We start from the raw sequence: 57,671 nt of genomic DNA, 5'->3' as shown, positions 1-57,671 counted from the left end.
GCGGTCAGCCAACTGACGAGGGTACTGATACATCATCGCGTGGCCGCCGGCCGTGACTTCCACCAGCGTGGCATTGGGCAGGATGTGACCGAGCACAACGGAATTGCGCGGTCGCAGCACCTCGTCGCTTGTGCCAGCGAGGATCAGCGCCGGCACCGTGACGCGATCGAGACCCCGGAGCGCCTGATCGTCCTGCTTCCACCGCTGCAGAATGAGGTCCTGCGCGTGCGTCACTGCGCCTGTGATGTGCGGTTCGGCATAGCCCTCAGGCGCGAACATGTCATGGACGAAACATGCTTTAGCACTCGGTAGTGCAGATGCGGGAAACAGGACTTCCATCACGCGGTCGAAGTGCTCGCTGCCGCTTCCCGACAAGGCCTGGTCAACGTCAGTTGGCGGCAGCGCAGCGCGCGGCCCGGGAGGCATTGACGAAAGCAGAATGAGCTTCGAGATCAGCGAAGGCTCGTCAATCGCGAGTTGCTGCGCGATGATGCCGCCCATCGACCAGCCCAATACCGTCGCGTTCTTCAAATGCAGGCCCCGGATCAGCGCAGCGGTATCGCCTGCCAGATCGCGCACACTGTAACTCGCGCCACGCATCTGCGACTGCCCTATTCCGCGATTGTCGAAGACGACAACCTCATGATGCTTCGCGAGATTGGAGAGAAAGTACGCATTCCATTCGGCCATGCTCGCGCGATAACCGGCAATCAGCACGATCGGACTGCCGTGACCAAACCGGTAATACCCGATCGATCCGTTCGGCGTCTCGAGTACCTGCTCTTTCGGTCCTGCTTCGCGATCTTGACGGAACGTGTCTGACCCACATTGCATGTCATCCTGCCAGGCGACCGTTCCGGCATAAGCGACCGGCAGCATCTGCGGGACGAGCAACCCGGAGCAGACCAGCAACTGCGCAATCAGGCGACAGCTACTGCGTTTCCGGCGCGGCAGCAAACCGCTGGTCGCCGCCGGCCGATACGTAAATGTCATGCTGACTCCTCTTGACTCGATGCACGTCAGCATAGCGATCGTTTGTTAGCGCAAAGTGAGCACACGCCGATCCGACGTTTCCGCGACGTCGTTCGCAACAAGCGGTCAACGCCCGCTGTTTGCAAGGTATGACGCGCTAATTTTCCTCTCATTCTGCCGCCTCATGATAACGCTATGGATCACGAACGGCATGGGCCGCCGCGTTCCACTGTCCCACTACAAAGAGGCACCCGGAATGTTCACAAGGATTCTAGTTGCGGTTAGTGCAAGCTCGGCCGATACGGTATTGGAATCGGCCATCGAAATTTCCCAAAAGTACGATGCGCACATTTTTGCGCTGCACGTGGTCGACCCCACACCCTGCTGGATGGGGCCACTCGACTACGACTTCGGACTCATCGTCCAGGCGCTGGAAGCACATGGACGCGAAATCGTTACCCGAATGTCCGATGTGCTTGACGATCATTCGGGTCCCACCGAAACCCGCATGGTCACGCTGCCAATATCGGGGCAGTCGGTGGGTCAAGCGATCGCCTCCGCCGCCGACTCGTCGGGTGCCGACCTGATTCTTCTCGGCGCGCGGAAATCGGGCTGGTGGCGCTGGATGAGCGAAGACGTCGCCTCGGAAGTACGGCGCCATACGAACACGCCGATTCAGACCGTCTCCGCCAAAGTCATCGGCGGCTCGACGCGCCGTGGCGCTACACGCTGGACCGGTGCGCCGGCCGCTGACGCCCGCTAACCCGGGTGCCGGCATCGATCGCGGCATTCGCCTCTGACAGGCGACAAGGCGGTCACCAGGATTTATTTAACGATGAACCCCAATCCTCGGCAGGACACATCTATACGTTCGTTATCCTCAGTTAGAGGATGAATGTGGTGAATTGAACTACCACGGTGACTCACCTGAATCATTTCAGAGTCCCTTTCACCGGGCCATTCTTGCCGAGATAACAAGGAGTAGAGAATGCGTCACTATCATTGCAACAGTCCCGAGGCAGCGGGCCGCATCCTGGCCGCCTGTCTGCTTTCCGACGGACACCTTGGCCTCACGGAACTTGAAGCGCTCGATCGCTGCGGCATGGAAAGGCGGCTGTCATTAAATCGAAGCCGTTTGCTCTCCATCGTGCAAACGCTGTACGAAGACCTGACGCGCTGCGGGTACCTGAGCTGGAGCGACGTGTGTCAGGTTGACCCTGCGACACTCGCTTGCCTGGCGGCTGATGTGCACGACCGGCAACTCCGTCGCGACATCATCGATCTATGCAACGAAGCCGTCATGGCGGACCATAGCTACTGCGATCGGGAGGCCGACTTCCTGAGACTGCTGCGCGACGCGTGGCAACTTCCGGCGCAATGACTTCAGACGCATCCCGCTCGCCTGACAGCCGCCGGCCACCTACTCGCCCACATGCTGCAGACAGATCTCTTTGGAAACGGCAAGATGTCATTTTAAATTGCGATGCGGGCCATGCGCCGCATCCAGTGATTGAAGAGACACCTGCCCGGGAAGTTCAAGACAATCGGGTTGCAGGCGCTGAGTCGCAACCGCTCGCTAGCCTGAGCGATCACCGCCCGCTTCAGCAACTCGGCTGCCGGCCGGTGATGTGCTTCAAGTTCAAGTTATCGTCCTATGAACTTGAGTGCGTCCATCATCGGCGTCTTCGACACATTGACCATTCCCTGAAATGGCGTGTCGAGATCAAGGACAACAAACACGGCAGTCGTCGCCGATAAGGCGCAAAGCAAAAATACAACGCACATGCTCCAGTTTCTGGGTGCACTGAAGCCGAATATGCCGAATATGACAACCAGCCATCCAACCAGGATCGCAATGAGAGGGGTCGGAATCGAGCCCCTCCTGTGTTCGAGTGCAAGCCATCGACCTGCAAATACGTTGTCCCAAAGTTCCATCGCCCGGTCACGGAGTTTTTCCTGCGAAGGGCCGAGGGTCTGCAGAGCGAAAATGCGTCCCTGGATGTCATAGGTACTCGCGAGGATCTCTCGCGATTCTGCCTCTGCGGTCGTTCCCCTTTCGTTGGAAAACAGGAAGGAGATCCATTGGGCATAGTCGTTCTTGATGTCGACGCGCAGACCTTCGGCCGATGGGCCAAACTCGGACAAATTTCGGTCCAGCTGGATCATTGCGACGCTATTGTGCTGGAGCGCGGTGTTGACCAGGTCGAGCGACGAATTTCCGGACGAAATCAGCAGGCTAAGCACCAACGCCGACAGCGTCGCCACCAGACCAACGGCAATACGCATTGCGGCGAGTGAGTCTTCAGAGAAATGGTGATCTGCCAGGCTTGCGCGCACACGCGACCCCAGCGCTGCACTCAAAAGAATGAGAGCAAGCACAATGGCAGAAAAGACATAGTGATCCATGTGGAAACGGTTTCCTTCGATCGCACGGGCCAGGTGATTCAGGTCGAGCTGCCGCGGCAGTCATGCTGCAGATGTAAAACCGGGCACGCAGGAGGCTATGCGTTATCAGGCTTCCGACCTGGCGGGTCCTGATGGGCGGCTAATCCGGTATTCCGGGCGACCGCATCAGGCGTGGTGATGGGAATGTTAAGGTCAGGCCACATGCACGCAGCGAAAACCGTAAGTACGGTGACTGCTCGTAAGCACGTTGCCTCGCTGATCTGAGATAAACCACTGCATTCCAGAAATGCGACGTTCGAACGCCGGGATATTGAGTTCCCGTGCGGCCGGATAGCTAGCTGCGAGCAACTAGCTATCCCGCACATTTACGAATCCCGATCGGCGACGAAGCCACGACAAGGCGTGTCTGATGCCGGCCTATGATGGAATCTACGCTTTACCAGCGTGCTGTCCGTATGGAACGCATCGGGACATTCCGCCTTCAATTTTTCGATCGTCATTTCAACATGTTCGATGCCGAATTTTGATGCGTTAATCAATTCTACTTGATGAGGATAGCTGATCTTCATGGTCTATCATCCTGACGGAAATCGTTCAATAAAATATAACCGGAAAAGTAGTGTGGGGACGCTCAGCTGTGCTCGAACAGCGCGATTCGGCCACTCTTGTACAGGTCGCGGACTTTACTCGCCAACGGTGCCTGCGGCGTCTGCTTGCACTCGCCAACGATTGCGGCTACCGGCGTTGCAACATCGACGACTGTCGTCACGGTCTCGCTTACGCCCAGCTTGTCGACGCCTGAAACCCAATAGACGAGCGCCGGCTTGTAGGCGTCGTCCACCGCGAGGAAATCCGAGCAGCTCATCTGTGCGGGCGTAACGGGCTTTGCGGCTTGCGCAAGAGCGAGCGGGGATACACATAGACCGGCCAACACGGCGGTTGCAATTGCAAGGTGCTTCATAACATTCTCCAGATGGTATTGCAGGTCTTTCCGCCTTCGGCGATAGAGTCCTGCTTGTTGATAAATCAATACTCCCGGCTTCGAGGATGAATGCTCGGGCTGATTGTGCGCACCCTCTCGAATCGGGCACGCGTACTACGCAATGGAACTTGCCAGGCGTTGTTCACCAGCAAGTGCTGGTACGCCTTCATTGACTGGATACATCGTATCGGCAGTAAGTTAGGGGAAAATTACCCTTGTGCCATCGATCGCATATAGCGGACTTCGCATCTGTATTCCAACTGCCGGCTCACCAACTCACTGTCATACGAGACGGTGCGACCGGATAGGTCATCAGCATTACCAGTAGCCGAAAGTTTGCGGATAGCCATAGACAACGGCTGGCGCAGGCGCCAGGACGGGCGGCGGTGCGTACATTGGCGCGGTCGAATAGACGGCCGGGTGTGTGATCTGATTCCCCTTGGACGCCATGCATTGCGAATAAGCGGCGTCGTAGCGGGCTTGCAGACTGGCCGAAGTGGCCTGAGCGCCGTTGGCGCCCACTGCGCTGCCAAGCAGCAATCCAGCGCCGGCGCCAATCGCCGCGCCGATACCGGCATCGCCGGCTGCCGCGCCAAAAAGCGCGCCTGCTGCCGCACCGCCTACGGTGCCGATCGCCCCGGTGCGCAGACCGTCGTTGGCCGCCGCCGATGGTTGCGAGGCATTGTCAGAGCGGAACGCATAATCCCTGCACGCGTAATCTTCCTGCTGGAATTTGCCCAGCGGCTCTCCTGTGGGCGGCAATGCGACCACGGTCGGGCCAGTGGGAGGAATGACGGCGCACCCGGTCAGGGAAAGGGCGATCAAGCATAGAGATGTTGCCACGCACACGAGTTGTAAACGTTTCATGATGTTAGATATCCAGTGAGTACACAGATGTCATAGTGACGTCGAAGAATTAGCGCTGAATTACTTCGCGGTGAGTGAAGAACCTGTGCTCCCGGAACCCAGCGAATCAATCGCTGGTCGTTTTTTTAAAATCAGGAATACTAGTCATCTTGACCCTGTCGCACCTGATTCATTACCGCGACATCCGGCAAGCCCATCGGGGGCTATCGCTCCTTGCGCTCGACGACGCAAATCACACGGAAACGCCGACCACGTTGCTCTGTCGGTGCGACTCCATATCGAATTCGATACGGCTCGTTCTATTGCGCGGCTCATCCTGAAGAAGGGCTTCGATCGCCATACGGTCCACTTTGCCCTGTTCGGTTTGTGGCACGCGATCTACGGCGATAATGCGTACCCGGTTCGAAATGGAAATGCCGAACACAGCTTCGAGAATGCTTGCGCACCGCGCAACCTGCACGTGTCTTCCTGGCCATGGCTCAACCAACGCGTTCCATGTATATCCCGCTGAACCGTTTCCTGGTGCATATGCCGCGGCATACCGCACGTCAGGCAGCCAGCAGAGGATCTCCTCAATCCTGGTCGGGCTGATATAAACACCATCGATCACAGCCACATCGGACGCACGCCCGAGCACATGCAGGTGGCCGTCCTCGTCGATGAAACCGGTGTCGCCCATGCGGCACCAGCCGTTGCGAAACTTGCGTGACTCCGCTTCCGGCTGCCTGTAGTAGCCCTGCGCCACACAACACGACCTCACCTCGATGTTGCCGATCTCCCCTACACCCGCGAAGCGTTCGTCCAGGCGGCGAATGCGTACCTCGACGCCGTCCACAATGCGCCCGGCGCCGGATGCCATGTTGACGGTTGCCTCGTACCCCGGCGGCGCAAGCACGCTCACCAGACCCGCCTCGCTCGCTCCGTACATATGCTTGAGCACCGGGCCGAAACGGCTGATTGCGCGTTGTCGCAGAACCGCAGGCGCCGAGCCGCCGATGTGTGCAATCGAGCGCAACGACGACAGATCGCGCCAGCGCGCGTCCGGATGATCCATCGTTTCGAAAAGTTGTGGCTCGACGAGCAGCAAGTCGGTGATGCGTTCCGACTCGATCATCGCGAGCGTCGCGGCAGGCTCGTATTGGCGGTCGAGCACGACCGTGCCCCCACCGATCAAGGTCGAGTCCACCAGCACTTGTGAAATGTATGCGAGCGCCCCGTTGACGAGTTGCCGCTTATCTTCCGCCCTCTCTGCTCTGATCATTGCCGAATACGCTGCGAACGATCTCCGGCTGCATTTCGGCACACCCGTCGTGCCACCGGACGATACGATCACGGCGAGGTCATCGGGCATGGAACGGCTGCGCAAGGGCCGATCCGAACGCTCTGCGGCAAGCCGATCCAGCCGTAAGGTATCAGCGCCGAAACCCACCGGCACGACGAGCGCAGTCACGCCTTCCGGGACGAGGTGCACGGTTTCTCCGAACACAATCAGGAGCGTGGGCTGGATTCTGGCAAGCAGCGTGCTGTGTTGATCGCGCTTCGCGAGCGCGGGCATGAACAGCGTCGTGGCGCCGAGAAGATTCGCCGAGTAGCGAATGGCGAGCGCATCGGGACAATTGGGTGCGAGCAATGCGACCACAGAACCCCGGCCAATGCCGAGTGCCTCGAGCGCACGTGCGTAGCGAAAGATCGAGCGACGCAGCGCGCCGCCGGTAACGTCAGTATGAAGATAGCGCAGTACGGGTCTATCGGACCGTATGCCCAGCTGGTCGAGTAATGCATCGACATAGAGCGGCCCGGTTGTTTCGCTGTAATTTGTCATGATCTATTCTCTTTCGTGAGTCATGTGGCGGCCCTCGCTGCGCATGTCGGCCGTGAGCCTGCGCGTTCTCGAAATCCGATCCCACCCTTGCTTTCCACGCATGATGAGCGCGGAAAATGAGCACAGAATGAGCGCAGGACCAGCTGACCAGTGCGATCGTGAAATCCCGATTTCCTGAGCCGCTAATTCCCGTCTAAGATTTCGACACTACTATCCGCTTCATCGATTCATCGACGTACATGAACACTTGAGAGGGAAAAATGGCATGGTCAAGCTGGCGGCGGTAACCAAACTTTATAGAGCAAAGTAGTTATCCTTATCAAAACGGCGAGCCCGAATTGCCGAATAAACTAACGGTGGGAGGTTCCATGAGTCACGCACTATTTGAGATTTCATCGGTTATTTGTATTCTGTTGTTCGTCGGCTTCGTTGTTTTCAGAGCATTCACCTCACCGCTTCCGGAAAAGGCAGAGCGTTTTGACTTGTTTATGGAACAACACGACATCACCCGGTCGCGAGACACGCCGCGTCACGAGTCCCTTGAGCCTGGCGACAAGACCCCCAGGCCGTGACGGCTATCCGCTGGCAAAACTCTGGCCGTACGCGTATGCAGGCGACCCGGGTCGCCCGTTCGTTGTCATCCCGCCAAACCGTTACGGATCGCGAACGCTGCCGCCTCCGTGCGATTGGCGGATCCGGTCTTGGCGAGGATCGACCGAATGTGGTTGGCGACCGTGTTCGGGCTCAGGAACAGCCGCTTGGCGATTTCGCGATTTTCCAGCCCGCTTGCCACCAGTCGAAGCACCTGGGCTTCGCGCGCGCTCAACCCGGCTGGACAGACCGGAGTGGACGCAGGCCCGATCGAGCGTCGTACCTCGTCGATTCGCTCGGTCAGCGTGCGCATGCCCATGCGCACCGCCGCAGCCCGCGCGTCCTCCAGCAGCACGCTCGCGCCGTCGCGGTCACCATCGGCGTTGCGGGCCAGCCGCATCGAGGCATAGCGCAAGCGTGTATGCGCGAGCGCAGGGGACGCGCCCTGCCGGAAGTTCATCGTCAGCGCAGACTCGAAATGACGCTGGGCGTCTTGCCATTTGCGCTGTGTCGTGGCAAGCAAGCCGAGCAGCGAGGCTGCGGCGCCAAAGCATCCAACCGTCGTCCCGATGAGGAGATTACGGCCGTCGTACGGCAGCAGCATCGCATACAGGACTTCCGCCCGTTTCGTGTCATCGAGCCGGGAGCACACCTGGGCCAGATACGCCAGACTCGCCGCGCGTAAGGCGTCATGGCGGACCACCGCAAAATCATCCGCCGCGAGCGCCTCGAACTCGCTGCGCGCCTCGTCGAGCAGATCGATCTCCGCGTAAAGCAGCGCCAGACCGGGGCGCCACATCCCCGCCCTGGGCGGCGCGTTTACGAAGGCACGCACGAGCGGCGCCAGGTCGCGCAGACGGCCCTGTTCGCAACGCAGCGTGAACATCTGCATGCCGTAGACGCCAGGCGCATCCAGCCCCGGCATGCGGCGGCCAATTTGCAATGCCTGCGCTATCTGGCGTTCCGCGTCGTCGAACCTGCCCTCCAATAATGCGAAAGTTGCGCGCGAGGTCGCGGCCACGTAGCGCACGAACGGCTGGCGCAGTTCCGCCGCCCGGTACTCGAATTGCTCTAGCCGCTCAAGCCAGGTCGACAGCTCACCCAGTTCCATCAACTCGAACAGCTGCCATGCTTGCGCGTCGAGCGCACCCAGGACGTTGCCCTCGCCTTCGGCCAGACGAAGCGCTTCATCGATGTCCCGCAACCGCTCCGCGCTACGCTCGGGCTGCCAGCGCGCGGATAGCGTCGCGACCAGCGTCGCAACCAGCGTCCCCGTGTCGCCACTGCGTCGCGCCATGGCCACGGCCTGTTCCCGTACGATCGCGGCCTGGGCATCTTCGCCGCTGAAAATCAGCGCTCGCGCAAGCGAGCTGAGCAACTGCGCCTTGGCGATGCTGTCGCCGCTGGCCTGAGCGGCGAGCGCTTCGCGCAGCAGCCGTGCAGCCGCCTGGCCCGCAAGCCCCGGAGCCCATGTAGCTGTCTCGAAGCCGAGTGCAGCGCGTGTGATCTGGTCGATCGCGTTCGAAGCAGTGGCAAGTGACATCGCCTGTTCGAACGCTTCTCGCGCCTGCAGGTATTCGCCAGTGGCCGTAAGCGACTCGCCAAGTGCGTTGAGCAGCCTGGTCGTCAACACCGGATCGCGGGCACTCATCGCGCCTGCCGCCTGAAGCGCGAGCCGGTAATAGCGGGCCGCTTCCTCATGGGCGAGAAGCCGGGTCGCACGTTCGGCGGCGCGCCGCGCGATGTCGGTCGCCCGCCCGGCGTCCGCGCCGGGCAGCGCGCTGGTGTAATGGTGCGCAAGCGCAGGCAGATAACGATCCGCGTCGTCCTTGTACCGTTCTTCGATAGCCTGCGCGACTTGCAAATGCAGGCCGCCGCGGGCAGGTATCGCAATTTCGTCGTACAAGGTCTCGCGAATCAATGCGTGCGAGAACTGGAACCAGCCCGGCTGCTCCGCCGGTTCGAGTACATGGGACTGCAGGGCTTCCTCTATCGTGTTCTGCAGGTTTGGAGCAAGCGTTTCGTCCAGCACACGCCGCAGCAACTGGAGATCAAACGTCCGGCCAATCAGCGCGGCGCATTCGAGCACACGGTTTGCCTGCGGCGACAGCCGGTTCAAACGCCGGCCGATCACTTCCCTTACCCCTTCGGGAATGCGGATCGACGCAAGCAAGCGCGGCGCGGCAGTCCGCCCTTCTGCGCGGCGCCCCAGCACGCCCTCCTGAATCAGCAGCCTGGTCGTCTCGGCGATGAACAACGGGTTGCCTTCGGTCTGGCTGTAGATCCCGTCGAGGAGAGGCGGCGTGAGACCCGCACCGCCGCTTTGCGCGATCAGCGTCGCACTCTCCTGACGATTGAGTCCGGCCAGGCGAAAGCGGTGGAAATGGCCGTATCGGGCAAGGTCGCCAAGCGTGACCGACAGCGGATGCTGGCGGCCCAATTCGGTATCGCGATAGGTGGCGAGCAGCAGGATGTGGCTGTCCGCGATCTCCGAGGCAAAGAACTCGAGCATTCGCAGCGACGACGCGTCGGCCCAATGGAGGTTATCGATGATCAGCAACAGCGGTTCGGTCGCTGCCGCCGCTTTCCAGAAACCCGTCATCGCGTCGAAGAGACGGAAGCGCTGCTGCTGCGGATCGGGCGTCGGCAGCAAGGGCGCCAGATCCCTGAACCGGTGCCTGATCTCCGGGAGAATCTCCGCGATGGGCGCGGCCGCAGCGCCCAACGTGGCCTGCAGTTCATCGTAGTCATGGCCCTCGAGCCAGACTCGCATGATCTGCAACCATGGCCAATACGGCGGCGCGCCCGGCTCCTCGTTGCAACGCCCCCAAAGCGTGCGCACGCCGGTAGCGCGGCGGGCCAGTGTCTTTGCGGTGTGAGACTTGCCGATGCCAGGCTCGCCGACCAGCGCGACGATCGCACCATGGCCGTTGACCATTCGTCCGACCAAATCAGCGAGCGCGGCGAGTTCGGCTTCGCGGCCGACGACCAACGCCACAGCTGCCTCATCAGCCGCCTGCGCCGTGAGGCACACACCGCAGGCGTCGCAAAAGCGGGCGTCCGGACGATTGACCCGGCAGCATAGGGGGCACTGCATCCTTCCGGCCTCCGAAACCTACATGAACGCCTCGGGTCGCAACTCGCTGACTTCCACCACCACGTCGGCCGGCAGGCCGGCGAGCCTGGCGGCTTCGCGAATCGCTTCGGCACTGGATGCCTCGTAGAGACAGTAGGTTTTCCGCCTGTCTGCCGACAGGAACGAGAACAGCCAGTTGACGCCGCTCGCGTCATTGATTTCCCTGAGCGCTGCGGCACCGGCAGCGTCCAGCTTCAGTTCGTCAGCGAACTGGCGTTCGATCAGAAATAGCGGCACCGATTCCTCCGGTCAGACTGGACGCTCAAGACAAGCGCTGTTTACGTTGTAGTGATGCCCCTGCGGCGCGTCAAGTCCGTTCCACCGTCATCGTAGCCAGAACTGACTAATGTACCCGGCGGCCGCTGAGTTGTACTTTGATCAATCCTGTGGATGGTTCGCCGCCAACCGCGCGCCTATGCTTGATGTCATGGAAACTGCGAGGAGATCGACATGTTCACGGACAACGACCTGATGGCCTATCGTGCCGCCCTTCGCGGCAACCTCGTCCAGCCGTCCGACGCCACCTATGATGACGCCCGCAAGGTCTTCAACGCGATGATTTCGAAGCGTCCGAAGCTGATCGCGCAATGCGCGGATGTCGCGGACGTGATCGCCTCGGTGACCTTCGCGCGCGAGCATCAGCTGCTGCTGGCCGTGCGGGGCGGAGGGCATAACGGCGGCGGTCTCGGCATCTGCGACGACGGCCTCGTGATCGACCTTTCCGCGATGCGGGGCATCCGCGTCGACCCGGCGGCGCACACCGTCCGCGCGGAAGGAGGCTGTCTGTGGCGTGATGTCGATCACGCGTCGCACGCGTTCGGGCTTGCCGCGCCCAGCGGAATCATCAGCACGACTGGCGTCGGCGGCCTGACGCTCGGCGGGGGCATCGGCCATTTGACACGCCGCTACGGGCTCTCGATCGACAATCTGCTGTCAGCCGACGTGGTGCTCGCCGACGGACGCCTCGTTACCGCGAGCGAGCGGAGCAACTCCGATCTTTTCTGGGCCTTGCGCGGCGGTGGTGGCAATTTCGGCGTGGTCACTTCCTTCGAGTTCCGGCTGCATGCGGTATCGACCATCATTGGCGGTCCGACACTTTGGCCGATGGAGCGTGCGGCGGAAATCATGCAGTGGTACCGCTCGTTCATGCCTGATGCACCGGAAGAGCTGAACGGCTTTTTCGCGTTCATGACCGTGCCGCCCGTGGCCCCGTTTCCGGAGCCGCTGCACCTGCAAAAAATGTGCGCCGTGGTCTGGTGCTGGACCGGCGACCCCGCGATGGCCGATGCGGCCTTCGCGCCCGTGCGGGCGACCGCCCCCGCGCTGCACGGCGTTCAGGAGATGCCGTTTCCGATGCTGCAAGGCGCGTTCGACGGCCTCTATCCACCGGGGCTGCAATGGTACTGGCGCGCCGATTTCGTCGGCGAACTGTCTGACGAAGCGATTGCGCTGCACGTGCAACACGCCGCCCGGCTGCCGACGATGCACTCGACGATGCACCTCTATCCGATCGACGGAGCCGCACACCGGGTGGGTCGCAACGAGACCGCGTTCAGTTACCGCGATGCCCGTTGGGCGGCGGTGTTTGTCGGTGTGGACCCCGATCCGGCCAACGTGGAACGGATCAGTACCTGGGCTCGCGATTACCAGAGCGCATTGAATCCTTACTCGGCCGGAGGCGCATACGTGAACTTCATGATGGACGAGGGACAGGACCGGGTGAAGGCCAGCTTCCGGGACAACTACTCGCGGCTGTCATCGATCAAGCGGGACCTGGATCCCGGCAACCTTTTCCGCGTGAACCAAAACATCCGGCCAGCGTAGCGCTCCCGAGGGCGCAGCTGCCGGGCGCCCTTGTACTGCGCATCCCGAACCCGCATGCCGCTTGGTTCTTGCTGCAGCAAAGCCGCGTTTTTCGGTCGCGCCCGTAATGTGCACCACAGACCCCGGCCTCGCCGTCACGAAAATCCAAATAACTTCGCAGGGTTTTTGACCAGGATTCTCTCTTGGGTCGTTTTGTCCGGAACCCATTCGAAGAACTTCTCGATCAGGTTCATGTTGTCGACTGGATAGAACGGACTGATGCTCTCCCTGGTCTCTTTAGTATCTCGTAGCCACGGGGTATGAGGCCAGTCCGTTCCCCAAAGAACCTGACCGGGATTCGCGTTGATAAACGCGGCCGCCAACTCTCCCATTCCGGCATAGCCGGGCGCCTGGGCTTCATGATACGGTGCACTAAGTTTCGAGTACGCCCTACCTGCCTTCATCAAACCGAGAACAGCGTCAAAGCCCTCCTGCCTGACCCCGGTCGCTTTGGCGCCGGCGAAGTGGTCAAGAACGAACACCGCAGGCGATGCTTCAATCGTCCGAGCAAGGGAGGCAATGACTGTCAAGGGCAAAAATAGCTGAACGTGCCAACCAAGCTCCGCTGCCTGCTTTCCCGCTCTCTCAATCATCCCGGTCAAAATTCGAGGGTCTTTACATCCTCCCGCCTGATTGATTCGAATGCCCGTGATACCCGCAATACGCCAACGATCAAGTTCATTTGCCGCCAGATCATCAGGTATGGCTGCCACACCTCTCGCTGTCGGGCCAAGTACCTGTAATGCGGCAAGCAGACAGGCATTATCGAACCCGTAGAAGCTTGGCTGTACGAGGACTGATCTTTCAATACCGAGTTTTCGATGCAGAGTTTCGAGATCTTCAACCGATGCAGGCGGAGGTGTATAGCGTCGAGATTCAAGCATTGGAAACCGGTCATAAGGCCCAATGATGTGCGAATGGCAATCGCATGAAAGCGCTGGCATAAGCGATCGGACATCACGCATGCTCGCGTCGCCGGCGGTAAAACTCGAGGCAATACCGGAACCCATGGACAAGCCGCCAACGGCTATCGTTTTTACGAGGTTCCTTCGAGAAACCATGTCTTCTCCTTTTGACAATCGATCTACCGCGCTGACGCCGCGCCGGTTGCAACCAGAAAATCATCCTCAGGATGCTGAGCGAACATCGGTCAGATATTTGCCCAGATACCTGAGCCCGGCCTGGGTCGTCGTCTCGGGCCGGTACTCGCACCCCACCCAACCGTCATAGCCGGATTGTTCCAACTGCGCGAACAAGGCGTCGAAATCAAGCATCCCCGTGCCCGGCTCATGACGCCCGGGAAAGTCCGAGACCTGGACATGGCCGATCCGTCCCGCCCATCGCATGAGTTCACCCTTCACATCACCGGTCAGTGCTTGTGCATGGTACGTGTCGAAGATCAGCGTAAGATGCGGGTCCGCGACTGCGTCGAACAACGCTTGCGCACGCTCATAACTGGACAGGAAGTAACCCGGGACCTCGCCCTCGCTCATCACTTCCACCAAGGTCGTCATGCCCTGCTCCGCCAAACAGGCGACCGCAAATCGCAGATTGGCGACGTAAGTCGACCAGTCCAGCCTGGCAGTCTCACTGGTGACACCCGCCATAGGATGGATATGCCGGCAGCCAAGCGCCTGCGCATAGTGCACTGCTTGCGCAAGGCTGGTGCGAAACGCCGTTTCCCGACCGCTCAGCGCTCCCAAACCCTTCTCCCCCTGTGACGTATCGCCCATCGGGGCTGCAAACTGCACGAGCGACAGGTCGAAACGGGCAAGCCGATCCGCGAGAACACCACTGTCGTAAGCGTAGGGCACTGGAAACTCCACGGCTCGATACCCAGCCGCGGCAGCACACTCGAAGCGCTCGAGAAACGGTACCTCGTTGAATTGATAGCCCAGGTGGGCACACAACCTGATCATGAAATGTTCCTTGCGTGGGTTTAGCGCGTTTGGAAATGCACAGGTCCGTGCCGGCTATCGGCGTCATGCCGGTACCCGTTTAGCGCGGAAGGTGCGCACTGGCGTCAATCGCCTTTCATAAAGCGTGGCAATAGCAAGGTCAGCAGACCTGACATCGCGATCAGCGCAGCCATGCAAACCAGACCTGTTGTGAAAGATCCGGTTGTCGTCCTTAGCCAACCCATGGTGACGGGGCCGAGAAAGCCGCCCAATGTCGCGACCGAGCTGATCAGCGCGAGTCCGCTGGCGGCGCCCTTCCCGCTCAGGAAACGCGGCGGGATCGACCAGAAAATCCCGCGAGCCGAAGTTACGCCGACGATCGCTATCGTCAGGCCCAGCATTGATACTGCAAGCGTAGGAACCGAGACCGCGATCAGCATGCCCAGTGCCGCCAGGCCACAGGTCAAGGCAAGATGAAATATCCGGCGCCCGCTCCGGTCTACCGCCGACGCCCAGAGTATTGTTGCGAAACAGCCGATCATGTAGGGTACGGCCGCGACCAGGCCGATCGACAGCGTCGACAGCTTGTGTTCCTTGAGAATGAGTGGCAACCAAATGCCGATCCCGTAGGAACCGAGGGTAAAGCCGAACTGAATGGCCGTCAGCAACAGCACCCTGGGATCTGTGACGATATCGCGGAAATGGATGACCGCACGTTCGCGCGTTTCCGCGGCGACGGCTGCCGTTATGGCCTGACGCTCATCGGGTGTCAGCCATGCCGCGTCCTTCGGCTGGTCGGTGACCATCACCAGCACAGCAACACCAAGTATGACCGCCGGCACGCCTTCCACAATGAACAGCCATTGCCAGCCGGCGAGTCCTAATAGGCCGTTTGCCTGCAATACTGCTATCGAAAGCGGTCCGCTGACGACCGCCGATAGCGGGATGGCCATCTGGAACCAGGCAAGGATTCGACTTCGATAACGCACTGGAAACCAGGCAAGGAAGAAAAACATGACGCCGGGGTTAAAGCCTGCCTCGGCAGCTCCCAACAGGAAGCGCATCAGATAGAAACTCCTGGGTCCGGACACGAGCGCTGTTGCAGCGGAAAGAATGCCCCACGTGATCATGATGCGCGCCAACCAGATGCGGGCACCGACCCTGTACAACACAGCGTTGCTCGGTACTTCGAAAAAACAATAGCTGAAGAACAACACCCCGGCGCCCCAACCAAAGGCCATGTTTGAAAGACCAATATCATGATTCATCGTCAAGGCGGCAAACCCGACGTTGGTGCGATCAATGTAGTTGACCAGAAACGATATTGTCAGAAGAGGAACAAGACGCAGGATCGCCTTCCTGAACGCCTTGTCCTCGATCGAACCTGGAATGGTCACCCCTGAATCGATGACGACCGTGTCATTTTTCACCAATGTCTCCTGCGTAGTCTGTTGTCCATGGATTTCTTCAAGAGCACACATGTATCCGATTTTTTTGTTATTTTGTATTACTAATTAATTTAGTTACTCACGGTCACGATCAATTACCGGGCACGTGCAATCTGCCCGGATCGATCGTGACGCCGCACCTGCGATCTGCTACAGGTGTCGGATATTCAGTTTTTGCAGGATATGGGCAAGCTCAGTGCCGCTGCGTTGCCGCTGTGCGTGATGCAGTTCGCGCGCGGCTGGCGCGTCGCCCGCGACAATCGCCGTCAGCAGCGCACGATGACTTTTTGTGGACTGCTCCGGGGCAGGCCGCAGATGCAACGTGAGGTCGCGCACGCGTCGAGTCTGGTCGAGAAACTGCCGGACTGTCTGAGCCAACCGCGTGCTGCCCGACAACGCTATGATCAACTGATGGAAGCGCGCATCGCTCTGTGCCCAGGCATCGCGATCGCCCGAGTCCAATGCGGCCTCCATGGCGGTGACTGCCGCTTCGAGCGGAGTGAATACCTGCGGCTCCAGCCGCCGCCCGATCAGCAGTTCGATAGCGAGCAATTCCAGCGCGCCGACGATCTGATAGATCTCGATCATTTCCGCGGCGCTGATCGGCAATACGCGAAACCCGTGCCGGGGGCTCAATGCGACCAGACGCTCCTCTTCGAGCCGAATCAGCGCATCGCGAATTGGCGTGCGGCTTATCCCCAATGCGTCAGCCAGCTCTTGCACCGATCCGGTCGCGCCGACCGGATACACGTTATCGAGAATCCGCTGTTTGATTTCGTTATACGCACGGGCTGCGTTACTGGGCGCGGACGCTTGTTCGAGACCTTCGGAAGCATCCACGGAAAAGCTCTCCTTTTCATCCGGCAAGCGGGTCACGCTCTGAGAGGATGTCATGTGCGAAGCTCCGCCGCCGGTTCACTCGCCCGATCGAGCAAATCACACACAGCGCGCGCAAATCCGCTGGTGTTCGTTGTTCCACGCAGATCACCCGTGCGAGTCGCCGTATCGGTCATGGCAGCGTCGACAGCCGATTCGATCGCACTCGCCGCGTGTGCATACGCTTGTGTACCGGAGCGGGCGCCAAGATGACGCAGCAGTAATGCAGCGGAGAGAATCAGCCCGGTCGGATTGGCAATGCCCTGACCAGCGATGTCGGGCGCGGACCCATGCCCCGCGTTCGCGGCTGCGTGCGTGTCGCCCACGTTGAGTGCAGAGGCCATGCCCAGGCCACCCGCGAGAGCATTGACCTGATTCGAGAGGATATCGCCGAACATATTTGTAGTCAGAATGACGTCGAACCTCTCCGGCCGCGTGTAGAGTTCCGCGGCTATCGCGTCGATGTCGATCTCCCTGAGCGTGACGTCCGGAAACTCTTCGGCGACCTTGTCGACCTCGCGCATGAAGAGACCGTCGGTGACCTGCAACACATGCCGCTTGCCCACGACCGTGACGTGTTTGCGCCGCGTGCGGGCCAGCTTGAACGCTACCTCGGCTATACGGCGTGACGCCTTGGCGGTGATCAGGCGTACCGACAGCGCCACGTCGGGCGTAGGCATGAATTCGCCATAACCCTGGAACAGGCTGCGATCGGCGTAAAAGCCTTCGGTATTCTCCCTCACGATCACACAGTCCAGGCCCGGATGGGCCATCGGCACACCGGCCCGCGATCGTGCCGGGCGAATGTTGGCGTACAGGTCGAGCTGCTTGCGGATCGTACCGGGAATATTGATGCCCCCTTCGCTGACTGACGGATAGAGTGTCATCCCTCCGGGGCCCAGCAATACGCCATCGGCTGTACGAGCGGCCTCCAACGCATCCGCCGGCAAGGTGGTGCCGCGCTCCTTGTAGACAGCCATCCCCACGGGGTGGATATCGAGCGAGATATCCAATCCGAACCGGCTGTCCGCCCGACGCAGCACCATGAGGGTAGCGTCCATGATTTCTGGCCCGATGTCGTCACCGGGTAACACTGCTAGCTTCATTCAGACCTCTATAGGTTGCGAGTCCATTTTCGACCGGTTTCTCGTGTCACGTTTGCGTATTCCTTATCGCATACCATATGGCATACGGATCGTGACGGCCACTATGGTGAACCCTTATGACGCTTGTTATGGGGTCCGGGTTGTATCGACTCGTGAGGCCGGCTCGGCCATCTATTTCTTATTTAAATCAATTTGTTAGGTCGAGACGTGACGAACTTTCAGCGATTTTCGCCGCCCCTCCCTATGCGGCGTTGTTATCACGCAGCAACTTTGCAGCGATCGCCCTCTTGAAGGGTCCGTACCCATCAGCGTTGGTGTATTTTGTGAAATCCGTTTCGATCGCTGCCGGCTTCATGTTGTCAGGCCAGGCGTGTGGAAACCAGGTTCGCGAAGGCTATCCTCCCACCATCGGCCGGCAACATCGCGAACGGATAATGTCCAGGCGTTCCCGGTAACTGGCTCAGGAGGGAGACATGCAGCCAGGTTTTGAGCACCTCTACCGCCGCATGATGGGTATTGAAAGCTGTTCGTATGAAGTACTTCCCATGCGCCCTGCGTTTTTTCTGCCAGTGCGCAGCCAGACACCGATAGTGTGCGTTCAGTAAATCAGGGGGAGTTGCTTGTCTACCCAATTTGAAGAGAGCGATTACGCGCTAAAGCCGCATGAACGGCCGTTGATACTGGGCAGTCCCGCAAGTCCCGACCATCCGCCGGCAAGGCGCCATGCCTATTTCGCGATCGGATGCCTGATCGGGATCACGCAAGGCCTGGGCAATGGACTCGTGGCGGTCAACCTGGTTTACGCGCAGGGGACGCTCGGCCTCTACAGCGATGAGGCGACCTGGCTCACCGCCGCCTATTTCATGGTCTATGCGTCCGCCAACCTGATCCTGGTGAAATTCCGCCAGCAATTCGGTTTGCGACGCTTCGTCACCTCCATGCTCGTCACCTATACCGCGATCGCCCTGCTGCATCTGATCGTGCAAGGATTCTGGTCGGCGGTCGCGGTACGAGCCATCAGCGCGATCTCCGCAGCCGGCCTCTCGTCGATGGGAATCTACTATCTGATGCAAGCCATGCCCGCACCCAAAAGGATGCTCGGCATGATCGTTGGCATCAGCGTTCCCCAGCTGGCGACGCCGCTGGCGCGTGTCTTGTCGCCCGGGCTGCTGCAGACGGGCAACTGGCACAGGCTCGGCTGGTTCGAACTGGGGATGGCGCTGGCGACGCTTGCTGCCGTGATGGTCCTGCCCTTGCCGCCGAGCGAGCGCCGCAAGGTATTCGAGCCGGCCGACTTTCTGACCCTGGGCCTGCTGGCGCCAGGGCTTGCGCTATTCGTGGCGGTATTCTCCGAAGGCCGGATCGAATGGTGGACCGATCGCGCCTGGCTGGGCTGGTCCCTCGCCGGCAGCGTGGCCCTGATCAGCACAGGCCTGATCGTCGAACACTGTCGCGTCAGTCCGTTGATCAATACACGCTGGCTGGGCACTCGCGAAGTGCTCCGCGTCATGCTGATCGCGGCAGCGATCCGCATACTCCTCTCCGAGCAAACCTTTGGATCGTTCGGCTTGCTGACATTGTTCGGAATGCTCAACGACCAGATGATCACGCTCAACTCAATCATCCTGGCAGCATCGATCACCGGGATCGTCGTCAGTGCGTTGACCTTCAATCCCGGCAATCCAGGCAAGCCGATCGCCGTGGCGGCCCTGCTGATTGCGATCGGGGCCTTCATGGATGCCGGCGCGACCAACCTGTCGAGGCCCGCAAATTTCTATCTCAGCCAGGGACTGATCGGCTTCGCCTCGCTCCTGTTCCTGGGACGGGCCATGGTGCTCGGCGCTTCGCGAATGGTGCTGGCCGGCGGCGGGAATTACCTGGTGAGCTTCGTCGTCGTGTTCAACATCAGCCAGAGCGTCGGGGGGGTCGTTGGCAGCACCCTGCTCGGCACATTTCAGACGGTTCGTGAGCGGTTTCATTCGAACGAACTTGTCCAGTCGCTGGTCATGAGTAATCCAGTGGTCGCCGCGCAGGTCCGCGAGGGGGCCTGGCAACTGTCGCAACGCGTTTCGCGCGAAGCGAATGTCCTGGCCTATAACGACGTATTCTTGCTGGTGGGTGTGCTGGCAAGCCTGACCGTTGTTTGGGGCGTGGTAATCCAATGGTTGATGTGGCGGCGAGGTGAAATCTCGCCTCTCATCCTTCTCCAGCAGCAGGCGATGAAAACAAAGCCGGCACAAGCCAACAGGAAGAGCCCGGAATGAACGAGCCCAGGAAAGATCCGCCCGCGGGCGATAGCCAAACGCAAACCGCATCTCCTCCCGCCGCGACGGCTGAACCGCATGGCTGGCAGTTGCCGAAGAAGAGTCCAGTGACGATCATCGTCATCGTGCTGCTGGCGCTGTGCGCGATTGGCGTGGTCCTGCGTGCCTGGCGTCTGCCGCCTTTCGCCGGCGCTTCGGAAGACACCGACAACGCCTATGTGCGCGGGCTCGTGACGACCATCAGTTCGCAGGTGAGCGGCTATGTCACCAGCGTGCCGGTCAACGATTTCGCCGAAGTGAAGGCCGGCAAGATTCTCGCGACCGTCGACGACCGCATCTACGCCGCGAGGGTCGCGCAAGCCGAGGCCAATCTCGCCGCACAGCAGGCGGCGTTCGCCAACTCCGCGCAATCGCAGCGCTCGCGCGAACTGGCGACGCATAGCCAGGACGCGAACATCGCCGCCGCGCGTGCACAACTGGTGCGCGCCGAAGCCGACATGCGCCGCGCAGACGCTCTCGTCAAAGACGGATCGCTTTCGAAACGCGAGTACGACCAGACCCGTGCCGTGCTGCTCGCGGCCCGGGCCTCTCTGCAACAGGCTGTCGCGGGCCGCTCCATCGGTACGGAAGATGTGCGCACCGTGGTTGTCGCGCGGGCGGGATTGCAGGCGGCGATCGATTCCGCCAAAGCGGCGCTGCGCAGCGCGCAGGTTGACCTGGAGAACACCGTCATTCGCGCGCCTGTCGATGGACAACTCTCTGAAATCGGCGTGCGCAACGGCGACTACGTCACGGCAGGCACGCAGCTGATGTCGCTGGTGCCGCACACCATCTGGATCGTTGCCAACTACAAGGAAGCGCAGACGCATCGCATGCGCGCCGGGCAGCGCGTGACATTCCGGGTCGATGCGCTTGGCGACGCGGAGCTGCATGGCCATCTCGAGACAATATCCCCCGCAACGGGATCGGAGTTCGCGGCGATCAAGCCCGACAATGCGACCGGCAATTTCGTCAAGGTGGCGCAACGCATTGCCGTACGGATCAGCGTCGATCCGGGACAGGAATTGGCGCGGCGGCTGCGGCCGGGCATGTCGGTCGAAACCGCGGTTGATACTCGCGACGGTGACCGATGAACCGCTGCGTCCTTAACCTCGGCGTTGCCCTGCTGCTATCTGCTTGCGCGGGGCCGAAAGTAAAAGTCGCAACCGTGCCCGACGTCGTGGAGCCCGCGGTGTGGCAACGCGATACCGGGCAGGCGATCTCGCCGGACAAGGCCTGGTGGCGGCAATTCGGCGATCCCGTATTGACTGCGCTGGTGGAAAAGGCGCTTGCCAGCAATACCGATATCGGCAAAGCAGCCGGCCGCGTGCGCGAGGCGCGCGCAGACGCAGCGATCGCGCGTGCGGCGTTGCTGCCGACGCTCAACGCCGGCTTCGATAATGCCGGGCGCTCCCGTATCGTCAGCCCCTTTGGTACACCGCTCGAATTGAGCAGCGGACAAGTGGACATAGAGGCTGCATGGGAAGTGGATCTGTTCGGCCGGCTGGCCGACCAGCGCGCCGCGGCGCGCGATGCATATCTCGCCAGCGCGGCAGCACGCGACGCCATCCGGCTGTCAGTCGCCAGTTCGACAGCCAGCGGCTACATCACGCTGCTCAGTCTCGATGCACAGTTGAAGATCGCACAGGCAACGCTCACCGCGCGCGCGAATTCGCTGCGCCTGGCTAAAACGGAATTCGAGAACGGCTATTCGTCCCGGTTGGAGCTGCAACAGGCACAGTCGGAATATGATTCGACCGCACAGCTCATCCCTCAAACGAGGCTGGCGATTACGCGCGCAGAAGATTCGCTGAGCGTACTCACCGACGATATCCCAGGCGGTATCCAGCGCGGCGGGGTGCTCGATGCGCTGACCGAGCCGGTCATTCCGCAGACCTTGCCATCCGGGCTGTTGCGGCGGCGCCCGGATGTCGCCGAAGCGGAATACCAGCTTGCAGCAGCAGACAAGTCGCTGGCCGCGGCGCGCAAGAACTTCCTGCCGCAGTTCAATCTGGCGGCCTCGCTCGGCCGGTCCTTCGGCACAGAGCAGGTATATCCGTTCAACATCTGGTCGTTGGGCGGAAGCATTCTCGCGCCGCTGTTCGAGGGCGGCAAGCTGACTGCCTTGGCCGAAAAAGCCGGTGCGCAGCGCGATCAGGCGGCATTCGCCTATCGGGGGACCGCGCTCACCGCGATCAGCGAGGTCGAAAAAGCGTTGGCCACCGCTCAGCGCGTGGATGAGCAGTTGGTGATGGCCATCGCCCAGCGCGATTCGCTGTCCGAACAGTTGCGGATCGCTACCAATCGCTATCGCGAAGGCTATGCGACCTATCTGGATCAGCTCGACGCGCAGCGCAACCTGCTTTCGGCGGAACTCGGTGTCGTCCAGCTTCGAGCCGATGCCCTTACAGCACGCGTGACCCTCTATGAGGCGATGGGTGGGGGATGGAGCCCCGATATGATCGACAGAGCGGACGCAGATTAGTTAACGTCCATCTCTTCCGCTACACCGGGTCTGGTTCGCACTCGACACTGGCGGTTCGCCGACTATGCATCGAGCAACCGTTTCGGCCGATGAAGCGATGTTTCCACCCTGCCGCATTCACGCGACAGAACCGAAAAGCCTACGATACAAACCCTGTGGGCTTGATCTCCGGATGAGCCGGGTCGGCATGTTCAAGGGCGGCAAGAGACATGATGCGTTCTTCGGTGGCGTCATCGAAGCTGATTTCTCCCGCCAGGCGGCCCGCGCGCATGACGAGAATGCGATCCGAGATCGTCAGCACCTCGGGCAGGTCACTCGATATCACCAGGATCGCAAGGCCATCGCGGGCAAGCTCGCGCATGAGCGCATAGATCTCGGCCTTCGTTCCGACGTCCACGCCACGCGTTGGTTCATCGACAATCAGCACGCGCGGCTTCGAGGCAAGCCATTTCGCAAGAACCACCTTCTGCTGATTGCCGCCGCTCAGCAGACCGACCAGTTGCTCGACCGTCGGTGTCTTGATCTTGAACCGCTCCACATAACCGTCTATCATTTGGGATTCCTCACCAGGCCTGATGAAACCCGCGTTCGAAATCCCGCCGAGACCCAGGGCCGCGAGGGACAGGTTGCTGCCAACCCCCATCCCGAGTACGAGACCCTGGTCCTTGCGGTCTTCGGGAACCAGTCCGATCCCCAGCTTCATGGCGTCGCGCGGCCTCGCGACATTGACGGGCTTACCCTCCATCGCAATGGTTCCCGACGTCGGTGGCGGCGCACCAAAGATACCCATCGCGACCTCCGAGCGGCCGGCGCCGACGAGCCCCGCCAGACCAACGATCTCGCCGCGTCGCAACGCGAAGGTGACATCCTGGTACCGCCTGCCGTCGCCCAGGCCCTGAACCGACAGAACAATCGGTTGCTCTGCGTTCTCGGGCCGGATACGCCGAACTTCAGCGAGATCGCGGCCTACCATCAGACGCACCACCTCTTCAGGCGAAGTGTCGGCGAGCCGGGTCGTGCGGACATGCTTGCCGTCACGCAATACGGTAACAGCGTCGCAGTTGTCAAACACCTCGCGCATGCGATGCGAGATATAGAGGATCGTCACGCCCCGAGCCCGCAGGTCATGCACCACCTTGAACAGCGTCAGGGAGTCGGCCTCCGACAGACTGGATGTCGGTTCGTCCAGGATGAGCAGGCGCGGTTCGTGTATCAGCGCTTTGCAAATCTCGATAAGCTGTTGCTGCGCAATCGTAAGGTCTCCTAGCCGCGTGTCGGGATCGAGTGCGATGCCCAGGCGCTCCATCGCAGCCCTGGCCTGCGCAATGAGCACGCCTCGGTCGACCAGCACTCGCGCCATGCGAGGCTCCGCGCCGAGAAAAATGTTCTCGGCGACGGTCATGTTCGGCGCAAGCATCAGCTCCTGGAAAACGATCGAAATTCCCTTGCGAGCGGCATCTTTCGTGCCGGAAAGAAGCAGTTCCTGGCCGTCGAACACCAATCGCCCGGAAGTCGGGGGGTGGGCGCCCGCAATGATCTGCATCAGCGTCGACTTGCCCGCGCCGTTCTCACCCATGACGGCATGCACGGTCCCCGCCTCCACCGTAAAGGACACGTCCTGCAATGCCTTGACGCCTGGATAGCTCTTTGAAATTTGTTCAACGCTCAACAGCACGGTCATGTCGGCACTCACTAGCGCGGAAAGAGGCGGGACGGCCGGCGTCAAGGGCCGTCCCGCGCGGTTGATTACTTGCCGGCTGTAAATTTGTCGACGTTCGACGAATCCACAATGTCTACGCCTGTGTCTGTGACTGGCGGTATCTTTTCACCCTTGGTCAGTTTCTCCAGCTGCTCGACCGAGTCCGAGCCCATGCTTGTCGGCCGCTGACCGACCAGCGTGGTCGCATAACCTTCCTTCAGGAGCTTGATCTGCGACGGCAAGGTATCGAACGACACGATCACGAACTTACCCGCCTTGAGATCGGCCGACTTGTTTTTCAGCGCTCGGGTATAGGCTTCCGGTGCAAACATCGGCCAGCCTCCGGCGAAGAAAATGCCGTCGATATTCGGGTTCTTGGCGAGGATGTCCTGGATCAGTTGCACAGCCGTGCTGGAATCGTCATTGCAAGGAAAAGGAGAACCGGATACCTCCTTGAAGCTGCCGCCGAGCTTGGACTTGAAGCCCTTGATCCGGTCATTGAGGTTCGCCGCCGACAACCCTCCTGTGATCACCGCGTAGTTCCCGCCGCTCGGGAGCGCCTTGGCGAACGCCTCGCCGGCCGAAACACCGCCCGCCTCATTGTTGGTACCAATAAATGCGACACGCTTGGACTTCGGTGCGTCCGAGTCGAAGGTAACGACCGGGATGTTCTTGGCCATTGCCGCGCTGATCACGCCGCTGATCGAATCAGGATTGTTCGGTGCAATCGCGATCCCCGCGACTTTCCTCGTGATCAGGTCACGCACAATGCGAGCCTGTTCAGCGTCGTCGAGCTGGGCTGGCCCGGTGAAGAGGCATTCGGCACCGATCTTGGCCGCCTCTTCCTTGCAGCCTTTTTCGGCATCGGCGTAGAACGGTACGCCGAGCGCTTTCGGCACCACGGCGAACACCTTTTTATCGGCAGCCTGAGTCTGTCCTGCGATGCCAAGCCCTAATACAGCGACGGCCACTGCGCCAAGCAATATGCGTGTCATTGTTTCCTCCAAAGGATTGTTGTGGGTAAATCACTCACCGGCGTCGCCAGACGCCTTTTCTGAGCTGGTCAATAAAGACGGCAAAGACGATGACAGAACCAACGAATACCCCTTGCCAGTAGGCGTCGGTTCCAAGCAGGATGAGGCCGTTGCGGAGCACCTCGAGGATCACGGTGCCAACGAAGACGCCGATCACGGTGCCCTCGCCGCCGCTGAGTGCAGTACCTCCAATGACGGCCGCCGCAATGACGCTGAGCTCCTTGCCCAAGCCCTGGTTGGAAATGGCCGAGGATAGGTAGCTAACCTCAATAATGCCGGCGAGACCCGCCAGCACGGAAGACATGACATAGACGCTGATCTTCAGGCGGTCGACATCGAGGCCGGTCAGCATGGCGGCCCGCTCGTTGCCGCCGACTGCGTACAGCTGGCGGCCATAGACGCTGCGTTTGAGCACAACGCCGGCAATGACCGACAAGACCACGAAGATCACGAACGGCGTGGGCAAGCCCAGGATGTCGCCGCCGCCAAGCGCGAAGAACGCATCGCCATCTGGCCGGAAGCCGTCAATGGCCTTGCCTCGGGTGATGATGAGGGCAAGTGCGCGCGCAATGCTCATGGTCGCGAGCGTTGGCACGAAGGGCAGCATGCGCAGCTTGGTCACGCACAAACCGTTGAACAGGCCCACTGATGCTGCGATCAGGAGCGTCAGCACGCACGCCGGAACCACGCCCAGGCCCGCTTGCATCATGGCGGCCGAAGCGACGGCAGACAGGCCCCAGACACTGCCGACCGACAGGTCGATACCACCGGTGATCATGACCGCAGCCTGGCCCAGGACAACAATCCCGACGAACGAGAGGTTGCGTGTGTCGTTGAGCAGATTGTCGACGCTCGCGAAGTTGGGCGCGAAGATCGACAGTGCCAGGACCATGATCAGGAGCGCACCAATGATGCCCGTCTCCCGGGACCGCAGGAGACGGACACCGAGGCTCGTCCGGCGTTTCATTTCTATTGTTGCCTCAATGGGCTTGTTCATCTCGATGCCTTGTGTGCCAATGTCGCCGGGAGATCCGGTCACGGGATCCTCCTCGCACTACGCTCCCTATGTGCACATGGGACTCCTAGAACTTCTCCTTGCCGTAGAACGACTTCGCGTTGGCCTGATCGATGCGCTGGGTGGGCACCAGGATATTTCGCGGAACCTCGGTCGCGCAGTCGATCAGGATTTTCTTGGCGAGTTCGAGTGCCTGGGCGGCACCGGTCGGGTAAGTGAACGTTGCGGCCCATTGGCCGTCCGCCACCGCACGGATGCCGCCGGACGGTCCCGGGAGGCCATCCGTGCCGATGATCTTCACCTGGTCCGCTTTCCCTGCCTGCTTGGCCGCGATGTACGCGCCGGCAGCAGCAAGATCATTGCTGGTATAGACGAGCTTGATGTCCGGGTGGGACTGCAGCATGGCCGAAAATACGGTCACCGCCTGGTCTTCCATCCAGTCGACAGGCTGCACAGCCACAAGCTTGATCTTGGGATTGCTGGCAATGCCTGCCTTGAATCCTTCAAGACGTTCGATGGCAGGCGACGAACTTGGCAGGCCTTCGAGAATGGCTGCCTCGCCGCCCTCGGGCAGCAGCGTCTTGGCGGCCCACTCGCCCGCTTCCCTGGCGATCGCCCGGTTGTCCCCGCCAACGAAGGCCGTGTAGTTGTCTCCACTCGTCTTGCGGTCAAGTTCGATCACCGGAACGCCTGCCTTGTAGACGGCCGATACGGAGGGTGTGAGAGGCGCGGCCTCGAAGGGTGAAATCATCAACAGGTCGACGCGTTGAGTCATGAAATTTTCGACCTGCGAAACCTGCGTGTTCACGGTCGCCTGCCCGTCGGCAATGACGAGCTTGAATTTCGGATAGTCCTTCACGAGGCGTTCGAGCTCGTGGTTCACGTGCTCGCGGTACGGCTCCTTGAAGTTCGCCTGGCTGAAGCCGATGACGTAATCCTTGTCCGGCCCGCATTCCTTGGCAAGCGGCTTGCCGGCAGCGGCCCACGCGCCCGACGCGAGGGCGGCGCCGGCAACCAGCAAAGTGGTTCGTAGAACTACTTTCATGTTCTTGTCTCCGATAGTTTCGACATGCGTTTTGACATGCGCCTGACCCACCCCGGCCTCCACAGCCGGGAACCACGCCCAACGATTCACCGAGCCAGGCTTCCGCGCTCGACGACATAGGTTTGCAGTGCTGCGGCGATCACGATGATCGCGCCCGTCGCAAGCAATTGCATGGCGGCACTCACGTCGTTGAGCTGCAGGATATTGGCGAGCGCTCCCAGCATGACAGCGCCTGCGATCGTGCCGATCATGGAGCCGGCTCCTCCGAACAGGTCCGTGCCGCCGATCACCACAGCCGCTATTGCAGTGAGTTCATATCCTGCGCCGTCATTGGGGCTGCCGAACGAGAACTGTCCGGCGTGAACAACGCCGGCGATCGCGGCCACGAAGCCCGTCAGTGCGTAGACCGAGATCTTGATCGTGCTGACCGGGATGCCTGAGAGCCGAGCCGCCTTCTCGTTTCCGCCGACGGCAACAACGTAGCGTCCATAACGCGTGTTATTGAGCAGAAAGGCTGCCACCACCGCAAGCACGAGGAACACCAGGGTCGCGACCGGGAAGACGCCGCCGATCCGCTCGCCGAGAACGCCGAAAGCCGGCGGCGCATTTCCCGGCCCTGCGCCGTAGTTGATGTTGATGAAGGAATTGTTGGACGCGATCAATGACAGGCCGCGTGCCACCTGAAGTCCTGCGAGCGTGACGATGAAGGCCTGGATCCGGAACTTGGTGGAGATCACACCCTGGATAGCGCCGAATACCACGCCTGTCGCCACGACCAGCGACAACGTGCTCCACAGGCCCCACCCTTCGTTGACCAGCAGGGTTGCAGTCAACACGGAGCAGAGGCCGAGCACGGCGCCGACGGAAAGATCGATGCCGGCGGCAATGATCACAAAGGTCATGCCGAGCGAAAGAATGCCGGTTTCGGAAATCGACCGGATGATATTGGCGATGTTGTCCGGCGCGAGGAACAGGATATGACCATGCCGGCGCGGGGAAAACATGATGCCCGCGCTCACCACCAGAACGAGCCCGAGCAGGCTCTGAAAGCGCACCAGATAGGTCAGCAGGCTGTTGCGCGGACGAACCGCGGGCGTGGCTGTTGATGTCGGGGTTGTGCTCATGCTGCCAGATCCTCAGCTTCGCTGATTCGCCGGACCGCGTCTTCGTCGGGTCCGGGGCCAAATTCGTGGATCGTGCGGCCGGCGCGCATGACAATAATCCGGTTGCACAAGCCGATAAGTTCCGGCAGTTCGGAGGACGCGACCAACACGCCGAGGCCCTTGTCTGCGAGTCCGCGCAAGCGCCGGTAGATTTCGGCCTTGGCGCCGACATCGACCCCACGCGTCGGCTCGTCGAGCAGCAGCAAGCCTGGTTCGCTCATGAGCTCCTTGGCGAAAACGACCTTCTGCTGGTTGCCGCCCGAGAGGTTCACGACCTTGGCTTCGGGACGCCGCGGACGCACGTCGTAGTCTTCCAGGGCGCGCTTCACCTGGCGTCTCTCAAGTGCACGCGAAACGAGACCAAACGGCGTGACGCGCTTGAGCGTCGACATGACCGCGTTCTGTCCAACCGTGTGATTGAGGATCAGCCCCGTGCCGCGCCGGTCGTCCGTTACATAGGAAATTCCCGCACGCCGCGCCGCGCGGATCGTGCCGAGTGCCGCCGGTCTGCCGTGCATCTCGACGAGACCCCGCCAACGTCCGTTCGCGCCGAAGCCATATAGCGCCGACAGCAATTCCGTACGGCCGACTCCCATCAACCCTGCAAGACCCACGATCTCGCCAACATGCACTGTCAGTGAGACGTCGCGGGGAGCCTGCCAGCCGGCGCGTGGGATGTCGGGATCGAATGCGGCATGCTCGAGCCGCAGGATAGGCGCCCCAAGCTTCGCGGAGCGCGCCGGAAACAGATCGGAAAACGGGCGCCCGACAAGAAGCTGGACGAGCGTCGCTTGCGGTGCATCTGGTGACGTCGTTCCGACCACGGCGCCATCGCGCATCACCGTCACCCGATCCGCGATCCGTGTCACTTCCTCGAGCCGGTGAGAGATATAGACAATCCCGACGCCGCGCCCGGCAAGCTCTTTCACAACCGTGAAGAGATGGTCCGCCTCGACGGCTGACAAAGCCGCGGTCGGCTCGTCCATGATCAGGATTCGCGCTTTGGCCGACAAGGCCTTGGCGATGGCCACGAGCTGGCGCTCGCCCATCCTCAGACTCGCGACTGGAAGGCTTGCATCGAGCGACACGCCCGCGCGCGCCAGCAGATCCTGTGCTTGGCTGCGCATCGCTGCACCCGCCAGCACACCCTTGTTGGTGATCTCATTGCCGAGAAACAGATTGGCCGCGATATCGAGGCCCGGAACGAGGTCGAGTTCCTGCGGGATCATCGCGATCCCCGCGCCATGGGCGTCGCGGGGGTTGGCAAAACGCACGGGGTTGCCGTCAAGCCTGATCACGCCTTCGTCAGGCACGACCGCCCCGGAAAGCACCCCCATCAAGGTCGATTTCCCCGCGCCGTTTTCGCCGAGCAGTACATGCACCTCGCCGGCCTCAAGATCGAAATCCACGCCCTTGAGCGCGTGCACGCCGCCGAAGCGTTTCTGGATTCCCCGCAATTCGAGGAGGCGCGCGGTCATGACGCGTCGGACCGGGTTTGCCGCATGAACACGACCATCTCTTCTCCTGTCGATGGATTTGCACTTCTTTTGTTCTAGTTCGGAACCAAGCTTATTCAAAGGCAAGCGCTTGCGCAAGCGCTTGCCTTTCGTTGTTTACCCTCATATTCTGATATATCGCTGCAAAGGTAAGCTCGTGGCGCTCCATTCAGAGAACGCTTAATATCGGGCCGCGAATCGCACTATCGCGGCGATTCCTTATCCACAGACCGAGGGGACGAAATGGCAACCATTGCTGATGTCGCACGGCTCGCGGGGGTCGCGACGTCAACCGTTTCCCATGTTCTCAATGGCACGCGGTTCGTCAGCCCGGAGACAACCAGCGCGGTCCGGGAGGCGGTCCGCGCACTGGGTTACGCGCCCAACACCGTAGCGCGGGCGTTGGCACGCTCGACCACAAACACCATTGGCCTGGCCATATCGTCGACAAAAAACCGGTACTTCTCCGACGTGATCAACGCCATCGAGGAAGAATGTTCGAAGCTGGGAATGATGGTGCTGCTTGCGAATACCCGGGACGATCCGGAGTGTGAATTCGAAATGGTCGCGGCCCTTCACCAAAGACGCGTGGACGGAATCATCATCGCGCCCTCTTGCGGTCTCAACAACAGCGCACTGACCTACCTGCGCGACCAGCGTATTCCTTCGGTGATGGTTGATCGTCTTCCCGATGTCGCCCTCGACGGTGTCGGCGTCGAGAACCGGCGGGCGCTTGCGGCCATGGTGACTCACATGGTGAGCCATGGACACGAGCGGATCGGCTTCCTGGCAGGCCAGTCCAATTTCACCACCGCGCTGGAGCGGGCAGATGGCTTTCGCGACGGGCTACTTGTCCACGGGATTCCCGTCGACGAGGCGCGCATTTCCATCGGTCATACCGACCTGGCAACGGCCAGGGAGGCCGCCACGCGCCTTCTCACCGCGACCGAGCCTGTCACGGCCCTGATCGGGGGCAACAACCTCACGACGATCGGCATCATGCTCGCGGCTCAGGATTGCGGCATGCGGGTGCCCACTGATCTCGCAGTCGCGGGTTTTGATGATTTCGATTGGGCCGATGCATTCGAGCCTCGCCTCACCGCCATGGTTCAGCCCTGCCACGAGATCGGCCGGATGGCGGCGACCCTGCTCAAGCGAAGAATCGATTTCGCAACGGGAGAAACCGAGACCATCCGGCTGAACCCGACCTTCGCGATCAGAAATTCCTGCGGCTGCAAATAGGCGCGCTCCCCTTTCAGTCTCCCGATGCTTCACTTGAACCGAAGAAGAGTAGCCACGATCGTTCCCCGTGTAAGTAGGGAAGACGCAAGGTTTTGGGCTTACTAACATGCAACCTGTCTGGATCCGGACACCTACAGGTTGTAGCCATGCGTCAAAGGGCACGAGCAGCAATGAAAACTTTAAAGCGATGCATCGGGGCGGCGGTTGTTGCAGCGACACTCATTTTCACGGCAGTCAACATACAGGCGTTCGCCGATACGCTCCCCGGCGCCGGAAAAACCGTGCGTTACGTGCAGGCCGATAGCCTCGGTGCGAACTATGTCGCGGACCGGATCGTGGCGCGGGCATTGAAGTCGCTCGGTTACGACGTCAAGGTCAGCACGATGAATATCACGCTGTTTTTTGCGGCGGTCGCACAGGGAGACGTCGACTTGTCCACCGATGTCAACCTGCCGCAACGCGAGCCGGAGTTTCGGGCGGTCGAGACGCAGGCTGAGATCATCGGCACCGGTTTTATTTCCGGAGGCGGTGTGAACGGCTATCTGATCGACAGGAAAACGGCGCTTGCCCACAACATCACAAGCATCGAGCAGATGAAGGACCCGAAGATCGCCAGTCTCTTCGGCGAAGACGGCAAGGCGGAACTTATCAGTTGCGACCCGGGCTGGAGTTGTGCTGACGTAGTGAATTATCAGTTGAAAAAATTCGGACTTACGCAAACCGTTCATGTGATGAGCGGCAAGTACGAAGCGCTGATGATAGATGCGATTTCGCGCATCAAATCGGGCTCGCCGGCATTCTTCTATGCGTGGAGTCCGTCATGGGTCACGAGCGGCCTGGTACCCGGCAAGGACGTCGTGTGGCTTCCCGTGCCCGCGGATGCACTGCCGCCCAAGATGCCCAACACCGGCTCGGCCCTCGTGAAGGGCGTCGTCGGCTGTGCCGGTAACGCCGATCCGTGTCATATGGCCATGGCTTCATGGAACGCAGGTGCAGTGGCAAACAGAGCGTTCATTTCCGCCAACCCGGGCATCAGGGCGTTGATCCGGCAGATCAAGTTTCCGCCCGCGGTCTGGGCTGACTGGGAGGCATCCATCAGCAAGGAGCCTGGCTCCACAGGATTGTTTACCCGGCTCGCTGATCAATGGCTGGCAGCGAATGGACCGCAATTTACCCAGTGGGTTGCCGCTGCACGCGACGCGCATTGAGCACGCCGATTCCGCGCTGAAATCTCATCAGTCTCTCGCGGCTCTGCCAAATACCTTAGGCATCCAAAATTAATATCCTCGACCAACCTCGAATACCAAGGGAGAAACCATGACAGACGTGCTGCCTCGTATCCTCGATATGAACGAAGAGATTGTCGCTCTGCGTCACCGCATTCATGCTCATCCGGAACTATCGCTCGAGGAGCATGAGACCAGCAATCTCGTCGCGGAACGGCTCCATGCCTGGGGTTACGAAGTGCATCGAGGCCTGGCGAAAACAGGCGTGGTTGGCACGCTGAAAGTCGGGACCGGCACCGGTCGCCTCGGTTTGCGGGCGGACATGGACGCGCTGCCCATCAAGGAATCGACGGACCTGCCCTATGCCAGCCAGCGCGAAGGCGTGATGCATGCTTGCGGTCACGACGGTCATACCGCCATCTTGCTTGCGGCTGCGCGCTACCTGTCGGAAACCCGTCAGTTTTCCGGGACGTTGAACGTGATCTTTCAACCCGCCGAAGAACGGTATTGCGGCGCGAAAATCATGGTCGACGAAGGGCTGTTCGAGAAATTCCCTTGCGACATGGTCTTCGGCTTGCATAACCGGCCCGGCGAGGCAGTCGGAAAGTTCGGCTTCCTGCCGGGATGCTTCATGGCATCGTCCGATACCGTGTACATCAGCATCCATGGCAAGGGTGGTCATGGTGCAAGACCGCACCTCGCGTCGGATCCGGTCGTTGCCGCAGCGCATATTGTGATCGCGCTGCAAACCATCGTCTCACGCAATACGGACCCGCTTGATACCGCGGTGATCAGCATTGGCAAGATTCATGGCGGCACCGTCTCCAACGTCATTCCGGAAGTCGTGAAGATGACGCTGTCAGTCCGGGCGCTGCGTCCCGAGGTGCAGCAATTCCTGCACGACCGCATTATCGAGGTCGCCGAATCTCAGGCGCTGACGTTGGGCTGTACGGCAAAGGTTGATTACCAGTGGGGATGCCCAGCGGTGGTCAATGACCCGGCTGCCACTGAGTTCGCCCGGCGGGTTGCACACGGCTGGTTAGGGGACGAAGGGTTGATCCCCGACATGCTTCCCACAGCGGGGGCGGAGGATTTCTCTTTCATGCTTCAGGCCGTTCCCGGCAGCTACTTCATTGTGGGCAACGGGACTGGCCCCGCCCACAACAGCGGCGGTTGCGGGCTGCATAATCCGGGCTACGATTTCAACGACGAGTGTTTGCCGATCGCCGCGACGTATTGGGTAAAACTGGCCGAGCGTTTCCTCGCTCCGCAGTGATTAATCTACCGTTCTGATGCGGACTTGTGAAAGTCATTCGTTGCCTGCCGGATGAAGACTGAAGAACACGTTCGCGGGCCGCGATAACGCGTCGTTTCACCTCTATCCCGGCGCTGTGCACGGATTCAGTTGTACGGACCGTGCGTCATACAACCATCGAGCGGCCGTGCTCGCGCACGGCTGCTCGCTGAGGTTCCTCGCCGAGCACCTGTCATTCGTAAGCGGACAGGGTGACCAGTACTATGCCGGTCTCCGGATTGCGCGCACTGATGCTCAGGCGGTTCCGCTCTCCGGCAGCAGGTACCTCGGACTATGATAAGGACTGCCTTCCATCGGAAGGCATGACGCTCGTGAACACCAAGCTTGTTGTCAGAAAGCCTGCTGCCCGGCAGGCAGCGAACTACCTCCTCCGTCGGATTCATCAGCCTCCTCTGTAAATGGTGGCATCCAACCTCGCAGTTTCGCCATCACGCTCGGATCGAATCAGATCTTGTTTTACCTCCGCGCGCGTCGGTCCGATCAAAACGCCAGCGTCGCTCCGCCCGTTCATATCCATGCCGACGCCGCCGTCAGCAGCTCCCCCGCTTGAGTTGCCGTTCAACGTAGGGGCCGTCGGCTGCGATACGTTGTTCGTATCCTGTGCAAAGACTGGTGCTGAGAACACAATGGCGCTCATGGCCGCCGAAATCAAAGTCATTCGAATCATGATGGAGTCCTTTCAAGAATGAAGAGTACCCGTGGGTCCCTAACGCTTTGCCTTGTGATGTCATTCACCTAAACGCAAATTCAGTCTACGCCGCGGCGATGTCCTAACGCTGACGCGAAACAGGCAAAACTGCCATTAACGGCGGTCAACTCGCACAGCCGAACGGGCCCATGGCCGGCAAATTCTCTATGTCCGGCCCCTCAGCGGCCCCGTGTTTCTCGCCTCCCAAGCAGCTTTCCTGAGTCGAAAACACGGATGATTTACAAGAACCTCCTGACTGTCCCCTCAATTCATGATACCCAGCAGTGGGAACAACAAATGCGTGGGAGTATGTTCTGAATCTGCAGGAATGTTCGATGCCCGAAGCGTTCAAAAAGTCGGCGGCACACCGCCATGCGAAATTGCAATCGGCGCGAAATGCGGAGTCAATTCCTGGTCATCTCCAGAGAATGCTTCATCGAACCCGGAAACCCCGATGCCGCCGGTATTGAGGGGATGGATCGGCAATACCGGAGCAACCGGATTCATGCCGTGATCGAGAAGATCAATTCAACGTTCGCCTGGAAACTTCGTGCGGATCTCCCATTTATTGAACTCGGATCCGCCCTTCGCGCTTGATTACCCACGACGCATCTGAAAAATAATGTGCGTGCGTCTTTAGTCTCTTTGAACGACAAAGCGGCCTTGATGAAAAGCAACCAGCCTCGGCCGCAAACGCTACGCCATTGTCGGCATACCGGTCTGCGTCCCTATTGACGCAATAAAATTAGGAAGTGCCGCACATGATGCACGAGTTCTTAGCGAACAACCGTCAAGATCTGATCGAGCGGTGTAGAGCGAAAGTGGCGCGAAGACCCGCCCGTGCTGCGACCGCGCAGCAACTTCAAAATGGCGTGCCGTTGTTCCTGGAGCAGCTCATCCGAACGCTCCGGATCGAACAAACGGATGAGCCATTGGACAGCCGCAAGATTTCCGGGCCCTCGGGCGGCGGAGTGACGCTGTCTGAAATAGGAGCGTCGGCGGCCCAGCATGGACGCGCGCTGCTGAAACTCGGCTTTTCAGTCGACCAGGTGGTTCACGACTATGGCGACTTGTGCCAGGCGATTACGGATCTTGCGTACGAACGTGATGCTCCGTTTCAGATAGATGAGTTCCGGACGCTCAATCGTTGCCTGGACAATGCAATTGCAGATGCAGTGACAGAGTTCAGCTACCAGCGAGACGATGCAGTCGCAGACGAGTACGCTCGCGAGACGAATCAGCAACAGGGATTCTTTGCGCACGAATTGCGTAACTTCCTCAGCACGGCAATGCTTGCGTTTGCCGCGGCCAAAACCGGAAATCTGAATTTAAGCGGTGCCACGGGATCAGTACTGGAACGCAGTTTGACAGGCCTGCGGGATATGATCGATCGTTCACTGGCGGAGGTTCGGGTAACAGCAGGAAGACCCGTCCAATCGCAAATGTTTTCAGTTGCCGAGTTCATTGCGGAAGTCAAATATGCCGCAGACCTCGCAGCTCAGGTTCGCGGGTGTATTTTGACGGTTTCGTTTGTTGACGCCGAGTTGGCTGTCAGTGGTGATCGTGATCTCCTTTATTCAGCAGTTGGTAATTTGCTGCAAAACGCTTTCAAATTCACGCATAGCTGCACCGAGGTGACGTTGGACGCTTACGCGGTCGCCGATCGTATCTTGATCGATGTAAAGGATCATTGCGGAGGACTTCCAGCGGGCGACGCAGAAAGAATGTTCTTGCCGTTCACGCAAGACGGGGTCGACAAGTCCGGACTTGGGCTAGGGCTTTCGATCGCGCGGCGCGGCGTCGAATCCAATGACGGTACTCTTACCGTACGTAATGTTCCCGGCACAGGATGCGTCTTCACCATCAGCCTGCCTAGATATGCAATGACAGGGCCTGCGCGTGCGTGAAGACCATGAGCTGCCTGGACCCCGTTGCATTCAGGCGGCGCGAAGATAATGCTGCCGCGATACACTGGCGGCTTGATCAATGCCGCCTACGCCATGCCTGCAGAACACCCCGCTGAAGAGCCGCACAAAAACGCGGCACCATTTAAACGCGAGCCGGTGCCTGATTTACCTCGAAAACTTCCGACCGGGTCTAGCGGCATCGAACCAGCGGTCGCGACCGGATTCTGCGGGCTGATGCTTGATGCCGGTGCGTGGGCTTTCATGCGTGACAAGAGCGGAGACTTCTTCCCCGCGCTCACTCCCATTTGCATGGTCGCGGGCATTATTCTTACCGCTATCAGCGTTGCGTTGTTCGGCCTTGTCTGGCTCAAGCACCAGCGGGCTTCGCGCTCAAAATGATCGTGTTTGGCTATCTGACAAGCTCGGAAGGCACAATCTAGCGACTGTTGCGGGACGGTGGGGCAGATACGGTGGGGCAAATACGGCCGCCCATTTTGCGCCGTGCGGATCTGATCTACGGGCTGCAAAAAACGGCTGCCTTCTTACAGCGGATCGTACCCGGCTTCCTCGACGATCCACCCGTGGCCGTCCGTTGAAGTCAACGCGCCCGCCAGAACTGCAGCAATGTTTATGGCAAGCGCCGGCAAAGCCGCCCTCGCGCAAGATCATTGATGGAAACTTCATCGAGGCTGGTCACGACCAGACTTGCTCCCGCAGCCCGGAGCGAAGCTGCATCATGAAGCCGGGCAACCCCCAGTCCCGTCATCCCTCCGGCGCACGCAGCTTCGATACCCGCCGGCGCATCCTCCACCACAAAGCAGTTTCGAGGCGCGGCCAGCAAATCCGCAGCGGCCAGGAGGAATATCTCCGGGTTTGGCTTGCCTTGCTTTAAATCCCGGCCGCAGACATTCGATCCAAAGACATCGAGGAGGGTATGGTCCGTGTCTAGCCGAACGAGTTTCATCATCTCGTTAGCGTTCTTCGACGACGACGCAACGGCCATGGGCCACCCCAACGCCATGACAGCCCGAACGAAGCGCAGCGCGTCGGGGAATGCGTTCACTGCCCCAGTGCGTATCAGTTCCTCCAGCCGTCTTTGCTTGCGCTCCGCGTAGCGCGCAGCCTGTTGATCAGCATGAGGTCGGCCCAGCGCCTGCAACGCGGCGAGAGCACCGGCGAAGCGCGGTTTGCCAGCGACCTGCGACTGGTACATCGCCGTGGTGAAGCAAGCTTCGTCGGCTGGATCTTCTAGCGCTTCACGCCACGCGCGCTCATGAGGCGAGGCGAGGAGGACCCCGTCTACGTCAAAGATTCCCACCGATAAGGTCTGCGCCCCTTGTGATGCCGGAATCGGCTGCGTGCCACGGGTCATGCTCGAGGCATGCCGAAGACGCAAGTGCCGCCCCTCGGGGCGTTTTTAGCGCCACAGGGATCTCGACTCACATATCGAGTTGATCGCATATCGAAGCTCCATAGAATCTGGCTGCGGCCGGCGAAATGACGTAAGCCATGGATGATCCCAAGCGCCCGCACACCTTCGTACCAGTCTAAAAAAACCTAGTATCCAGCGTAAAAACCAATGAAGGTAGATTCGGAAAATACTCAGGGTGGATCAATCCTAATCGGAAAATCAGCGACGGAAAGAAACTGGCTTGCCGACAGCCGACCCCGGACGCAGGCTATCATCGCGCAGCCCAAGCTGAGTAGTTTCCGAGTCTATCGGACCCGCTTTCGGCCTCCTATTATCAGAAGCGTCAACGTCAAACCATTTGACGTTGCGAAAGGGTCTGCCGGAAAAAGTCAATTCACCGGCCAGATGCGCGTGCCGCGTTCCCTCCTCATACATTAACTTCTTCTGCTTATCCCGGAGACATCATGGCAGTCATTTATAACGACAGCGAATTGCAACAGGCCGTTCTTTCCGAGCTTGCCTGGGAACCCAGCGTGAGCGCCGCACACATTGGTGTGACGGCGATCGCGGGCATCGTGACGTTAACCGGGCACGTCGAAACATTCGCCGAAAAACATGCGGCGGAGGCTGCTGTCCTGCGTGTCAAGGGAGTCGAGGCGGTTGCGGACAACATCGAGGTCCGGCTTGTGTTCGATGCAAAGCGCAGCGACGACGACATAGCCGCGGCAATCGTGAATCGGCTGGCGTGGGATGTCTCGGTTCCGCGAGACACAGTTAAGGTCTCAGTGGAAGACGGCTGGATAACGCTTAGCGGGAAAGTAGACTGGCACTTCCAGAGAGAAGCGGCCGTTCAGGACGTCCGACGGCTACTCGGCGTAACCGGCGTGACGAACCAGATTACGCTCAGGGACGCCATCAACGTCGTGCAGGTGCGCGGCGACCTCATGCACGCGCTGGACCGTTCATGGTCCGACGTCCGCAACATTACGGTTACGGCAAATGGCGGGACAGTAAGGCTGACCGGGACCGTCCGCACGCCACATGACCGGGATCTGGCAGTCGCGATCGCCTGGTCCGCTCCTGGCGCATCCGCTGTGGAGAACGACCTGACCATCTCATTGTGACAAACCGCCGGCGGGATGTGATCCACGGAATACCATCAGCCTATATTTCGTATTCCATAATATAAGAACCTACCAAAAACGTTTCATCGGGGATCAGGAGCCGATCATGCCTTCCGTCCAACTCAAACCCGCCACCTATCCCGCAGCGTCAGGTCAGCGAAGTGTCCCGTCGCCAGCGTTTCCGCACTACCTGCCGGGCCGCATCGATCCCTCTTCCCCAGCCACTCCTGTAGCCAAAGCCGTTGCCCTGCTGGACCCCAACTATTTGCAATCGATCATATGCACGACTCGCAAGGTCAAACGCGGCTATGCACTGTACCGTACGCATGACCCTTTCGAGAGTATCTACACGGTGCGCGCCGGTTGCTTCAAGACTGTTATCACTCATCGCGACGGTAAAGAGCAGGTGACCGGTTTTCAGTTCATGGGCGAGACGCTTGGCCTTGACGGCCTCTGCGCGGAGCGGCACAACTGCGACGCGATCGCACTCGAAGACAGTGAAGTATCGGTCATCCGCTTCACGCTTCTCGCATCATTGTGTCACCAGGTCAGTTCAATCCAGCACCACTTCTACCGCGTACTGAGTGGTGAAATCGTGCGAGAGTCCAGTCACATGATGATGCTTGGGACAATGTCTGCGGAACAGCGCCTGGCAGCGTTTCTTCTCGACCTGTCGGACCGGATGAAGGCGCGCGGGTACTCGGCGGTCGACTTTAACCTCCGCATGACGCGGGAAGAAATGGGTAGCTACCTGGGAATCAAACTGGAAACGGTAAGCCGGATGTTCTCGAAGTTGCAAAAGCAAGGACTCGTCGACGCCCACGGCAAGCAGGTCCGAATTGTCAACCGTCCCGGTTTGTCGCGCTTGTAGGAACTGACGAGGAAATCCGGGCCAGTAGTCGGGTGCAGTCTTCATTCAGCAAACCGGAAATAGCTGCTGTGGAGCACGACAGGCATCGCGCCAAGCTCGGTCAAGAGCCGCCTGGTCGCCACATGGATCGTATGGTTATGCGCGTCGAATGCGTGTTGAAGGTCTTCTTTGCCTATTGACGCAGCACCGAAATGATCTTCGAGGGCTTCGGCAGTGATCGAACATTCGAGGCGAATATCGTTTACCACGGCGGCAAATGCCAGCGCCGGGCCAGCTTCGCAGTAGGCAGGCGTTTCCGGCGGAAAGGAGATTTTCATGGTGGTTCACCAATCGATTTATCTGCATTTTTGTTGAGGCAGGTTTGCAAGGTCGTGAGCCGGATCGCCGAACCTGACGAACTTCGCCAACCGCTCTTCTCAATGAGGCATGGTCAAGCATAAGCACCACAGAATCCGATCCACTGATATTTGTCAATTGAATAGGAAGTGGATTGGCGGGTGATGAAAAGCGTCGGCTGGATGCGCGAACGAACACAGTTTAGTCTGCCGAATTACCGTGAGCCAGAAACTGCGAGCGGGCTTTTCCGTCTGGGAGCGGTGACCATGCCGGACGCGCGTTTTGCGCGGAATCAATCACCACCAATGACATGTCTCACTGGGCCACCTCCGCCGCTGTACAGTCCGCTGCCGCTGAGGTCAGTGGAAACGCGCGTGTTGTGCCGCTTTGCAGTTCGTACTTCTCTCCGCCCACGAGCAGGGCGACAGGCGCTGCAACCCCGGTATGGACATGCAGCGTCAATGTGTCGTGATCGAGCCTTAGATCGATCGAGTGCGCCCGGTAGCGAATGCGCAACTCGAGGTGCTCAATATCAAGCGGTAATTGAGGATTGAACCGCAAGAGGTCATCCTTGATCTCGATACCGGTCCAGACACGTTGCACGATATCGACCGTTCCAGCCATTGCCCCGAGATGAACGCCCTCAGCGGTCGTGCCATCCTGAATGTCAACCACGTCGCTTTGCAGCGCCTGAGCGAAGAACCGCATGGATCGTGGACGGTCCGATCGCGCGAGTACCCAGGCATTGACGACCCGGCTCAGCGTAGAACCATCCGATGACCGGTCCGTATAGTAGTTGACGCTCCTCGGAATAGTGGTGCCCGGAAACGGGTAGCCGAGGCGGAGGAATAATTCAGTGAGCTCTTCTGCGGAGAACAGGTAGAACAACATCAGCGTATCGGGCTGTTTCGAGAGCTTGTAGCCATTCGCGCTGTCACCCTCGCCTTCAAGGATCAGGTCGAGCCGTTGAATATTTGAATAGCGAATACGGTAGGCATCCCAGTCAAGTTCGCGTAATTTTTCATAACCCTCAAATTGGCTGATGATCCCTTCATCATGAAACGGAATGACCATTTTCCGGCTGATGTTGTCCCAGCGGTCTATCTCGCCGGCCGTCAAGTCAAGGTCGATCATCAGCTCGGCACGCCGAATCTCGGGCAACAGATCGAGCACGTCGCGGGCTCGGCGCAGCACCCAGACCGCCATGACGTTCGTGTAGGCATTGTTATTGATGCCGGGCGTTGCGGACCCGGGATAACCGTCGTGGAACTCATCGGGCCCAAGTACACCATGGATCTCGAAGCGTCCACGCGCCGGATTGAATGTCGCAATGCTCGACCAGAACCTGGCGATATCGAGGATCAATTCCGCGCCGTACGCATACAGGAATTCGACGTCGTGCGTCACCTGAAAGTATTGCCAGACGTTATACGCAATTGCACTGCCCACGTGGCGCTGCAAGTATGAGTTGTCAGGCACCCAATGTTGCGAGCGCGGGTTGAGATTGAACGCCTGGGTTTCCTCGCTGCCGTCGCTTCCGCTCTGCCAGGGGAACATGGCCCCCGCGTAGCCTGCCGCGGCAGCAGCCGCTCGAGCTTCCCCAAGGCGCCGGTAGCGATACATCAGCAGCGACCGCGTGATTTCCGGCAAGCGATAGTTGAAGAACGGAAAGATGAATAACTCGTCCCAGAAGATATGCCCTTGATAGCCCTCTCCGGTCCATCCCCTCGCTGGTACGCCAATGTCAAGACCGATGGAGTTCGGCGACACCGCCTGCAGCAGGTGAAACATGTTCAAGCGCAATAACATGGACACGTTCAACTTGAAGCTTGGGTCAGCCGGCTCAATGCGCACGTCGAAACGCCGCCACAGGTGCTTCCAGGTCAACGCGTGAGCGGCTGCGAGTTCATCGAAAGATCCTGCTCGCGAAATAGCTTTGCGCGCTTCGAATCCGCACTCTGAAATAGCCCGGTCGCGTGACGAATAGAGCGCGGCAATTTTGTTAATGACGAGCGGCTCGTCCGGAGCCAGGTCCATGCAAAATTCCTGGCCGATGTACCCGGGCTCTTCGATTATCTGTCGCGACAGGTCCAACAACTTGCCGTGGTGCTTCGCCTGGGTACGCGAGGCTTGCGTGACGTTCACATGTGACTGGCTTGTGCGTACGGTCATCGCGATGCCATCCTTCCCGACGACCTCCGCCGCCAGCGGGTCAATGTGCTTGTTGCTGAACTTGCGATATAGCCTGGCGCCACTGTTGACAATGCGCGCGTCGATAGCCGAGCGCACCGTGACTGGCGCTGACCAGTCGTGGGCAGTCAGCGTAAGCTCCAGCGCGCCCAGGTGCATATCCCGCATCGAGATGAAGCGGCGTTCGCCAAGCGTGCTCTTGCGCCCCTTGGTGTCCTCGAATGACATCGATCTCAAGAGCATGCCGTGACGAAGATCAAGCTCCTGGCGGTAGGACGCGAGTGTCACGCCACGCATGTCGAACCAGTCCTCTGTGCCAATGCGAAACTTGAGTACAAGCCAATTGGGAAGATTAACGAGGTCTTCGTTTTCAACTGCTCTTCCGGCAATGTCGGTGTGCAGCCGGTTATACCCGCATGCGAGGTACGTCCCGGGATAATGCACATCGTCGGCAATGCTCCATGACGCAGCCGCCCGCGTCGCGAAATAGCCGTTTCCCAAGGTGCACAAGGTCTCCCTGACGCCTTCGTGAGCGGGCTCGAAGCCCGTGAATACCAATGACCATTCGGGAGGAGGCTCCACCGTCGCCTGAACCTGAGACGAGTCAGTGACAACAACGTCAGCGCCGGCGTCGCGCAGTTCCTGCGTGCGCCCACCTCGATCAACGCCGATGACACACCCGAACCGGGCTGCACGGTCAGCGCCTATTCCTGCAATCCACTGGCTTACTACCGCCGCCCTCGAAATGTCTGCGCCGAGGCATCGCACTGCGTATCGCCAGGCATCTGGTTCCAGCGTGAAATTCGGACCACCGCCATCAGCGTCCAGGCAATCCACTTGCACATCGAAAAGCTGAGTAATACCCGCTTCTTTCAGCACTGCCGAACAGTTTCCGGTAAGGGATACGGCAGCCGTCCTGATACCCAGCGCGCGCAGTTTGCGCACCAACTCGATAGAGGCGTCGTAAAGCTCGACGCCATCTGCTTTCAAATTCTGAAGGAAGTAACGGCTTTCCAGCAGACCCAATGAGCGTTTGCTTTGGACTTCGGGACCGTCATCCGGTGAGCCTATTGGCAAATGCATCTCGTGCGCCGCAAGGAACCCTGCAATGCCGTCGTCTTGCGACTTGCCGTCCAGATAGCGCGCGTAGTCGGCATCAATGTCAAACGGAATGGACGGCACACCCGCACGGATTTCCTGTGCGCCAAGCAAATCTCCCAACACTTGCTTCCAGGCACAAGCGTGCAAGTTGGCTGTCTTCGCCAGCACCCCATCCAGACCGAACAGGACGGCGTCATAATCGCGCGGCGACAGCGTGACGACCGGATAGGAAATCATACGGACCCGATTACGCAAACTGCGAACGGTCCCGGCGACTTCACAGAACCATTCGCCTTTTGCCGCACCAAACCCGCGCGCACTGCCCGAAACGAACAACCGCTCCACATTTTCGCGAGCCCGAGTCTCGGCCGTCGTCCGTAGGAAGTCCCCTCACCGCGAAGCACTGTTGCCTTTCGTCCAGTACCCGTCCTTGCTGTGAAATGTGTGCAACGCAGTTTCATAGGTCCGGCTCAGCGGGACCAGATCGTCGTAGTCCGGGCACGTCTTGATCGCTTCGCGCGTGAGGTCGGTGACAATGCTGGATGCGAACCAGTCGACAGCGTCCACCCACTCAGTCGCCAAAAGCACGGTCTTTCCTCCGGGCCACCAGTTTCGGGTGTCGACCGTCAGGTAACGAATGACCCACGCCTCGTCGTCGAAGATAAAGCCCGACACATGGCCTATGCTTCCGTCACGCGCCTCGATGTGGTAACCCGTCACGGCCTCGCTACTTCGCAGATGCACATCCGTCAATAAGGTGTCGGCCTCAAGTTCATCCGGTCCGAATGGCTCCGGCTGGATATCCGGGCCGATCTGCATTGGACCGAGCACCGGGAAGCCACCCATTCCCCACGAGTCGCGCCCGCCCCAATACTCCGGATAACCGTAGTAGCGGAGATAGTCCTGCTCATGCTGACGAGACACGGGTTGTTGCGTATTGATACCCGGGCTGTTCTTCACCTGCTCCTGAGTCAAATCCACAGAAACGGTGCTTGCGCCCGGGTCGGTATGTTTGACTGAATACGGCGAAATCAGTACGCGATGCCCATTGAGCCAGCCTCCCGTATCAACGACAAGATAGCGGACACCCCATGCCTCATCGTCAAAATAGACTTCATCGACGCTACCCAATACTCCATCACGTGCAGCGACCGCGCTACCTTTAAGACTTTGTATGCTTCTCAACATGTTCGATACTCCCTCATATTTAGAGCTGGCAACAAGCCTGGCACCAGGTTGATACAGCGTGCGTAACATGCAGCGATCGCGATGAAGAACTGATGGAAACCGATGGAAGCGCATGGATCGCGAATCTTCTGACCGATACGAATAATCAGCGAAATGTCCACCCCGGCCCAGGCAGCATAGGCTCCAACAAACGTCAGCTGATAGGCTCGGAAACTACTCAGTCACACGCCGGATCTACGGTGTCTGCGGAACTTCAGCGCCAGCAGGACACGTCGACTACGCCGTCTTCCGGAGATGCGGTCGCAGCCAGAGATCGAGCTGCCCCGCGGTCATCGCGCCGCAGTGGCGTTGTATCTCCCGCCCATTCCCGAAAACGACAAGCGTGGGAACGCATTCGATTCCGTAGCGTCGGGCGAGCGACGCTTCCTTGTCCGATTCCACTTTCGCGAACAACGCCCGCCCGGCGAGCTCACGTGCGCTGGCGGAAAAATGGGGCAACATCGTCTTCGATACGCTGCACCAGCGGGCCCAGAAATGAATGACGATCGGCAGGTCGGACGCACCGACATATTGTTCGAACGTGGCCGACGTCAGTGAAATTGGACCATCGCCGGACGACCGTTTGTGTGCAGCGATCCGCGCAGGGGCAGCCACGATCGATTCAGGTGAATACCCTTTCGAAAAAGGGTCATTTTCATAAAGCCTGTCCATATCCACTCCGATATTCCACCCCGCAGTTCATGCTTGCGACGGCCTGCCTGTAATCGCTAACATTCGGGCAGCGGCCCTGCTGCCTGGTCCCGCGCTGGTTTCACGTTAGTGCTAGTTCCTGTTTACAACACTATCCTTTGCAAGCGCGTCTGGTTTGCGTCAGATCAAGATCATCTTTGGTTAATTTATTCGACTAATGCGCTGATGTCTTGAGACCCTCTGGTCAGGGAACGAGAACCGCGGCGCCTTCAAAGCGGCCTGCGCGTAGATCGGCCAATGCCTGGTTAGCCTCTTGCAAGCGATATCGCGTCGTCCTGGTGACAATGCCGATCTGTGGCGCCAGACGCAGGAAATCGACGCCGTCCTGCCGCGTCAGGTTGGCAACCGACAGCAACTGCCGCTCTTCCCAAAGCAATCTATAGGGAAACGCAGGAATGTCGCTCATATGAATGCCGGCGCACACCACACGTCCGCCCTTACGCACGGCCCTCAGGGCGCTTGGCACCAGATCGCCTATGGGTGCAAAGATGATGGCTGCGTCGAGCGCTTGTGGCGGCGTTTCGTCCGAGCCGCCCGTCCAGCTTGCACCAAGGCTACGGGCGAAGGCTTGCGTCGCCAAATCTCCCGGACGAGTGAAGGCAAAGACCGACCGGCCCTGCCATTTAGCGACCTGGGCGAGAATGTGCGCGGCCGCCCCGAAGCCGTAAAGGCCCAGGTTCTTGCCGTCGCCCGCGATGGTCAACGAGCGCCAGCCAATGAGTCCCGCACAAAGCAAGGGGGCAATCGACTCGTCCGTGCCGGACTCGCCAAGCGGAAATGCAAAGCGTGCGTCTGCAATGGTCGCGGTGGCGAAACCGCCGTCGCGGGTGTACCCGGTGAATAACGGCTGATCACACAGGTTCTCCCGGTGCGCGGTGCAGAACGGGCAGACGCCGCAGGTGTGACCCAACCATGGAATACCGACCCGCTCACCGAGCTGCAGGCCTTCGACGTCCGCCCCGAGAGCATCGATGCGGCCAACGATCTCGTGGCCGGGAATAATGGGCACTTGCGGATGCGCCAGTTCACCGTCGACAACATGAAGGTCCGTGCGGCAAACACCGCAAGCGCCCACCTTCGCCCGAATCTGGTTCGGACCAGGTTCCCGGTCGGCGAGCTCGGTCCATTCAAGCGCGCCGCCGACCTTGTTCAGCATCATTGCGTGCATGGAGTCCTCCGTTTGCATGACTTCGGGCGAAGCCTGACCTGCTTCCATGTTTGACGGCTATGCGCAAAGACAAGTGCCTCTGGCCCCTGGATTTTTCGAGGAAATTTTGTTCCTATATTCGTTATCCTGATAATTAACCTGGAATGCGCGGTACTCCGGCTTGAGTCGGCCGCACGCTGCATTTTGTGCAGGCGACCCTGGAGCGCCGGTCGACCTCAATCGAATAGACAACACCGGTAACGCCCCTTCTTCAACCATGAGCAAAGGAGTTTCCCAGTATCTCGTCGCGTTCGGCGGAATCCGACAACAAAAAGTCTCGTCGCGCCTCTTCAATGACCCGACGAACGTAGTCGTTGTGCTTGCCGTGATCTTCCTGCTTCATATCCCAGTTCCGCTCCTCAGCATCGGGCGAATGGGGCATCGGCAATGGAACGGATAATTCCGGGTACCCTCCTGCCACGGAGTCCCCTTGAATCAGGCGTCTAAGCACTTCCTGACGAATTTCTTCCGCGGTAAAAACTTGCTTTCCCATGACAGTCTCCCGAGATCCTCACGTTGCATAAAAAAAGGAGCCGGACCAGGTATTTGCGTTGGAAGACCCGCGAACGTCTCCGTGCCCATCTTAAGAATAGCGCCGGGCGCACGGCGAGGGCAGACTCGGAAACTACTCAGGTTGATGGTCCGCAACACTCACGGATCAAGTGTTTGGTTTAGTCACACCCTGCACACGGCTGACTGAGTAGTTTCCGATCCTGCCCAGGCAATGTTTTTAGGAATACATTGAGCAGACAGAAATGACCCGATCACCATTGAAACATCTCGGCCATTTCGTCGACGGGCACGCTGCCCCCAAGGTGCAAACGCATCGCCGCATAGTCATCAAACTGGGAGAATCGTCATGGCACTACCAATCTGGGGAGTTTTGGGTGGCATGACAGCGCTGTTCTTCTCAGCACTTTTTTTGCGTGGGCAAAAAATGCTGGAGCCCCGGAAAGTATTACTCAAGCGCAGCGGCACTAAATAAAACCGGCTGACCGGTGCATGAGATTTCCCGGTTGTCCTGCTGCTACAGCTACAGCGAAGTCGCACGCTCCATCGCCTTCAAGTTCGTCCTGACGACGCTCGCCGGCATGCCCGACCGGTCAGGAACGGCCGAACAACGCCTCGCGATGCACGCTAGCGCCGTCTTTCCGAGCTCCCCGTTATGCTCTGACGTTGCCTGGAAGGTGAACCCTAACCTGTGGAAGGCGGTTCATCTATTCCATTGGTCCGCGCCAGTTGCGCCGCAAGCGCGAGGCGCGTCAACGCCGGCAAGGACCTCGAGCCCGTTTTCTTCATGATCAACGCACGATGGTTCTCGACCGTACGCTGACTGATGCCAAGGTCCGCCGCAATAATTTTACTGGGGCATCCCTTAAGCACGAGATCCATTATCTGGTGTTGTCTTGGCGTCAGGCCCGAAATGTGATTAGCCGCAGCCTCACGCCAGGCAAACAGTTTTTGCGAATTCACCGACTGTTCGAACGCGCGCCCCACGCTTTCGAGTAATTCGGCTGTGCCTATCGGCTTTTCGATGAAATCGGAAGCGCCTTCTTTCATGGCCTGTACCGCCACGCTGACGTCACTATTCCCCGTTATCACGATCGCGGGCAAGCGGTCTCCCCTGCCATGCAGCAGCTTAAGCAGATCCACTCCTTTCATACCCGGTAAATAGGCGTCGACCAGAAGGCACGCCTCCCTTCCCGGCTTATAGGCTTCCAGAAAAGCCTCGCAGGACTCGTAATCCTCCACGGTACGGCCATCGTCTTCAAGCGTCTGGCGGATTTCCGTGCGGACAAACGGGTCATCATCGACTATGTACACAACCGACCACGTCTGTCCCGCCGGCCGCGCAGCGGGCTCCAAAGCGGACTGCAGCGCTGAGTGCGGCGACGCGTCCGCGAGAGCGTCTACTGCCTTGATGAGATCAGCAACCTTCACCGGCTTGTTAAGGTGGAGGCATTTTCCCTGGGCGATGTCGCGCAGTGTTTCCAGCGATATGTCACCCGTCAGGATGATCGCCGGAACCTCGCAACGAGCGATTTTTCGGACGCGGGCAACGACCTCGAGCCCATTCATGCCGCCCGGCAGGTTGTAGTCCGCCAGGATGAGGTCGGGTTGAATGACCTGCTGTAACACGAGTTCCAATCCCTCGACACCGTCGGATGCCGTCCGTGCGTTATAACCCTCTGCCTTGAGTATCGATCCAATCAGGTCTCGTACCTCAGGGTCATCCTCGATAACCAGTATTGAGCCATTGTGTACGTTCGGCCCGGGCCTTGAAACTTCGCCAATGCGCTCATCATCCCGCTTCGCGGGTTCGCTCGTTTCGAACAGTTCAAGTGCGACCTCGATCGAGAAAACGGAGCCCTTGCCAGGCTGAGAGCGCACTGTTATCCGATCGCCAAGGAGATCGGCCAGACGATTTGCTATTGACAGGCCAAGGCCCAGGCCGCGGCTGCGTTCACGCGCCGCGTTGTCCAGTTGATGGTACTCGTCGAAGATTGCCTTAAGCTCATCGTTCGGAATGCCGATACCTGTGTCCCAGATTTCGATGCGCAGTCTATCGCCCTTGCGACGGCAACCTAACAACACGCGCCCCCGCTTGGTGTACTTGAAGGCATTGGACAGCAGGTTGCGAATCACCTGCATCAGTAATCGCGGATCGGTTCTTATCAAGAGACTACAGCGGGCTACGCGGAAAATGAGGTCCGACGGAAGCGCACGATCGTTGAACTCATCCTTCATTTGACCGAGAAGCTCCCCAATCGGAAAACTGGCCAGCTCCGCATGAACGGTTCCGGCTTCGATCTGGTTGATGTCGAGCAACGCGTTCAACATGCCGGACATTGAGCTCAGGATATGCTCGAGACGCTCGACCATCTTCTTGGCGGCGTCGCCTTCCACTGCGTTAGCAAGGGAACCTTGCAGCAGCACCAGCGCTTGCAGCGGCTGGCGCAGGTCATGACTCGCCGCAGCCAGGAATCGCGACTTCGCATTATTGGCCTGATCCGCAAGCCGTTTCGCTTCCCTTAACGAGTTCTTTACCAGCTTGCGCTCGGTAATATCCGTAAACGTAATGACAACGCCCTCCACCCGGTTGTCCTCCGTTCTGTACGGCAAGATCCGGCGAATAAACCAGATGCCGGTTTGCGCCTGTATTTCGCGCTCTGACGGGACCGACGTCGCCAGTACGGTTCGCGTGTCAGCAAGAAGCTCGTCATCGGCAGCCAACGAACTGAGATCCCGCAACGGCCGGCCTATGTCACCGGGGAGGACATTAAACAGCGATCTCGTCGCCGGGGTAAAGAAGCGGATATTGAGCTGCATATCCAGGAAGAGCGTTGCTACCTCAGTGCTATACAAGACGTTCTGAAGATCGTTAGACGTCGTCCGTTGCCGTTCCAGCGTCTCTTGCAGTTGACTGTTGAGCGCCGTCAGCTCCTCGTTCAAAGCTTGCAATTCCTCTTTCGATGTCAGCAGCTCCTCGTTGGTTGATTGGTATTCTTCGTTAACCGACAACGCCTCCTCGTTGACGACCTTATGGTCCTCGCTGATTATCTCGAGGCTTCGAATTGCACTGGCGAGCTCCGCTTTGGTCGCCACGAGCTCACTCTCAAGTTCGGCAACCCGAGGCACGTCCTCCGGGGTGATGGCAGCGGCCTTCCTGTCCTGATGAACAGAATGCGGCTCGTCGACAAAGGAAACCAGGAACATCTCCTCGCCATCGTTCCAGACCGGCTGGACGTCCAGCATGAAGCCCACCACGCTGCCGTCTTGCACCGTCGTGCCCCCCACCACCACGACCCGCGCATTTCCCTGCTTCGCACGCTGAATGGCAAGTCTGAGCCTGCTGCGTACATCCGGCGAGGCCATTGCCAGGATGTCCTGAGTCGGCGGGCCCGACGCGACATGCAGATACCGGTCGGTGGGCCCGACGGAATAAACGCACTCGTGATCGCGGCTGATCAGGACAGTGGCCGGTGCATGCGACTGTATGACCAGGTTCCGGCATAGCTCCGCCATGGCGGACTGGCGGGAGACGGCGTGTCCCTGCTCTTGCCGGGAGGCGATACGGCCCCCGTTGGTCGAGTTCATTGAAAAACCGACGTTGTGCGACCTGCCGTGACCCGTATGCCGATAAATACGCTCTGACTTTGAAAGAATCTCGAAACGGCCATCAGGTTTTCCGACAGTCTCAGCGCTGCCGAGCAGAAGAACGCCGCCGTCGCGCAACGCGAAGTGGAACAGCGACACGACCTTTGTCTGTGCTTCGGGATTCAGATAAATCAGCAGGTTGCGGCACGACACCATGTCAAGCCGGGAAAATGGCGGGTCCACAAGCACATCATGGGCCGTGAACACCACCATCGACCGCAGATCGGGCAATACCCTATAGTTGCTCCCTTCCTTGATGAAGAAATTGGCAAGGCGAGCTGGCGAGACATCTGCTTCAATGGTTTCTGGATACAGACCCTCACGAGCCTTGGCAAGCGCGTCCGGATCGGCATCCGAGGCAAAGACCTGCAGCTTGACGCCGCGCCGCGATGCCGCGATCTCCTCGAGAAAAAGCATGGCAAGCGAATAGGTTTCCTCTCCCGTGCTGCACCCCGCGATCCAGATGCGGATATCCTGACCCGGCGCATGAAGGCGCACAAGCTCGGGCACAACGGTTTTCGCCAGCAAATCAAAAACCTTTGGATCGCGAAAAAATTGGGTGACGTTAATCAGGATGTCTTTGGCGAGAAGTTCCAGTTCGGCAGAGTCGTTAGCAAGAATCTCCATGTAGCCAGCCATGTCGTGCGTCTCGACTGCTGCCATCGCACGGCGGCGCTCGATTCGACGCTCCAGCGTGCCGCGCTTGTAGAGCGTGAAATCGTGGTCGGTTCTCGTACGCAACAGCTCAATGATCGCAGGGAGCCAGACCGGCCCGGTGCCCTGGCCGGCATTCTCTTCAACACGATTCCGGTTCGAAATCCGCCGCCGGTATTCCATGAGTGCTTCCGGAATTTTTGCTAGCGGCAGCACCAGGTCCACTGCGCCTGTGGCAATCGCGCTCAGCGGCATTCCATCAGATCCCGCTTCGTGCGGATCCTGGGCAATGACAATTCCGCCTTGCTCCTTGATCGCCTTCAGCCCGAGACTGCCATCCGCGCCGGTTCCGGACAGGACGACGCACGCGCCCTGCGGGCCGTACTCTTTTGCGAGTGAATGCAACAGGAAGTCAAAGGGCAGCCGTGCGCCGTGGCGCGCTTGTGGAATGGAACTGCGTAACGCGCCGTCGCCAACGGATAAATACGTACCCGGGGCAATAATGTAAAGGTGCTCGCGCTCAATCAACATACCGTCTGCCGCCTGCACCACGGTCATCCGTGTATGGCCGGTAAGCAAACTCACCAACAAGCTTTCGTGAACCGGATCGAGGTGCTGGACCAGGATCCATGCTGCGGCAGTTGTCGGCGGTAATGCTTCAACAAGCTTACGGCATGCGTCGAGTCCACCCGCCGATGCGCCGATCCCGACGACAAAGACGTCATCGCTCAGAGAAGCAGAATCAACCTCTGAAAGTGGCTTGCGCTTCGACCTGGGTCGAGAGAGGCTAGCCTGACGAACGAGACTTGCAGGCATTTTGTGTATCCAGAGAGAATTGCTTCGAAACAGCCGGGCCTCCTCGAGCCTTCCAGGCTTACAAATGCAAGCCGGTCAGCGGGCGCGATTGGTAGATCCCGGCGGATCCCGGGAATTCGGCGATCACCCCAGCAGCCCGCCGTAGCGGGTTCGCTTGTAAGCAGCGGTTAATGAATTCTTTGGTGTGGAGATCAAGGAATAAGGAGGCCAACGGAATAATTGATCTGGTTTTCTCTGGAGCGTCTCTTTAGCGACGCTTTAATCAGCGCACGAACCGGTCCCGGAACTGCCTATTTACGAACTTTGTGTGCGTGTTATCCGGGTAACAGCCCTTGCATTCGATTCAACCATCGTACTCGCCTATCTAATCGCTGTCGCGTTTCCGGACCTACAAGGAGAACTTCACCGCAATCCACTGCATTCGCCTCGCGAAACGCTCATGAGACGTCTTCTGAGTAGTTTCCGAGGCTGGCGCCGCGGCGCATGGAAGCGCTACCCTCTCCTATGGAAACATCGACACAACGCCTGCATTCATCGAACATCGCAACTGCAAGCATCGTGTGAATTGTGTGCTACCCAAGTGAGAACACCGTGTATAAGCGCATCCTGGTCGCAATCGATGGAAGCGAGACGTCCGTCCTGGCGCTCGACGCAGCCCTGCAGATCGCTCGGGAAGCCGATGCCGAAGTGCAGCCTGTCTATATCATCGATGCTCCATTGATGGTCTACGACGCCCCCGGCTACGACCCGTCGATCCTGCGCGACGCGTTGACCAAGGAAGGAACGCGGGCAACGAACGAAGCACTCGCGAAAATGCAGCTCCAAAAAATCAGAGGCGTTGCACGGATCGCTGAAGTCGACCTGTACGGTGACGGCATTGCACAACGCCTGCTGCTTGCAGCGGGCGAGCTGAAGGCCGATCTTGTGGTGATGGGCACCCACGGGCGACGAGGTTTCCAGCGGCTCCTGCTAGGGAGCGTTGCGGAGCGTTTCGTCCGAATGGCGACGTGCCCGGTCCTGCTCGTTCCTGCGCCCCATCAGCGGACCCTCAATCCCGCAGCGTCTGCTGCAGCGGAATCCATCGATAATCCGGCCTGATCCGGTATTCGCGGCCGGCAGTCTGAATCCGCCGCTTGCGCTCGCGGTCGCCGGGCGTGATCTGCCAGGCGCAGAGGTCAAGCCGCTCATCAAGACGGCTGCGTAGCTGTCGCCTCTTCAATACCGGTCGCCGCGGCATCAATCGATGTCCCGGCGTTACCGGCGATCATTGCCTCGATGTCGCTCAATGCACCAATCACTGCACGGCGGCCCGTGCGGCTAGCAAAGTCGCAAGCTGCTTCCACCTTCGGCGCCATGGATCCAGCGGTGAACGCCAGATCGCCAAGCGCCCCTGGATTTGCCCTCGCGACCAACCGCAACGACGGTTTGCCCCAGTCGAGATAGACCCCTTGCACGTCAGTCGCGATCACGAACAGATCCGCCTTGAGTTCCTCTGCGAGCATGGCTGCGCTGCGATCCTTGTCGACCACCGCCTCCACACCCCGATGCCGCCCTTGCGCGTCAGCGACGACAGGAATCCCGCCGCCGCCGGCGCAGATCACCACGCAACTGCGTTCCAGCAACCAGCGCACAGGCTCTATCTCGAGCATGCGGACCGGCTTCGGACTAGGTACGACACGCTGTAACTTGTCGCCCTGTGCCGCGACGGTCCAGCCTTTTCCCTGCGATGCCACCGCCGCTTCGGCGACCGTGTACCTGGACCCGATCGGTTTATCGGGGTGTTCGAAAGCCGGATCGGACGCGCTTACTTCAACCATGCTCAGCATGGTCACGCAAGCCCGTCCTGCCGGCAGCAGGTTGCGGATTTCCTGCTCGATCATGTAACCAATCATGCCTTCCGTTTCCGCATCGAGTACATCGAGCGGAAAGCCGCCCGCCTGCAGCGCGAGCATGCCAACCTGCGGTCCGTTGCCATGGACGATCACGAGATCATTGCCGGCCGCTGCTTTCGCGAGTTGTGCCGCGGCGATCCGCACGTTGTTGCGCTGCGCCTCGGCGCTGACCGCCTCGCCGTGTCTGAGCAACGCGTTACCGCCCAATGCGATTACCATCAGCATTGCATGCTCCTCACCCGGCCAGCGTGGCGACGAGAACCGCCTTGATCGTATGAAGGCGATTTTCTGCCTGCTCGAAAACAATCGACGCATCCGATTCGAATACGTCGTCGGTTACTTCCACACCATTCAGCAGGCCGTATTTGTCGCCGATCTGCTTGCCGATCTCCGTCTTCGTGTCGTGAAGCGCGGGCAGGCAATGCATGAACTTCACGCGCGGATTGCCGCTGCTTGCAAGCAAGGCCGCATTCACCTGAAAGGGCAGCAACTCCTCGATCCGTTCACCCCACTTTTCAAACGGCTCACCCATCGATACCCACACGTCGGTATAGATGAAATCGACGCCCTTCACCGCTTCCGCCGGTGTCTCGGTCAGGGTCAGCCGCCCTCCGCTAGCCGCCGCGAACGTGCGGCACTGCGCGATCAGGTCATCGTGCGGCCACAACCGGCGCGGTGCGCACAGACGTACATCCATGCCGAGCTTCGTGCCTACGATCATCAACGAATTGCCCGTGTTGTTATGGGCATCGCCTATATAGCAGTAGCTGATTTCGTGGATCGGCTTGTCGCTGAATTCGTGCATGGTCAGCACGTCGGCGAGCATCTGCGTCGGGTGAAACTCATCAGTGAGTCCGTTGTATACGGGTACGCCGGCGTACCTGGCAAGTTCATCCACAATCTCCTGCCCGTAGCCCCGGTATTCGATCGCGTCGTACATGCGGCCAAGCACGCGGGCGGTATCTTTCATCGACTCCTTATGACCGATCTGGGATGCGCCCGGATCGATGTACGTGACATGGGCGCCCTGATCGTGAGCCGCGACTTCGAATGCGCAACGCGTGCGCGTCGAGGTCTTTTCGAAGATCAGCGCAATGTTCTTGCCGACCAGACGCGCGATTTCCGTGCCGGCATACTTGGCGCGTTTAAGATCCCGCGACAAGTCGAGCAGGTAGCGAATCTGACGCGGCGTGTATTCGACCAGCGTCAGGAAACTGCGGTTATGTACATTGAACACGATGAGATCCGATTGAGAATGGGTGAAAGGCGGTCGAGTGTTTCAGGCGTCGATAGCGTCACGCTCGACCGGGCAACTGAGGCAATGCGTGCCGCCGCGCCCGCGTCCCAGTTCACCGCCCGGGATCTCGATGACTTCAACACCCGCCTGCCGCATCTTCCGATTGGTGTAGGTGTTGCGGTCATAGGCGACCACCACCCGCCGGTCGAGCGCCAGTACGTTGTTGCCGTCGTCCCATTGTTCACGCTGGGTTTCATACGCGTCGCCTCCCGTTGTCAGGATGCGCAACGAACCCACCCCGAGGGCATTGCTCACGACCGTCAGGAACTTGGCGTCATGACGCTCATAGCGGATCTCGTTGGGCGCATCCCCCGGATACAGGCTGGTGCAGCGGATCTCGCCGGCGACCTCGGGATAGATGCTGACGAAGTCGATATCGAGAAATGAGAACACGGTGTCCAGGTGCATCGAGGCGCGCCGCTTCGGGAACTCGCATGCGATCACCCGCTTGGCGCCGCCCCCCGCAAACAGATGCCGTGCGACCTGCGTGACCGCTTGCGGACTCGAGCGCTCGCCCATGCCGATCAGCACCACGCCGTTGCCAATGGACATGACGTCACCGCCTTCCATTGTCTCCACGCCGAAGTTGCGATCCGGGTCGCCCCACCACGTGTTCACCTTGCCGGCGAAGCGCGGATGAAAGCGGTACACGGCGGCAACCAGCAATGCTTCCTTGCGGCGCGCCGGCCAATACATGGGGTGAACCGTGACACCGCCGTAGATCCACGCGCTGGTGTCGCGCTGGAAAATCAGGTTGACGAGCGGCTGGATCACAAAGTCCGATTGCTCCAGATAGCCGCCAAAAAGGCCGCGGGCGTCAAAGGGCATTTCAGCCTTTGCCACGCCGCCGACCAGCACCTCCGCCAGTTGTGCGGCCGGCATATGGTCGAGCCACGCGCGCAACTCTTTCAACATTCCCGTGCCGACTTCCTCCTCGACAATTCGTCGATCGAGAATCCAGGCGCGCGCGACCGGGTCGCCGCAGATTGTTGCGAGCAGATCGTGGAACTCCAGTACTTCGATGCCCCGCTCGCGCATCGCTCCGGTGAAAATATCGTGGTCCTTGATCGCCTTGTCGACCCAGATGACATCGTCGAACAAAAGGGCTACCGCGTTGGCGGGAGTCAGCCGCCGGTGTGCAAGGCCAGGACGGCAGACCATCACCGTGCGCAGCTTGCCCGCTTCCGAATGAACGCCCAGAGCCATCAGTGATTCCCCCTCATGTCGTCACGCTCTTCATGAATTGACGACGTAGGTATAGAGCCGCACGCTGCCGTCGGTCTCCTTCTTTCTATAAATTCCCTGGATCTCGTTCTCGAAACCAGGGAAACAGTTTCCGCCTTCCTCGAACATCCGGAAGTAATCGAGCGTAGGCATCGCCCGCTCGGTGTAACGCTCGCCCGATACGACCACCGCGATGCCCGGCGGATAAACGAGCCCGAGTGTGGCGGCGATTCGTCCCTCGATCTGGTCGATCGGCAACAGCTCCACGTTGTTGCGCACGAGCTCGTGCATGGCGGCCTGCGGCGTCATCGCCATTTCGGGAAAGTGCGCTGCGCGGAACTGCTCGCGTTGCAGGCGGCTTGCGTTGCGCTCACGATAGAACCCATGCATCTCAGCGCAAAGATCGCGCAGGCCGATTTCCGCGTAACGCTCGCTATGCGCGGCGACGAAGGTCGGCATGACATCGTCGAGAAGCGCGTTCTCGTCGTGCAATTGCTTGAAGCGCACCAGTGCCGAAAGGAGTGTGCCGGCCTTGCTCGATTCCAGCCCGGGTGTCAGCAGGAAAAGGATGCTGTTGAGGTCATTCTTTTCGGGCACGATCCGCTGCTCGCGCAGGAACTCGGCAAGCACCGCCGCCGGAATGCCGTGCTCCGCATAGTCGCCAGTACTGCGGTCGAATCCGGGCGTGATGAGCGTCAGCTTGTTGGGGTCCGTCATCGCGTAGCCGGGAGCAAGGTGGCCGAAGCCATGCCATTTCGCGTCCGGCGCAAGCTCCCAGTAACGCGGATCGTTCGCCAGTTCATCCGTCGGCAGGTCTTCCCAGCGTTGCATGCCACTCGTGGCTGCAACCTTGTCCGGTACGAACGG

48 protein-coding genes and 1 pseudogene (2 of these 49 running past the window's edge) are annotated in these 57,671 nt (G+C 59.7%); 16 read left to right on the top strand and 33 right to left on the bottom strand.

The window, feature by feature from the left end; translation table 11 throughout:
• A protein-coding gene (locus ABH944_RS19700; RefSeq protein ID WP_404608424.1) for an alpha/beta fold hydrolase crosses the window boundary here: on the bottom strand, nt 1-993 show its 5' portion. The gene continues 27 nt to the left of window position 1, outside the view; 993 of the gene's 1,020 nt are visible here — the first part of the coding sequence; it begins with the start codon at nt 991-993; the stop codon falls past the left edge of the window.
• Between the two features lie 235 nt (nt 994-1,228).
• On the opposite strand from ABH944_RS19700, the gene ABH944_RS19695 reads away from it, so the two are divergent.
• Entirely contained in the window at nt 1,229-1,735 is a 507-nt protein-coding gene (locus tag ABH944_RS19695; RefSeq protein WP_404608423.1) for a universal stress protein, read from the top strand.
• Nucleotides 1,736-1,960: 225 nt separating this feature from the next.
• Entirely contained in the window at nt 1,961-2,353 is a 393-nt protein-coding gene (locus tag ABH944_RS19690; RefSeq protein ID WP_062089535.1) for a tellurite resistance TerB family protein, read from the top strand.
• 263 nt (nt 2,354-2,616) lie between these two features.
• Here the strand turns inward: ABH944_RS19690 and ABH944_RS19685 are convergent, their stop codons facing one another.
• The 7 genes from ABH944_RS19685 to ABH944_RS19655 form a co-directional block, all read right to left on the bottom strand.
• Complete coding sequence (locus tag ABH944_RS19685; protein ID WP_404608421.1) at nt 2,617-3,378, bottom strand: bestrophin-like domain; 762 nt, start codon at nt 3,376-3,378, stop codon at nt 2,617-2,619.
• Nucleotides 3,379-3,743: 365 nt separating this feature from the next.
• Entirely contained in the window at nt 3,744-3,947 is a 204-nt protein-coding gene (locus ABH944_RS19680; protein WP_062089533.1) for a hypothetical protein, read from the bottom strand.
• Nucleotides 3,948-4,009: 62 nt separating this feature from the next.
• Nucleotides 4,010-4,339, bottom strand: a complete 330-nt coding sequence (locus ABH944_RS19675) for an HdeA/HdeB family chaperone (RefSeq protein WP_404608419.1) — start codon at nt 4,337-4,339, stop codon at nt 4,010-4,012.
• A 339-nt stretch (nt 4,340-4,678) separates the two neighbouring features.
• Nucleotides 4,679-5,227: a glycine zipper family protein gene (locus tag ABH944_RS19670; protein WP_404608418.1), complete on the bottom strand. Its 549-nt coding sequence runs from the start codon at nt 5,225-5,227 to the stop codon at nt 4,679-4,681.
• 232 nt (nt 5,228-5,459) lie between these two features.
• Nucleotides 5,460-7,049, bottom strand: a complete 1,590-nt coding sequence (locus tag ABH944_RS19665) for a class I adenylate-forming enzyme family protein (protein WP_404608416.1) — start codon at nt 7,047-7,049, stop codon at nt 5,460-5,462.
• Between the two features lie 637 nt (nt 7,050-7,686).
• Nucleotides 7,687-10,638, bottom strand: a complete 2,952-nt coding sequence (locus ABH944_RS19660; protein ID WP_404608414.1) for an ATP-binding protein — start codon at nt 10,636-10,638, stop codon at nt 7,687-7,689.
• 117 nt (nt 10,639-10,755) lie between these two features.
• A complete protein-coding gene (locus ABH944_RS19655) occupies nt 10,756-11,013 on the bottom strand; it encodes a DUF4242 domain-containing protein (RefSeq protein ID WP_404608413.1) in 258 nt (85 codons plus the stop codon).
• A 213-nt stretch (nt 11,014-11,226) separates the two neighbouring features.
• Between ABH944_RS19655 and ABH944_RS19650 the strand changes: the two genes are divergently transcribed.
• Nucleotides 11,227-12,600: an FAD-binding oxidoreductase gene (locus ABH944_RS19650; RefSeq protein WP_404608411.1), complete on the top strand. Its 1,374-nt coding sequence runs from the start codon at nt 11,227-11,229 to the stop codon at nt 12,598-12,600.
• Between the two features lie 134 nt (nt 12,601-12,734).
• Here ABH944_RS19650 and ABH944_RS19645 read toward each other — a convergent pair whose 3' ends face one another.
• The 5 genes from ABH944_RS19645 to ABH944_RS19625 form a co-directional block, all read right to left on the bottom strand.
• Entirely contained in the window at nt 12,735-13,700 is a 966-nt protein-coding gene (locus ABH944_RS19645) for an amidohydrolase family protein (protein WP_404608409.1), read from the bottom strand.
• A gap of 66 nt (nt 13,701-13,766) precedes the next feature.
• Nucleotides 13,767-14,558: a hydroxypyruvate isomerase family protein gene (locus ABH944_RS19640; protein WP_404608407.1), complete on the bottom strand. Its 792-nt coding sequence runs from the start codon at nt 14,556-14,558 to the stop codon at nt 13,767-13,769.
• 104 nt (nt 14,559-14,662) lie between these two features.
• The gene (locus ABH944_RS19635) at nt 14,663-15,967 is read right to left on the bottom strand and encodes an MFS transporter (protein ID WP_404608406.1); all 1,305 of its coding nucleotides are present in this window, start codon (nt 15,965-15,967) and stop codon (nt 14,663-14,665) included.
• A 168-nt stretch (nt 15,968-16,135) separates the two neighbouring features.
• Nucleotides 16,136-16,879 carry a GntR family transcriptional regulator gene (locus ABH944_RS19630; protein WP_404608405.1) on the bottom strand — a complete coding sequence of 248 codons (744 nt, stop codon included), beginning with the start codon at nt 16,877-16,879 and terminating at the stop codon, nt 16,136-16,138.
• Nucleotides 16,876-17,967, bottom strand: coding sequence for an isocitrate/isopropylmalate dehydrogenase family protein (locus ABH944_RS19625; RefSeq protein WP_404608403.1), 1,092 nt, complete (start codon nt 17,965-17,967; stop codon nt 16,876-16,878). Before ABH944_RS19625 ends, ABH944_RS19630 begins: the two co-directional genes overlap by 4 nt.
• 620 nt (nt 17,968-18,587) lie before the next feature.
• Here ABH944_RS19625 and ABH944_RS19620 point away from each other — a divergent pair.
• The 3 genes from ABH944_RS19620 to ABH944_RS19610 are packed head-to-tail and all read left to right on the top strand — an operon-like array spanning nt 18,588 to nt 22,755.
• The gene (locus ABH944_RS19620) at nt 18,588-20,231 is read left to right on the top strand and encodes an MFS transporter (protein WP_404608401.1); all 1,644 of its coding nucleotides are present in this window, start codon (nt 18,588-18,590) and stop codon (nt 20,229-20,231) included.
• On the top strand, nt 20,228-21,364 hold the full coding sequence (locus ABH944_RS19615; protein ID WP_404608399.1) for an HlyD family secretion protein: 1,137 nt from the start codon (nt 20,228-20,230) through the stop codon (nt 21,362-21,364). The genes ABH944_RS19620 and ABH944_RS19615 overlap by 4 nt, the downstream gene beginning before the upstream one ends.
• Nucleotides 21,361-22,755 carry an efflux transporter outer membrane subunit gene (locus ABH944_RS19610; protein WP_404608398.1) on the top strand — a complete coding sequence of 465 codons (1,395 nt, stop codon included), beginning with the start codon at nt 21,361-21,363 and terminating at the stop codon, nt 22,753-22,755. The genes ABH944_RS19615 and ABH944_RS19610 overlap by 4 nt, the downstream gene beginning before the upstream one ends.
• Nucleotides 22,756-22,894: 139 nt before the next feature.
• On the opposite strand, the gene ABH944_RS19605 is transcribed toward ABH944_RS19610, so the two are convergent.
• From ABH944_RS19605 to ABH944_RS19580, 6 genes are all read right to left on the bottom strand, one after another.
• The gene (locus ABH944_RS19605) at nt 22,895-24,436 is read right to left on the bottom strand and encodes a sugar ABC transporter ATP-binding protein (RefSeq protein ID WP_404608396.1); all 1,542 of its coding nucleotides are present in this window, start codon (nt 24,434-24,436) and stop codon (nt 22,895-22,897) included.
• A 65-nt stretch (nt 24,437-24,501) separates the two neighbouring features.
• Nucleotides 24,502-25,449, bottom strand: coding sequence for a sugar-binding protein (locus ABH944_RS19600; protein WP_404608395.1), 948 nt, complete (start codon nt 25,447-25,449; stop codon nt 24,502-24,504).
• Nucleotides 25,450-25,483: 34 nt separating this feature from the next.
• A complete protein-coding gene (locus tag ABH944_RS19595) occupies nt 25,484-26,527 on the bottom strand; it encodes an ABC transporter permease (RefSeq protein WP_404608393.1) in 1,044 nt (347 codons plus the stop codon).
• Between the two features lie 43 nt (nt 26,528-26,570).
• Nucleotides 26,571-27,548: a substrate-binding domain-containing protein gene (locus tag ABH944_RS19590; RefSeq protein ID WP_404608391.1), complete on the bottom strand. Its 978-nt coding sequence runs from the start codon at nt 27,546-27,548 to the stop codon at nt 26,571-26,573.
• Nucleotides 27,549-27,634: 86 nt separating this feature from the next.
• Nucleotides 27,635-28,672: an ABC transporter permease gene (locus tag ABH944_RS19585; protein ID WP_404608389.1), complete on the bottom strand. Its 1,038-nt coding sequence runs from the start codon at nt 28,670-28,672 to the stop codon at nt 27,635-27,637.
• Complete coding sequence (locus tag ABH944_RS19580; protein WP_404608388.1) at nt 28,669-30,189, bottom strand: sugar ABC transporter ATP-binding protein; 1,521 nt, start codon at nt 30,187-30,189, stop codon at nt 28,669-28,671. Before ABH944_RS19580 ends, ABH944_RS19585 begins: the two co-directional genes overlap by 4 nt.
• Before the next feature lie 261 nt (nt 30,190-30,450).
• Here ABH944_RS19580 and ABH944_RS19575 point away from each other — a divergent pair, with 261 nt between their 5' ends.
• The 4 genes and pseudogenes from ABH944_RS19575 to ABH944_RS19560 form a co-directional block, all read left to right on the top strand.
• Nucleotides 30,451-31,449 (top strand): LacI family DNA-binding transcriptional regulator, encoded by a 999-nt coding sequence (locus ABH944_RS19575; protein ID WP_404608387.1) that lies wholly within the window; start codon nt 30,451-30,453, stop codon nt 31,447-31,449.
• 170 nt (nt 31,450-31,619) lie between these two features.
• On the top strand, nt 31,620-32,657 hold the full coding sequence (gene proX, locus ABH944_RS19570) for a glycine betaine/L-proline ABC transporter substrate-binding protein ProX (RefSeq protein ID WP_404608385.1): 1,038 nt from the start codon (nt 31,620-31,622) through the stop codon (nt 32,655-32,657).
• Nucleotides 32,658-32,766: 109 nt separating this feature from the next.
• Nucleotides 32,767-33,951: a M20 aminoacylase family protein gene (locus ABH944_RS19565; RefSeq protein WP_404608384.1), complete on the top strand. Its 1,185-nt coding sequence runs from the start codon at nt 32,767-32,769 to the stop codon at nt 33,949-33,951.
• Between the two features lie 55 nt (nt 33,952-34,006).
• Nucleotides 34,007-34,162 (top strand): annotated as a pseudogene (locus tag ABH944_RS19560) (dienelactone hydrolase family protein); the annotation flags it as partial.
• A gap of 210 nt (nt 34,163-34,372) precedes the next feature.
• On the opposite strand, the gene ABH944_RS19555 reads toward ABH944_RS19560, so the two are convergent.
• Together ABH944_RS19555 and ABH944_RS19550 are read right to left on the bottom strand one after the other, a co-directional pair.
• Nucleotides 34,373-34,657, bottom strand: a complete 285-nt coding sequence (locus ABH944_RS19555) for a hypothetical protein (protein ID WP_404608382.1) — start codon at nt 34,655-34,657, stop codon at nt 34,373-34,375.
• Between the two features lie 369 nt (nt 34,658-35,026).
• Nucleotides 35,027-35,185 (bottom strand): hypothetical protein, encoded by a 159-nt coding sequence (locus tag ABH944_RS19550; protein ID WP_404608380.1) that lies wholly within the window; start codon nt 35,183-35,185, stop codon nt 35,027-35,029.
• Between the two features lie 254 nt (nt 35,186-35,439).
• Between ABH944_RS19550 and ABH944_RS19545 the strand changes: the two genes are divergently transcribed.
• Both ABH944_RS19545 and ABH944_RS19540 read left to right on the top strand, forming a co-directional pair.
• A complete protein-coding gene (locus ABH944_RS19545; protein WP_404608378.1) occupies nt 35,440-36,585 on the top strand; it encodes a sensor histidine kinase in 1,146 nt (381 codons plus the stop codon).
• Between the two features lie 48 nt (nt 36,586-36,633).
• Entirely contained in the window at nt 36,634-36,984 is a 351-nt protein-coding gene (locus ABH944_RS19540) for a hypothetical protein (protein ID WP_404659451.1), read from the top strand.
• 229 nt (nt 36,985-37,213) lie between these two features.
• Here the strand turns inward: ABH944_RS19540 and ABH944_RS19535 are convergent, their stop codons facing one another.
• Nucleotides 37,214-37,957, bottom strand: a complete 744-nt coding sequence (locus tag ABH944_RS19535; RefSeq protein WP_404608376.1) for an HAD family hydrolase — start codon at nt 37,955-37,957, stop codon at nt 37,214-37,216.
• Nucleotides 37,958-38,460: 503 nt separating this feature from the next.
• Here ABH944_RS19535 and ABH944_RS19530 point away from each other — a divergent pair.
• Together ABH944_RS19530 and ABH944_RS19525 are read left to right on the top strand one after the other, a co-directional pair.
• On the top strand, nt 38,461-39,120 hold the full coding sequence (locus tag ABH944_RS19530) for a BON domain-containing protein (protein WP_404608375.1): 660 nt from the start codon (nt 38,461-38,463) through the stop codon (nt 39,118-39,120).
• A 106-nt stretch (nt 39,121-39,226) separates the two neighbouring features.
• Nucleotides 39,227-39,991, top strand: coding sequence for a Crp/Fnr family transcriptional regulator (locus tag ABH944_RS19525; RefSeq protein ID WP_404608374.1), 765 nt, complete (start codon nt 39,227-39,229; stop codon nt 39,989-39,991).
• Between the two features lie 41 nt (nt 39,992-40,032).
• On the opposite strand, the gene ABH944_RS19520 is transcribed toward ABH944_RS19525, so the two are convergent.
• The 6 genes from ABH944_RS19520 to ABH944_RS19495 form a co-directional block, all read right to left on the bottom strand.
• On the bottom strand, nt 40,033-40,308 hold the full coding sequence (locus ABH944_RS19520) for a DUF1488 family protein (protein ID WP_404608373.1): 276 nt from the start codon (nt 40,306-40,308) through the stop codon (nt 40,033-40,035).
• A 334-nt stretch (nt 40,309-40,642) separates the two neighbouring features.
• Nucleotides 40,643-43,855, bottom strand: a complete 3,213-nt coding sequence (locus tag ABH944_RS19515) for a glycosyl hydrolase family 65 domain-containing protein (RefSeq protein WP_404608371.1) — start codon at nt 43,853-43,855, stop codon at nt 40,643-40,645.
• Between the two features lie 153 nt (nt 43,856-44,008).
• Nucleotides 44,009-44,806, bottom strand: a complete 798-nt coding sequence (locus ABH944_RS19510; protein ID WP_404608370.1) for a PRC-barrel domain-containing protein — start codon at nt 44,804-44,806, stop codon at nt 44,009-44,011.
• Between the two features lie 276 nt (nt 44,807-45,082).
• The gene (locus ABH944_RS19505; RefSeq protein WP_404608368.1) at nt 45,083-45,517 is read right to left on the bottom strand and encodes a thioredoxin family protein; all 435 of its coding nucleotides are present in this window, start codon (nt 45,515-45,517) and stop codon (nt 45,083-45,085) included.
• Nucleotides 45,518-45,740: 223 nt separating this feature from the next.
• Nucleotides 45,741-46,724 (bottom strand): zinc-dependent alcohol dehydrogenase family protein, encoded by a 984-nt coding sequence (locus tag ABH944_RS19500; RefSeq protein WP_404608465.1) that lies wholly within the window; start codon nt 46,722-46,724, stop codon nt 45,741-45,743.
• Nucleotides 46,725-46,974: 250 nt separating this feature from the next.
• A complete protein-coding gene (locus ABH944_RS19495) occupies nt 46,975-47,256 on the bottom strand; it encodes a hypothetical protein (RefSeq protein ID WP_404608367.1) in 282 nt (93 codons plus the stop codon).
• Between the two features lie 366 nt (nt 47,257-47,622).
• On the opposite strand from ABH944_RS19495, the gene ABH944_RS19490 reads away from it, so the two are divergent.
• Nucleotides 47,623-47,748 carry a hypothetical protein gene (locus ABH944_RS19490; protein ID WP_404608366.1) on the top strand — a complete coding sequence of 42 codons (126 nt, stop codon included), beginning with the start codon at nt 47,623-47,625 and terminating at the stop codon, nt 47,746-47,748.
• Nucleotides 47,749-47,957: 209 nt separating this feature from the next.
• Here the strand turns inward: ABH944_RS19490 and ABH944_RS19485 are convergent, their stop codons facing one another.
• Entirely contained in the window at nt 47,958-52,391 is a 4,434-nt protein-coding gene (locus tag ABH944_RS19485) for a CheR family methyltransferase (RefSeq protein WP_404608365.1), read from the bottom strand.
• A gap of 591 nt (nt 52,392-52,982) precedes the next feature.
• Between ABH944_RS19485 and ABH944_RS19480 the strand changes: the two genes are divergently transcribed.
• A complete protein-coding gene (locus ABH944_RS19480) occupies nt 52,983-53,489 on the top strand; it encodes a universal stress protein (RefSeq protein ID WP_404608363.1) in 507 nt (168 codons plus the stop codon).
• Nucleotides 53,490-53,578: 89 nt separating this feature from the next.
• Here the strand turns inward: ABH944_RS19480 and ABH944_RS19475 are convergent, their stop codons facing one another.
• The 4 genes in view from ABH944_RS19475 to speC are tightly spaced (at most 39 nt apart) and all read right to left on the bottom strand, a layout consistent with a single transcriptional unit that may run on beyond the window.
• Nucleotides 53,579-54,508: a carbamate kinase gene (locus ABH944_RS19475; RefSeq protein WP_404608361.1), complete on the bottom strand. Its 930-nt coding sequence runs from the start codon at nt 54,506-54,508 to the stop codon at nt 53,579-53,581.
• A gap of 10 nt (nt 54,509-54,518) precedes the next feature.
• On the bottom strand, nt 54,519-55,523 hold the full coding sequence (locus ABH944_RS19470) for an ornithine carbamoyltransferase (RefSeq protein ID WP_404608463.1): 1,005 nt from the start codon (nt 55,521-55,523) through the stop codon (nt 54,519-54,521).
• A 39-nt stretch (nt 55,524-55,562) separates the two neighbouring features.
• Entirely contained in the window at nt 55,563-56,786 is a 1,224-nt protein-coding gene (locus tag ABH944_RS19465) for an arginine deiminase (RefSeq protein ID WP_404608360.1), read from the bottom strand.
• A gap of 30 nt (nt 56,787-56,816) precedes the next feature.
• A protein-coding gene (gene speC, locus ABH944_RS19460; protein ID WP_404608358.1) for an ornithine decarboxylase crosses the window boundary here: on the bottom strand, nt 56,817-57,671 show its final stretch. It continues 1,482 nt past the right edge of the window; 855 of the gene's 2,337 nt are visible here — the last part of the coding sequence; its start codon lies beyond the right edge, outside the window; it ends in the stop codon at nt 56,817-56,819.

Origin of the sequence: Caballeronia udeis (genome assembly GCF_044909315.1) — a bacterium.
GTDB lineage: Bacteria > Pseudomonadota > Gammaproteobacteria > Burkholderiales > Burkholderiaceae > Caballeronia > Caballeronia udeis_A.
The sequence above is the reverse complement of the archived record's forward strand: the minus strand, read 5'-3'. Positions and strand labels throughout refer to the sequence as shown.

What these genes read in the sequence shown, in the direction of transcription:
- ABH944_RS19695 (WP_404608423.1), top strand. Translation starts at nt 1,229, where the DNA reads ATGTTCACAAGGATTCTAGTTGCGGTTAGTGCAAGCTCGGCCGATACG.
- ABH944_RS19690 (WP_062089535.1), top strand. Translation starts at nt 1,961, where the DNA reads ATGCGTCACTATCATTGCAACAGTCCCGAGGCAGCGGGCCGCATCCTG.
- ABH944_RS19685 (WP_404608421.1), bottom strand. Translation starts at nt 3,378, where the DNA reads ATGGATCACTATGTCTTTTCTGCCATTGTGCTTGCTCTCATTCTTTTG.
- ABH944_RS19680 (WP_062089533.1), bottom strand. Translation starts at nt 3,947, where the DNA reads ATGAAGATCAGCTATCCTCATCAAGTAGAATTGATTAACGCATCAAAA.
- ABH944_RS19675 (WP_404608419.1), bottom strand. Translation starts at nt 4,339, where the DNA reads ATGAAGCACCTTGCAATTGCAACCGCCGTGTTGGCCGGTCTATGTGTA.
- ABH944_RS19670 (WP_404608418.1), bottom strand. Translation starts at nt 5,227, where the DNA reads ATGAAACGTTTACAACTCGTGTGCGTGGCAACATCTCTATGCTTGATC.
- ABH944_RS19665 (WP_404608416.1), bottom strand. Translation starts at nt 7,049, where the DNA reads ATGACAAATTACAGCGAAACAACCGGGCCGCTCTATGTCGATGCATTA.
- ABH944_RS19650 (WP_404608411.1), top strand. Translation starts at nt 11,227, where the DNA reads ATGTTCACGGACAACGACCTGATGGCCTATCGTGCCGCCCTTCGCGGC.
- ABH944_RS19645 (WP_404608409.1), bottom strand. Translation starts at nt 13,700, where the DNA reads ATGGTTTCTCGAAGGAACCTCGTAAAAACGATAGCCGTTGGCGGCTTG.
- ABH944_RS19640 (WP_404608407.1), bottom strand. Translation starts at nt 14,558, where the DNA reads ATGATCAGGTTGTGTGCCCACCTGGGCTATCAATTCAACGAGGTACCG.
- ABH944_RS19630 (WP_404608405.1), bottom strand. Translation starts at nt 16,879, where the DNA reads ATGACATCCTCTCAGAGCGTGACCCGCTTGCCGGATGAAAAGGAGAGC.
- ABH944_RS19625 (WP_404608403.1), bottom strand. Translation starts at nt 17,967, where the DNA reads ATGAAGCTAGCAGTGTTACCCGGTGACGACATCGGGCCAGAAATCATG.
- ABH944_RS19615 (WP_404608399.1), top strand. Translation starts at nt 20,228, where the DNA reads ATGAACGAGCCCAGGAAAGATCCGCCCGCGGGCGATAGCCAAACGCAA.
- ABH944_RS19610 (WP_404608398.1), top strand. Translation starts at nt 21,361, where the DNA reads ATGAACCGCTGCGTCCTTAACCTCGGCGTTGCCCTGCTGCTATCTGCT.
- ABH944_RS19605 (WP_404608396.1), bottom strand. Translation starts at nt 24,436, where the DNA reads ATGACCGTGCTGTTGAGCGTTGAACAAATTTCAAAGAGCTATCCAGGC.
- ABH944_RS19600 (WP_404608395.1), bottom strand. Translation starts at nt 25,449, where the DNA reads ATGACACGCATATTGCTTGGCGCAGTGGCCGTCGCTGTATTAGGGCTT.
- ABH944_RS19590 (WP_404608391.1), bottom strand. Translation starts at nt 27,548, where the DNA reads ATGAAAGTAGTTCTACGAACCACTTTGCTGGTTGCCGGCGCCGCCCTC.
- ABH944_RS19585 (WP_404608389.1), bottom strand. Translation starts at nt 28,672, where the DNA reads ATGAGCACAACCCCGACATCAACAGCCACGCCCGCGGTTCGTCCGCGC.
- ABH944_RS19580 (WP_404608388.1), bottom strand. Translation starts at nt 30,189, where the DNA reads ATGACCGCGCGCCTCCTCGAATTGCGGGGAATCCAGAAACGCTTCGGC.
- ABH944_RS19575 (WP_404608387.1), top strand. Translation starts at nt 30,451, where the DNA reads ATGGCAACCATTGCTGATGTCGCACGGCTCGCGGGGGTCGCGACGTCA.
- proX (WP_404608385.1), top strand. Translation starts at nt 31,620, where the DNA reads ATGAAAACTTTAAAGCGATGCATCGGGGCGGCGGTTGTTGCAGCGACA.
- ABH944_RS19565 (WP_404608384.1), top strand. Translation starts at nt 32,767, where the DNA reads ATGACAGACGTGCTGCCTCGTATCCTCGATATGAACGAAGAGATTGTC.
- ABH944_RS19555 (WP_404608382.1), bottom strand. Translation starts at nt 34,657, where the DNA reads ATGATTCGAATGACTTTGATTTCGGCGGCCATGAGCGCCATTGTGTTC.
- ABH944_RS19550 (WP_404608380.1), bottom strand. Translation starts at nt 35,185, where the DNA reads ATGAATCCGGTTGCTCCGGTATTGCCGATCCATCCCCTCAATACCGGC.
- ABH944_RS19545 (WP_404608378.1), top strand. Translation starts at nt 35,440, where the DNA reads ATGATGCACGAGTTCTTAGCGAACAACCGTCAAGATCTGATCGAGCGG.
- ABH944_RS19540 (WP_404659451.1), top strand. Translation starts at nt 36,634, where the DNA reads ATGCTGCCGCGATACACTGGCGGCTTGATCAATGCCGCCTACGCCATG.
- ABH944_RS19535 (WP_404608376.1), bottom strand. Translation starts at nt 37,957, where the DNA reads ATGACCCGTGGCACGCAGCCGATTCCGGCATCACAAGGGGCGCAGACC.
- ABH944_RS19530 (WP_404608375.1), top strand. Translation starts at nt 38,461, where the DNA reads ATGGCAGTCATTTATAACGACAGCGAATTGCAACAGGCCGTTCTTTCC.
- ABH944_RS19525 (WP_404608374.1), top strand. Translation starts at nt 39,227, where the DNA reads ATGCCTTCCGTCCAACTCAAACCCGCCACCTATCCCGCAGCGTCAGGT.
- ABH944_RS19520 (WP_404608373.1), bottom strand. Translation starts at nt 40,308, where the DNA reads ATGAAAATCTCCTTTCCGCCGGAAACGCCTGCCTACTGCGAAGCTGGC.
- ABH944_RS19515 (WP_404608371.1), bottom strand. Translation starts at nt 43,855, where the DNA reads ATGATTTCCTATCCGGTCGTCACGCTGTCGCCGCGCGATTATGACGCC.
- ABH944_RS19510 (WP_404608370.1), bottom strand. Translation starts at nt 44,806, where the DNA reads ATGTTGAGAAGCATACAAAGTCTTAAAGGTAGCGCGGTCGCTGCACGT.
- ABH944_RS19505 (WP_404608368.1), bottom strand. Translation starts at nt 45,517, where the DNA reads ATGGACAGGCTTTATGAAAATGACCCTTTTTCGAAAGGGTATTCACCT.
- ABH944_RS19500 (WP_404608465.1), bottom strand. Translation starts at nt 46,724, where the DNA reads ATGCACGCAATGATGCTGAACAAGGTCGGCGGCGCGCTTGAATGGACC.
- ABH944_RS19495 (WP_404608367.1), bottom strand. Translation starts at nt 47,256, where the DNA reads ATGGGAAAGCAAGTTTTTACCGCGGAAGAAATTCGTCAGGAAGTGCTT.
- ABH944_RS19490 (WP_404608366.1), top strand. Translation starts at nt 47,623, where the DNA reads ATGGCACTACCAATCTGGGGAGTTTTGGGTGGCATGACAGCGCTGTTC.
- ABH944_RS19485 (WP_404608365.1), bottom strand. Translation starts at nt 52,391, where the DNA reads ATGCCTGCAAGTCTCGTTCGTCAGGCTAGCCTCTCTCGACCCAGGTCG.
- ABH944_RS19475 (WP_404608361.1), bottom strand. Translation starts at nt 54,508, where the DNA reads ATGCTGATGGTAATCGCATTGGGCGGTAACGCGTTGCTCAGACACGGC.
- ABH944_RS19465 (WP_404608360.1), bottom strand. Translation starts at nt 56,786, where the DNA reads ATGGCTCTGGGCGTTCATTCGGAAGCGGGCAAGCTGCGCACGGTGATG.